We start from the raw sequence: 52,493 nt of genomic DNA, 5'->3' as shown, positions 1-52,493 counted from the left end.
TCGTCGGCAACCGCGGCAAAACTGAGATAGCCGCTGTTGCTGCCGTCCATCTCGGTTTCCCAGGTGTAAACGTCGGTGCGGAACTTTTGGTGGCCGCGCCGGCGCATGCCGATACGCCAGGCTCTGGTCCTGTCGCTTATGCCGGGCATCCTGATCTTCTCGACCTTGTTGCCCAAGTCTCCAGGCCAGCGGCACTCGACCGTTTCCCACGCCCAGGTGGTACGCGAGAAGAACTCCACATCCACGCCGTCGAAGTCGTTGATCGACGGCATGGCGCCGCTGATCTTGAGCATCTTGGTCATGTTCTGCGGTGAGTAGGTCTGCGTCTTCGGGCCGTAGGCGACATCGAATGCTGCCCGGACACTGTCACGAACTGGTCGCAGAAGACCGCGGAACGTCACCAGTTCGCCAAACCCGCACGCCAGGGCGTTGTTCACCATGTCCTTCACGGTGATCGTCGCGTCCAGCGTTTCGTCGTAGGTGTCGCCGCGGGCTACGCAGATTTCGTGGAAGGCCTGCCACTCGGGCAGGTCCAGGTCGTCATCCGTGTATCCGCGCTGCTTCAGCTGGTGGATGCAGTACGGCACGATGTCGCGGCTTGGGCCGGTACCGCCCTCCATCAGCTGAAGAATGCGGGTTGCCTCGACGCTGACCTGGCTTTCCGACTGAGCCGAGAGCCGATCGCCGCCACGAATGTTGCAGGTCATCACCGTCAGGCCTGGGTAGCTCGTTGGCGAGTTCTGCATCCGCCCGCGTAGGTCCGTCCAGGTTGCGTCGTCGCGGGCCTCGTCGTTGATCCGCCCCGGGCGGTCCTTGTACAGCTTGCGAACCCGGGCCTCGGCGCGCATTGGATACGGCAGGGTTACCCGGTCGGTGAAGCCTTGGGCATCCAAGGAGCCGCCAGTCTTCATCAGTTCAATGACGGTCCAGGCGCCGGCAACATCCATGTCCCGGTACTCGAAGGCATAGTAGGTAGGAACTTCGTAGATCTGCCCTTCCCGGCCAATGCCGCACAGGCCATTGGCATAGGTGACCGACCACTCGATCATGGTGACTTTCTCGTTCTCCGGACAGCAGGCGAACGGGCCGCGGTAACCACCCTGCAGGTTCGATGCGTCCAGGGTGATCAGTCCGTTGACCGTCTGCATCGAATTGAACCCAGGCCAGCCGGCGTCGGTGGAGCCAGATGCGGTCAGGCGCTCCACCTCGAGCAGGCTCGTGCTGAAGGCCGTGATTCGGTACCGAAGCCCGCGCGGGCCGATAGTTGCCTGGCCCTGACCCAGTGCAAGGCCGACCACCGGCGAACCGCCGTCATAGTTCAGGGTCATCTCGGCTGGCTGCTCGGGGATCGCGCTGGTGGTGGCCGTGCCGGTGACCCCGACTGGTGAGGCACCCAGGATAGTGGTCGCGCCCGTTGCAGTGATGGCCTGGCCGGCGAACGGCGTCAGTTCGACAATGCGAAGCACGCTGCCGCTCACCTGCGCCTGGAACGGCTTGCCGCTGAACTGCGTATTGAGCGCCGATACCAGACCGGATAGGTTGGTGGTCGCAGTGTTCAGCGTGATCGGATAGCTGGTCCCGCCACGCACCAGAGTGAAGCTGAGCGGGGTGACGTTGAAGTCGTATCGAGTGGGCGCCGCCGAGCCGGTGAGCGTCGAGGCAGTACCTGGGTTCGCCGGCACAGCTGGGCTGTATGGCGTGTAGCTGTTCACCACGTACATGCCGGCGTTCGCCCCGGCAACCTCAATCAGCATCCCCACCGTGGGTTTCAGCATTTCCAGCGGGCCACGGATGATATCGCGCCCAGCGCCGCCATCGATCACCGTATAGGTGTACGGCGCAATCACGCGGACAATGATGCCATTCGACCAGTCAGCCGGAAATTGTCCGGAACCCGCCGGAACGCTGATCGTTTTGCCGACGAATTGGTACGCCGATGCCGTCGACGACCGGGTCAGCTCAGTAGCCATGGTCAATTCCAGGCCGGCCGATCCGCTGGAGCTAGCCCCAACCTCTGGTGCGTTGAACCAGTTGATGTGTGCCGGATCACCAGAAAGGTCAGCGCCCGGCGGGTAGATGGTGAACGTGGCGTCAGCACCGAGGGAAATCAACGGGGTTTCGCCCACCTTGATCTTCGCCAGCGGCACGTCGTATGCGCCTTCGCCGATGTAAAGCAGCATTTCCACGCGCTGGTCACGCGGCGCTAGGAAAGCCCGGCGCGGCTGGGCCAGGTACGACGGATAGACGCGCTGATGGCCTGCGATCTGACGCACCGGGTCGCCCAGTTTGACCTTGTTGCCCTTGGCGCTGGCATCCATCAATGGATCGCCCTGCTGGGTTCCTGCGCTGGATGGCATGCCCGGCATCTTGGGCATGAGCATTTTCGTGACAGCCTGGACGCCCTTGAACAGCGCGAAGGTGATGGAGAACGGGTCGGTGCCCTTGGGCTCCCGGTAGATCTGCAGAAGGTCGGCAGGCTTGAACTTCACCTTGTGCCACAGGCGCTGATCGATCACCTCGTCATTCAGCACAGCGCTGATTGGCGGGCTTTCCCGGCGCTCGTACGACGGGGCCATGGATTTCAGCCACGCCTCGATGGACATGCGTCGGTCGGTCTTCCAGGTGCCGAGCGGCGCCGTATCACTCAGCTTGTTCGGGTAAAACTCGATCACGGTAATAGACCACCTTGGGGTGAGCGGCTTCGAACTCGCCGGTTGTCCGGAGGCAGGCGCCACCGGGGTTTATGTCCAGCACCTTCAGCCGACCTTCGCTTTCCACCACCACGCCAACATGCAGGCACAGCGCGCCGCGGAACACAGCGGCGATGGCTCCTGGCTCCGGAGCGCACTCCTCCATGCCCTGGCGTAGGTCGTGATAGGCGGCGGTGTTGGCCTTGAGCTTGTCCTTGCCCACGGCGCCCAGGCTGGGCAGCAACGGAAGGCCAAACACTTCGTGGCGCACGGCGATACACAGCCCCCAGCAATCGAAGGCAAAAGGCCCCCGCGCACCCTCGCGATACGGGGCGCGTTTGAATTTTTCGATCATGGTCAGATGTACGCCAGGCCGGGTGCTATGGAAGTGGTCAGGATCGTGCGAAGGCCGTTGGTGTTGAGCAGGTCGTAGAAGCCGGCGGTTAGCTTCGCCACGTTGCCTTCATACTCCCGGCTGAGCAGCGTCATGCGGTACCGCTCTTGCGGGAACGACAGGTCTTCGGCCAGGTAGCGGCGGAATATGATGATGAAACGGTCGTCCGCCGCCTTGGCCTCCTCAACGACCTCCTGCACCTCGCCGGCCACGTTGTCCAGGCCCAGCACCAAGTTCTGGAAGGCGCTGTTGTCGTTCTTGGGCAGTGCAAGGTCCATGGCCATCGCGATGAACGTCAGCGTGCGGCCGTCCTCGGTGGTGCACACCCGATCTTCCCATCCCGAACAGTACAGGTGGGAGACGGTGCCGCCCTCCTTCCTGGCTTCGATCGTGTCGACCAGTTCGCCCCTGCCCGAGGCATAGCACTCCTCGATCAGGCTCATCCGAAGTACCTCGTGTACCACTTGTCCAGGCTGCCCGAAAGTTGGCTATTGAACTGATCGAGCGGCATGCCGGTCGCTACGCCGAGGTACTTCTCCTCGGTGAGTACTGGCCTATCCTTCAGCTGCAACACTGCCGAAAAGCGGAGCATGTTTCCCTGTACCAGTTCTGGACCCTGGTAGATTCCCTTAAAGTGCGCCAGGTGGGCCTTCAACCCTAGGGATGTTTGAAGGGTAACCTCGAACCATTCGAACCCGTTTTTGATGGCCCACACGTACCAGCCCTCGAACAAGGCGGCCTGGGCCTCTCGGAAGATGAAGTTCACCTTCACCTCGGTCGGGACATAACTATGTGCTATCCGGTAGCGAGTGCGCCCTGTAACCAGCGGCGTGGCTCGCATTGGATCAACCGTGGTCAGCCCATAACCATCCTGCAGAGGAAGCGGCAGTTCTGCCGGGTATTGAATCATTGCCAATCCTCAGCTGAGGTTATGTAAGAGGGCTGAGGCCCAGCGCCTCTTCTATTCGGGCGAGCCTCCTTTGCAGGAGCTGTTCCTTCTCATCGATTGGCTCCGTGGCTTCTGGATCCGTGCTGAATTCCTGCCCCGGACTCGCCGGGGCTTCTTCCGTGCTCATGGTTCACTCCGTTTAGGTCGCGTTTCGCCTGAGCCCATACGCTGCCTCAAGGGCTTGCGCGCGCTCGCCTCCACCCCAAATGTCAGCAACAAACACATCAGTTTCCTCCTGCCCGCCAGGATTGGTTCGCCGCTCAACCGTGCCGGCTTTACTTCGATCACCAATGATGTTGACGACTGTCCCGCCACCGTTCTGCTTGGAGCGAACGTCTTCCAGGGTCCGATCGAGCTTTGCGCTGGTCTCAGCAGTGGTCACCCGCTCGCCCTTCTGGAGGAACCAGGTGCCATCCTCTGGAATAGAATCGATACCGTCGTGCGCCATACCTGCAAGCGCTGCGCTGGCCACGCCCGCGACCATCGGCGCTGTGGCCGCAGCGGCTGCGAATGCCGCGCCAGGCGCTAGCGCCGGGCCGACAATTGGGATGGCCGCAGTGCTCGCGAACGCAGCCAGCTGAGCCTGGAAAGAGGTGGCCTGAGCGTTCGCGATCAAGGCGGGCACGGCGCTGGCCTGCGTTGCCTTGCCTACCACCAGCTGAACCGCTTGGTAAACCAGCCACTCTGCAGCCATTTGGGCCAAGGCGTTGATGATGCTTTTGGCCATGCTAGCGGCCACGTTGCCGAAGGCATCACCAAGGCTCTCGGACTCCAGAATCATCGAAGCGATGCCGTCTCCAACCGCACTGGTCATGCTGTCCAGGGTGCTCGCAGTGAAGTCAGCGGCCTGCTGCTGATAATCCACCGCGGCATCGCGGTAGTTCTCCCAGGCAGATGAGACCCCGTCCAGCCAGTTGTTCTGCGCCTCGTCCTGGCGGGCGTAGTAGTCCTGCTGGATCTCCATGCGCTCTTCAAGCGCCTGGCGTAGCAGTTCGGTTTCCTGCTTGTACAGCTCCTCGCTGATATCGCCGCCGTTGTACTGCTTCTGCAGGTCCGCCAGCTGGCTCTGGTAATCCTGCTGGATGGCCAGGTCAGCCTTTAGCCGCTCTTTCAGCTTGTCCCCGTTCCCCGCGCCGGCGAACTCCAGGTCGAACCCTTCACGGACGGTACTGTTCGCCTGAGACAGCGTGTCGCCGAAGGCCTGGGCCTTCGCGGCGTCCTCGTTCGCCTTCTTCAACTGCTGCAACCGGTCAAGCTCAGCCGCTAAACCGTTCAGGCGCTCTTGCTGCTTGGCATTGATCCCGACCAGCTTCCCGGATTCGATTTCGAACTGCAGCTTTGCCACCTCGGTGGCGTTTTTTCGGGCGTCAGTGCTGGTATTGATCAGCGTGATCTGCCGCTTCAGGTTCTCCTCAGCGGTCTCGAAGGACTGATTCAGCTTCTTGGCTGCGGCTTCAGCCGCCTTCTGAGCTGCCTTCTGCTCGTCCGTTTGACCGACGAAGCCGGCGCCTTGCCCACCAGGCGGAACGATTTTGGGGAGCTCGGAGGCAGCCTTGCGGGCCTCCTTCACATAGGCGCGGATCGTGTCGCCAGACCAAGGCTTGTTAAACGCCTCAGCAACCTCCTCCATGACGGTGCTGGCTGTTCGAGCATGGTCAATGGCATCCGCTGTCAGTTTGTCAGCGTTCGCCTTGAAATCCTTCGACATGTCGCCGAAGGTCACGGCGCCGAGCAAAGTATTTGCCGTTGCGCCGATGCTCTGCAGGTAGGCCATGGTTGTGGAGAATCCACTCACAATACCGGCGGCCACCACCTTGAAGGTCCGCCCGATGCCGTCAGCCAAGCTGGCGGTAACGGCAGTGACCTCGATGAAATCAGTGGCGAACTCGCCAACAACATTCCGAAGACCTCCGGCCTCCTTCGTTGTCCCGGCCAGGTCTTTTGCGAGCTGGGCCAGTACCGGCATGAACTCGGCCGCCAGGGCTGTCTTCGCAGAATTGGCGTACTGGCCGATCACCGTCAGCTCTGTACTGAATTGCTGAGCAGCGCCGATGGTCTGCTCGTCCATGATCATGCCGGCCTGCTGCGCGGCATCCCCGTACTCCTTGAACTTCTTGCCCCCATCAGCCAGCAGCGGCACCAGGGCCGTGGCTTCGTCGGCTATCGCCTCCATGAAGAAGGTCATTTGAGCCTGGCTCACGTTCGCCTTCTGCAGACTGGTCACGTACAGCTGCAGCGCATCGGCGCTGTTCAGGTTGCGGAACTGTTCAGCGGTCACGCCGACCTTTGGCGCCACGGTCTCGAAGAAGTTCTTGAGCTCGCCGCCACCAGTGGCTAGAAAGTCGCCGATCTTGTCGTTGGTATCCTTGAAGATGTCAGACAGCTTGTCCTGCTCTACTCCGACTGAAGCAGCGCCGGCAGCGTAGCGCTGGAACTCGGTGGTGGTGAGGCCTGCCAGGTTCGAAAGATTCGTGATTTCCTTCGCCGCCATGGCCGAGCTGGTGACCAGACCAGCGACGATGGCCGGCACTGCGGCAAAGGCGGCACCGATGCCTTTGCCGAGGTTTTCAGCTGACTTCTTGATCTCAGCCATGCGCTTTTGCGATTCACGGCTGGCCTGGTCAAGCGGGCCTGTGAAACCGCCAATCTTGGCGATCAAGTCCAGGGTCAGCGTACCCAGCGATTTACTTGCCATGCCTTTCTCCTGCAGATCGCTGGCTCAGAGCTCGGCTACGCCCAGGTCTTCATGGCCTCCTCAAGCGTCAGCGCAGGCGCGGACTCGTGAGGCATAAAGTCGTAAACGGTGTAGCCGCCGTCCTTTGTGTGGGTGTTCGCATAAAGCGTGGCCAGCAGAGCCGTACCACGCTCGAAGCGCATCCCAAGGTGCAGGGAGCCGCGGCGGCTGCGGTACTTCATCCAAGAGCGAAACTCCTGGATGCTGATCCGCTCTTTCGCCTCGGCAATGGTCCTGCCCCCAACGCCGCATAGGACTAGCTCGTGCCAGAACTCGTCGAGGTCGCTGAGTTCGGTGTCTTTCCCATGTTGGTCACCTCATTGATAGCCACCATCAGGGCGACGGTGAGGTTGCCGTCCAAGGCCCCCAGACGCTTGGTGCTTTCTGGGTCTTTGGCCAACTCCACCGGGTCCAGCGGGCCATGGGTGATGTCGAGCGCGGTGAAGACAGTGTTGCCATCCTCGTCGCAGATGGCCGCGGCGATACGGCCAGCAATGTTGTCTTGCTTGCCGCCAGCCGCCAGAACATCACTCACCGCCGCCTGGTAGCCCAACGGGCGCACATACACCGTGGCGGTAAAGGTCTCGTCGCCTTGACGCCAAGTGATTTCCTTTGCCACGGGCCGGCCAGTGAACGAGCCGGTTTTCTTCAACGATTCGAGCGTCAGCTTCATCACTTGCCTCACGAGTTGGTGGTTTTACGGATCCAGGCAGAACCGCCCGAACGCTGGATGGTGGCCGCTGTAGTAACCGCCGCGTTGGCCGCGAAGTCGAACGGGAAGTCGGAGACGTAGCCGTCGAACAGGAACCAAGTGCGGGTCGGGGGCAAGACGAAATCATCCGCATCGCCTAGGACTGCGGAGGCCGCCGCACCGGAACCCGCGCCACCGGTCAGGGTGATGCTCGGCGCGCTGGTGTAGCCGGAGCCGGCATTGGTGATGTTGAAGCCGACCACCTTGCCATCCACGATGATCGCGGTTGCTGCGGCGCCAGTGCCTCCCCCACCCGAAAACGCGACGGTCGGGGCCGAGGTGTAGCCAGTACCACCATTGATCAACTCGATCGCAGCCAGTGCGCCGGCAACGCCTACGGTCGGAGCAATGTCGGTACCATCCGACCAACCCACAACCCAGCGGATGCTCTCGATCGAGTCATCTTCCGAGATTTGGTGGAGGCGCACGTGAGAGGCGTTACGCGGGTCGACGTTCAGGGTCAACGAAGCCTGGCCAGGGGTGCGCAGGCCGCGCAGGTACTTGCGAACGCGGTCGCTGAGGCAGGTAACCTCGACTTGGTCAGCAGGGTTACCGCCCGGGTTGAAGGCGGTCGCGCACTCCACTTCCATGACTTCAAACTGGGATGGGGTGCCAACCTTGGGCACCAGGGCATAGATCTGGGTGCCTTGAGCGAGAATCGCCATGGGTTTCTCCAATTGCGGGCAAAAGAAAACCCGCACTGGGCGGGCTATTGGGGGATTGATCAGCTACCGGAGGACAATCCAGTCCACGTCGAAGCTGGCTCGATAATTCTTTGTGGCAGGGTCGCGGCCCTCGCCGCCCCAGCGGGTGACGTAGGCACTCCGCTCAATGGCGTCTCGTATCGCATCGCGCACCTGGCGCACTGAGGTTCCGGTGACACCGTATACGTCGATCTGCAGGGTGACGCTGTCGGCATCGGGCCGGCCAGCCAGGTAGTTCTCTGGCTCGCCATTGACCAGCTGCCACACCGCGTACGGCTTGGCCACATCCTGCGGAGCCTCGCCGAACGAGTAGAGCCGAAGATTAGCACCGGTGCCGAGCAGCGCCGTGACGGCGGCAGCCTGGGAGCACAGTTGAAAAATAGGTGGTGTCATGAGGACGCAGCCTTCTTCGCAGCGCGCCGGATCGCGCGATCAATCGCTTTTTCGTACTCGGTGACGAATGTGTTGGTGACCTCGCTGATGCTGTTGGCCAGGGCCGGACGCATGAACGGAGCGGCAGCCATCTTCTCGGTACCGAACTCGATCAAGCGCCAGTGCGGCGTTGGCGAGTTCGGGCTTAGGTCGCCGCCATCCTTGAGCACGGCGCCGTGCAGTACGCCGACACGAAAACCGAGGTCGCCGGTCTGCTTGAACAGCTTGCCGTTCCAGCGGAGGGCAATGTTGTCAGCGATCGAGCGGCCGGTTTCCTTGTCGTCGATGCGCTCAGCGCCTTCCTTGGCTTTCTGCATCACCACCTGAGCGGCCTTCCGAAGTCCGGCCCGGCCACCCTTGCGGCGAACGTCGTAGCTCAGCGAGTCCAGCTTTCCCAGCAAGCCATCCAAACCGGTTATGTTGAACTCAACATCAGCCATCTTTCACCCCTTTCGAAACTAGGATGGTCAGGTACTCAAGGCCAGACTTGTCGTCCTCCATGGGTGGGCCTTCGATGCTGTATACCTCGCCGCGGTAGACGATCCGCATGGTGGGCAGCACGCCCTGGCGATACCGGATCACCATGCGCGCTGTGGCCTCGGATTGGGCCGCCTTCGCGGCAACCAGGTCTCGGGCTGACAAAGGTTCAACCCGAGCCGGGCATTTCGCCCAGCGCAGCACCCAGTCAGGCTCGCCAAACTCGCCAGTCGCTTCATCTCGAACGGGGGTGAACTCCTCGATGTCGATGCGGTGCCGGAGCTTGCCGGCCTGCATCACACACCCATCCGGATGCGATAGGGCATCAGCAGGTGCTGGGACGCCAGCGGTAACTCGGTGGCAATGGTGCCGGTGATGACATCCTCGCGGTTGGCGAACAGGTGGCCAAGCTTGAGCAGGCAAGCCGCCTGGATGGCGGGGTTAAGCACCATCCCGTAGGCGATGGAATCCGCCAGGTCGTAGGCATCCGCCAGGGCCTTGCGTGCGTGCTCAAGCAAACGGCAGCGCATGGCGTGGTCCTGCTCCGCCTTAGCTGCAGCAACCGCGTCTGCGTTCGCCTCCTTGGCTTGCTGCATGGCCGCTGGTACGCCGGCGCGGGCTGCGTCGAGAGCCACCTGGTCCAGATAGAAGCGCCGATTGAGAAACTGCATCGCCGACTCCTCCGCCGCATCGAGCTGAGCCTGGACCAGCACCTGGTCGTCAGGCTCGGCCAGCAGGTGGTGCATGGCGATATCGATGGCGATCACGGACATGGATTACTCCTTGGGCTTGGTGGCCGCTCCCTTGCCGCTTTTGTTGGCTGGCTCCGGCGCCTTCTTGTTATCGGGTTCCTGGGCTTTCTTCACGTCGTAATCCTCGATCAGGCCATTACGCAGCAAATCGCGAGCACGCAGCTCGTCGACGGTGATTTCTTGGTTGCGCTTGACGTACGCGCCGCCGTTGTTGAAGCCCTTGATGGTTTTCACTTTAACGTCTGGCATGTGCAGTCACGCCCGGTTTCCCGGGCGTGCTCCTGGGCTGATTACGGGGTGGCTTCGAACTCGCCGTGGACGAACGACTCGGGGCGGTACACCGCCAACGCAAGGCGTTCTTCGGCGCGGATGGTGACCATGTTGGTGCGGAAGTTGTCGCCGTCCTCGGTGGAAACCTCGACGGCCGCTTCCTCGCGGTCGAACACCTGGGCCGCGATGTTCATCGCACCGACCAGGAATTCGCCTTCTGGCACTGCGTTGCTGTCCACCACCGGCAGCTTCCACAGGCGCTGCACGCCGCCTTCTTGAACGTTCACCCAGATGTAGGAGCCGTTTGCATCCTTCGTCAGCTCGATGTCCGCCCAGTCGACCGGGTTCAGGGCAATGGCCGAGGCGCGGTACTCGGCGATGCGGACCTGCAGAATCGCGCGGCGCAGAGTATCGATCTTGGTGTCGCCGGCTTTGCGCAGGGCGTTGTTGAAAGCGGTGGCCTGGGGAATCAGGCCCAGCAGGTTCTGGCCGGTGCCGTCGCCAGCGAGCAGCTGCTCTTCTTCCTTGTACTTCAGGCCGTAGATGGCGCGACCGTTGATGTAGCTCTGCAGCAGCGGGATGTCAGACAGGACCTGTTTGGAAGCACGGAACCAGTGAGCAATAGTGATGACATTGGTGGTCTTCAGGCCGAAGGACAGGTCGGACTGGGCTTTCGCGGCCCCCTCACCTGCCTGGGGCGCGGCCATGTTCTGGAAGCCGGTTTCCTGCACGAACTCGACCGCGTTCGAGCCGGTACGGCCGGGCATGATCAGGTCGCGAATGGTGAACTCGCGCTCCGGCCCAACCACGATGCCTGGAACGCGAGTCGGCTGGATCGCTACGCCGACGCCACCGGTGCCAGTGGTAGCGCTGGTGATGTTGGTGACGGCCTTCCTGCCAACTCGAACGATGCCACGACCGCGAGTTTGCAGCGCCTTGAAATCGTCGCATTCGGTCAGCTCTTCGCCTGCAGACTTGAAGTCGACAGGGTCATTGGCGGAGAAACGGCGAGCCATCTTCTGCTCGATCTCCTGCAGACGGTCCTGCAGGCCCAAGCCGTCCTTCACCAGACCATCGAGGATGGTCTTGGTTTCGGCCAGGATGGTTCCGTGCGACTTGATCTCTTCAGCGGCCTTGGCGGCGAACGCCTTGATCTCTTTGTCGCGCTCATCGAGCAGGTCGTTGACCGCTTTCAGCTGCAGCTTGTCTTCGGCGTGCTCCTTGCGCTGGAACTGGCGGTGTTCGGAGCGAGCCTGGTTGCTCATGGCGTTATGCATGATGAATCCTCAAAACGATGGGAGAGAAAGTGTCGGGCGCGACTTCAACGCCTCGACGATTTCGATTGCTGCCAGGTCGCCCTCGGACTCGCTCCGGAGCAGGTGCTGCAGCCCACGATTGGCAATCACCGTGGACTGAGATTTCGAGAAGCCTGCCTCGCGCAGGAGCAACTCAAATTCGGGCATCGAAGGCAGGCCGCCGTGGGCCAACTTCGACTTGATGGTGTCGGTGCGCGCCTCGTCGTTGGCGGGCACGGTGACGATGGATATCTCGATCAGGTCCAGCTTGGTGAGCGTCCGGATCCGAGTCTTCTCGTCAAAGCTCGATTCGCGGACGTAGTAGCCAATCGACAGGCCGGTGATCGAGCGGGTCTGCATGCCGCGGTAGGCGATGCGCGCATAGGGGGCGTCCTGCAGCCAGAGCTCGCCGGACCCGAACAGACCCCGGTCGTCTTCCTTCATGCTGCTGATGTCCCAGCTGCCGATTGGCTCACCAGTGCGGTGCTGCCAGAGCACTGGGAAGGTTCTCGACTTGGCCTTGGCGTCCTCGATCGACTCCAAGAAGGCGCCAGGCGCGACCACTTCGTTGTAGCTGTCGACCACGCCAAACACTGAGCCGTAGCCAGAAAAAAGGCCGTCGTCTCCGACAGCCTTCACGTCATAGTCGAAAGAGCGGTATTTGACTGCCGCTGCTCGATCTTTGTGGCCCGCCTTGACGCCGGGCCCAGACCACCAGCTGGTGGGTGCGGTTTTCATTCAGATTTACCTCTTGGCTGGTCATTGAGCCAGTCGAGCAACGCTGCCTTGGCCTGGTTGGCGCCGCCGGGGTCTTCGCCCAGCTTGTCGATGGGCAGCATGTTGGATTGCACGGTGAGCTTCGCGGCGTTGCCACCCTGCGGGGGCAGGTTCTCTTTGCGCCGGCAGTCGTCCCGTGTATAGATCCCGTTCTGCGTCATCGAGCTGTAGAAAGCCGCCCGCGCCGCGCTGTCCATGCGCAGCAGGCCTTCAGGGTTGAACTTCACGTAGAAGCGACGGCGCTCATCAGGGCGCAGCAGGCGCCGGTTGGCGCACATCTCGATGCGCTTGATCCAGGGAAGCAGGGTGAATGACAGGAAGCCGATCATCTGCTGCTCCATGCCTGTGCCCCAGCTGGTGGAGTTCTGCGTGTGTCCAACCATCCACGGCGGCACCCGGAACCAGCGGCAAATCTCCTCGACGTTGAACGCCCTGGTTTGGAGCATCTGGGCGTCTTCAGGCGTCATCGACACCTGCTGATACTTCATGCCAGCCTCGAGCAGCATGGTCTTGCCCGCGTTGGTCACACCCTCGTACTGCTTGACCATGTCGTCGCGCAGCTCGCCGCGCTGCTTCGGATTAAGGATCTGGTCGGTGGAAAGCACACCGCCGAGCTTCATCCCGTTGGCGAACATCTTGGCTGCCGACTCATCGGCGGCCATGGCCGAGCCCAATACCTGACGCCCATAGGACAGAGGTGAAAGCCCGCACAGCGGGTCGGTACCGAACGCCCTGATGTGCACCATCTGCTCATCGGTGAGCGTCTGCGGCTTGCCAAAGCTGTCGGTGTATCGGTACTCGATACGGCCATCTGCAAGGCGACGCGGCGGCGACATGTTCTGCGGGAGGAGAAATTCCAGGCTGGTCAGCGACCTGCCGCTCATGTGCGGCTCGCAGAATGAATTCCCCTGCAGCAGCAGACTGGCCATGACGTTCTCCCAGAATTCCACCGGGGTCTGGTCGGCGTTGGGCTGCTGGCTGATCACGAAATTGACCGGGTGGGAGCTTGCCACCACCGGCGCGCCGTTCTTGTCCTCATAGAGCGCGATTGGCAGCGTGGCGATCGTCTCGGCGATGAGCCTCACACATGCCCATACGGTCGACAGCTGGAGAGCCGTCTGCTGGCTGACCACTTTCCCAGACGCCGAGTCGGTGCCGTAGAACTTGCTCCAGAATGTCGAATCGGTAAGGCCGATGCGCCTGCCGGCCCAGCCTGCCACGCTGGAAGCCATGCCAGGCTCGGCGGACTTGACCAGCGCCTGGCCCAGCACCTGAGTGAGAGATTTAGCCACTGGTCAGCCCCTTGCGGATGAATCCAGCGGCAGCGAGGCAGGAGAAGGCTGCGGCCAAGAGGCTGTAGCCCAGGCCCGCCAGCACGTATACGCCCGCTACGCCCAACAGCAGGCCGCCGGCAGCGAGCGCCAGAAAGATGATGAGACCAGTTTTCATAGGGTTCCTGTCAGCCAAGCACGATGGGATTGGCGAAGAAGTTGTCGAAGCCGCCGTTTCCTTCAGCTGCCAGCCGCAGCACGGACCCGATAGCCATGATCAGCGCGACCGCGCCGTCGATCTTGTTGTCGTCGCCCTGCTTGATCGGGCGGACCACGTCGTCATTGCCTGGCAGGTGCTTGCCGATCACGTTGGCGATACACCAGGTCATGATCGGGTTTCCGTCGTGATGGAACCGGCCCGCCTCGATGGCTGCTTCCAGCTCCTTCATGGGGTCGGACATGTTGGTGTAGTTCTGGGTGACGGTGATGGGATTGAATCCTTCGTCGTCCAGATCGTGGCTTAGGCCAGTCGCACCGTGTGGGTCGATGGGGCTCTCGGTGATGGGCGCCAGTAGGTTGGCCTCCTTGGTGTCCTCAAGGATTTCCCGATAGTCCACCTCGGCACCAGGCGTGGTGACCAGGTACCCAGTGTTCACCCAAGCCTGGAATCGCTCGGTCATGCGCTTGTTGTCGACGTCGTTGGCGGTATCCTCGGGAACCCAGAAAGCCGGCGCCACGCTGTAATAGTGGATCTTCCCGTCGATTTCTCGCCAAAAAAGCCTGGCCCTGGAGTTCATGTCCAGCTTGCGCGCCAAGTCGAATCCGGCAATCCACTCCTGGCCTTCGAACTGCTCGAGGGTGAGGGTCTTGTCCTCGCACGCCTTCCAGCTCTCCATGTTGAAGAAGCCAGATTTGGCGGTCACCCAAAGGTTCAGGTGCTTGGTCTTGAACGTGTTGGTGAAGCGCGCCGAGCGTATTGCCCGGGCCAGCTGGCTCTCCAGGTACTCCTGAAACACCGACACACCCATGCAGGGGTTGGCCTTGGCCAGGTTCTTCGGGTCGGTCCAGTCGTCGCCCTCGTCGAGGGTCCAGATATAACCGAACAGCTCGTCGTCAGGAACGGTGCCGTTCAGCATTTCGATGACCTGGCGGCGCTTGTCGTAGCACGGGCCCTCAATATCCGCACCGGCGGTCGTGATGATGAACATCAGCGGCTGCCTGCGAGCCCCCATGCCAGTGAGCATTGTGTCGTACTGGGCCGCAGTGGCGTGCTCGTGGTACTCGTCGACGATCGCGCACGAAGGCGAAGCACCATCGCCAGGGTTGCCAATCAACGGCTCGAAGCGGCTGCCGTTGGACGGGATGTTCATGTTCGAGGCGTTGACCTCGATACCTGCAGCCTCCATCAACATTGGCGAGCGGCTAACCATCAGCCGCGCCGGCCGGAACACCTCCCAAGCCTGCGCTTCCGTCGTCGCGCCGGAGTAGACCTCGGCACCAAACTCATTGTCGGCAACGAACATGCTGATGCCGACGCCGGCGGCGATCACCGACTTGCCGTTCTTACGCGGTACTTCCCAGTAGCTCTCGCGGAAGCGCCGGTACCCGCCCTTCTTCCGGATCCAGCCGAAGGTGCAGGCAATGCCGAACAGCTGCCACGGTTCCAGGGTGATCAGCTGACGCTTGAACGCCCATTCGCCCTTGGTGTGCGGCAGCAGCTGCATAAGGCGCAGCTTCTTCTCGGCTTTCGCCGGATCGAATTTGTACGGGTAGTCCTTCGATCGACTGGCCGCCACATCATCGAAGTGCCGCTCTATCGCCTGGTGGATGAAGAGGCAGGCGGGAAACTTTCCTTTGAGGACGGACCTTGCCCACGCCATCGCCTTGTCGACGTTGGTGTACTTGGCTCTGGCCATCAGGAACTCAGTAGGGCTGCGAACTCGTTGGTGGATTTCTGCTTGTTGCCGCCGATGATCCTCGTGCGGCTGGCCGGGTCCAGACCCAGCATCGAGCCGAAGGTGACCATCTGGCGCATCGCTTCGTTAGCGGCAGTGAGCGCCGGGTTTTTCACGGGCCCGCCAGTGGCTCCAGCCACCACGATGCCGTGAGCGATAACCGATTCCTGGGCCCTTCGCCAGTTGCCGTAGGCAGAGCAAAACGCCTCGACGTTGTGCATGTCGGTCAGGGCAAGAACCTTGGCCCGGAGCAATTCCGGAACCAGCATTTCCCAAACCCTGGTGGCGTGTTCGCACAGCCATTCTGGCGCGTCGACGTTCGTCACTAGGGCGAAATCTGGCTCGTCCTTGTTCAGCTTGCGCTTGCCGGGATTGCCGGCCAACGCCTTCTGGGCCGTGGGTTTTGGGCGACGGCCGGAGCGCCCGGCAACCCCTGGCATCGGCGCCTCCATTAAACTTTATATTTCGCGGGTGTAAAAAAACGACTGAGGGCGCGGTGTCCGAGCGGAAAGGCCTGAACTTTTGACCCTCCCCCTCCCGCCCAATGAGATCTTGTCTCATTTACGCCATTTTCGATCATTTTTTGACCGTTTTCGACTCCCGCTGCGTCTTGACCTTGTGGCAGTCGCGGTTGATCGCCCGAAGGTTGCTGTCATCGTCGGTGCCGCCGTGGGCCAAGGCCACGATGTGGTCAACCTCATGCGCTTCGCGGATGCGGCCGAGCCGGGTGCAGTCATCGCACCGACAGAGGTACTGATCTCGCTTCAGGATTCGCTCACGCTTGCGCCGCCACGGGCGACCGCCACGGCCTGACCCCTTACGTGTCGCCCAAGCCTTGGCCTGCTCGGCAGCCAGGTCGGCATGACCATCGCAGTATCCATTGCCGTTGCGGTGCAGTGCTCTGCACCCTGACGCCCGGCACGGGCGCTGAGGTCTCATCGGCATGGCGCACCACTCAGGTAAGTCTGAGGCGGGGCGTCAGGATCGACGCCGCCTTCATCCGCCAGCGCTTCGATCAGTGCCAGGTTCTGGGTCGCGATCTGTTCGAGCAGGCTTGTCTGCTTCTTCTGCTGGTCCAGGATCTGCTGGAGCAAAGAGATTGCTTGCTCGTTCACGGGCCACCTTCATCCATTTGTTGATCCACTCGCGCCGAGCGGCGCACCCACTGCAGGCCATCACTCAGTCCTGCGCATGCTGAGCTGCTGCGCGATATCGGCAGCACGCTCACGCACTTCCAGCACCTGGCCGTCGAACGTGTGGACGATGGCGCAGATGCCGTGCCACTGCGAGCTAGTGCCGGCCTCCTGCACGCGTGCAACAGCCGCCGGGGCCAGATAGTGCTGGCGGCGGTTGACGTCAGTCAGCGTGATCATCGGGTCACCCTTGTGCTTTGCGAGACAGGAACAGGTCCGAATAGCCGCGAAGCTTCTCAACGCCCATGAAGCCGACCATTCCGCCTGCGAAGGTGGCCATGCCCTGTGGCAGGCCCATCCATTCGAGCAACGGCACCAGGGCCAGGGTGATGAGGCCGCACAACGCGCCCTCCAAGAACATCTGCCGCCGGGTGCCGCCGCCATACACCACCCGGAGGACGGCGATCGCGACTGACAAGCCAGCGGCATACAGCTGAGGCTGATGGGCCAGCACCCAGGTGAGCACAGCGGCCCACAGGCCAGGATCCTTCTCGGGCATGTTTGGCATCTCGATTCCTCCCTTTTGGGGAGCGGAGTAGGTTCAGCCCCAACAGCACTCCCAGCTCGGGGCGATGGGTGTGGTGGAGCCGAAAACGAAAAAGCCCCAGCGGGTGCTGAGGCTTGGTATTGGTGCGGAGGGCCGGAGCTTCCCGGCTTGTTGGTCTGGCTCGCTGGGTCACGTACCCCAGACTCTCATCGCGTAGCCGATCAGGGAGCGCACGGCTTTGATCGACGCCACTACCGACTTAGCCCAGCTGCCTGGGCGGGTCATCCGCAAAAGCGAAAAACCCCGACACAATGGCCGGGGTTCGTCTGTGTCGCGTTGCTTGCAAGCTGGACACGCTGCTATGAAAACAGGTGTTTATCCGCGCGGAAAGCTTTTTTATGCAGCTTCGCGTAATCGCTCCAGGGCGCAATCGATCCAGGCCACTCCAGTGTTGATCAGCTCGCGCGCCTTGGCTTCACCCATCTTGTGCTCACGGGCGATCCGCAGCGCCGGCCATTTAGCGCCGAAGTACAGCCAGACGAAACCGCCCAACTGCGGGTTGCGCTTGTTCAGCCTGGCTACGGCGCCGTCCACCGCAAGTGCTAGGTCGTCCGTGATCACGTATTGCTTGAGCCCTCCTTCCGCTGGAGCGTGCTCCTTCATAAGCGCATACAGCGGACATACATAGTAAGGCACGCCCATGGCATCCATGCGCCACCAGCCCCATTGCTCAAGCATGTAAGCGGTGTCACCAAGGGCCTTATCTACGTAGGTTCGTTTTTTCATGTCTTTCCCCCTCAATCCCCGGTGTAATTGGTGCCGCCGGCGCCGCGCCGGTTGCTTCCCTGATATGTAGCCTCAGGCCCGGATGCCTGAGGGTTCTTCAACTGCTCGATCTGCCTGAGCGCTGCCCGAAGCCGAATGCTGAGCTGGGTCACCAGTTCATCCAGGGCCAGGGCCTCGCCGGTTGCAGCCGCCACAAAGCCCGAGGTGTTGCAGTGGTCGCATGGCAGTTCGTGAAACACACCCTGAGTGACCGCTCTCCCACGGCACAAAGGGCACTTGTCCAGCTCGATCACGACCTTCTTGAAGGCTGGGCCGTGCTTCTTCATCAGCCGACCACCTTGAAGCCTTGGGCACGCAACGACTTTTCGGCCACCTGGCGCGCCCACGCTGCGTCCGGGTCACCCATCTGGACGGGGAACGGATTGGTCACGCGCATCGCTTCACGGCATGCCAACCAGCCTTCCCGGCGGGCCTGGAAGACAACTTCTTCGGCAGCCATCCAACAGCCCTCGCAAGTGACGACGTAATCGCCAACAGAAGGATCCCACTTGATGCCAACCGGGACCGGGAAGCGGCGCTCGAACTCGGCGCGGTTCTTGTCGTCGTTCTTCATTTCGAATCCTCGCTAATTACAAATTCGGCAAGGTCGCTGGACGCCCTGTGTTCCGCTGGCTGGGCCGAATTCTGTGAAATTCCCGATAAGGCCTTGGTAAGGCCGTGAATGGCACCAAAGCCGATGCCGTCTAACCAGGCGTGCCACTTCTCCAGGGCCGCCCGGCGTTGCTGCATGGCCTGGGTGTGGATGTAGGTGCTGGCGATCTTCCCCAGCGTGTGGTTCAGCAGCATCTCGCCGATGTGGCCGTCGATGCCGAGGTCGGTCCAGGTGGTACGGGACACCTTGCGCAGGTCGTGGCTGGTCCACTGGCCCTGCCCCAGTCGGGTGAACACCATGCTTGCCTGGGTTTCGCTCAGCGGCAGGCCACGGCGGTTCGGGAACAGGTACACGCCCTCGTAGCCACGGGCCTGCTGGATCGTCCGGTACCGGGTCAGCAGCGCCGCCACCTGGGTGGTCAGCGGCAGGCGATGCTCGGTGCGGGTCTTGGTGTTCGCCGCCGGAATGAACCACTCGGCGGCGGCCAGGGAAATCTCGCTCCAGCGCGCCATGCGGGTCTCACCGATCCGGGTGCCGTGGGCCAGCATCATCAGGGCCAGCATGGCGTCCCCAGGATCCCGCTCGAAGGCCTGGGCAAGTTGCTGCATCAGCTCGGGCAGCTGCACGCCGCGCAGCCGGGCCGCCTTAGGCAGGATGCGGGCCTTGGTGAAATCGTTGAAGCGCATCCCGGCCATCGGGTTCCGGTCGATCAGCCCCAGCTGCAGGGCCTGGCGGAACGCGGTCAGCAGCAGCGCGAACATCTGCCGCAAGTAGGACAACGACACTTCGGCCTGGCACGGCCACATCAGGTGCTTGTCCAGCGCCTCGGCACTCACACTGGCCACGGCTAGGTCATCCAGGCGCGGCTTCAGGTGCTGGGCAATGGCGGATCGGGCGCCGGCCTTGCGCTTCGCCGACAGCGAACGATCACGGGCCATGCGGTCGCCGTACCAGTCGAGCAGCTGGCCCACGGTGGCCATGCCTGACACCACGTTCGCGGTGGCCGGGTCGCGCAGCAGGCGCTGACGCAGCGCGGGCAGTTCGGCAATCACCGCCGCCACGCTCAGCTCGGGCCACCGGGCGACCGGAACCCATTTCTTGCCGCGCACCAGGTGCCAGGTACCGCGTTCGCGGTTACTCCAGAAGCGTAGGTACAGCCCGGGGTGACGCGGGTCGCGCAAGTCACGCACCGACTTGTCGGCGGCCTGCCGGCGCACCTCGGCTTCGCTCAGTTTCACTTCCCGGGTAGCACTCATGCGGCCACCGTCGCAGGCAGCAGCAGGTAGGCCCGGATGGCTTCAACCGCGTCGATGTTGCCCCGGCACACGATGGCCAGATAGCCCTGGGCGGCGAGCGCCTGCAGGTAAGCATCCTGGCTCGGCGACACAGGAGCATCGAACGGCGGCTTGGCCTTGAACTCGATGTACAGGCCGAAATACCCACCCCGCGCCATCGGCAGCACCAGGTCGGGTACGCCCGCCTTCACCCCCTGCCCCTTCAGCTTGGCGGCCACGGCCTTGACCCGGTGCCCGCCGTTCGGCACGTGGTAGATCAACTTGTAGGCCTGCGGGTAGCGCAACTGCAGCTCCTGCATCAGCGCGGCCTGCTCCTGCCCTTCCCGGTCGACGGGCTTGGCGCGGGCCGGCTTGGCCTTGAACGGGCGAAGGGCGGGTGCTGTCATGCGACTTCCTTGCGTGCGTAGCGGGCCGACAACGGCCGCTCGGATTGGCTTGGGGCCTTGGCCGGCGGCTGCCAACTGGCCGAGAGGGTTTCGAAGCGGTTGTATTGGCCTAGGAAGGCAGCCCGGACGGTGCCGGTCTCGATGTCGCGGCCCTTGCCGACAATGATCTCGGCAACGCCCTTGAACTCGCTGTTTTCGTGGTAGACCTCGTCGCGGTACACGAACAGGATCACATCGGCGTCCTGCTCGATGGCGCCCGACTCGCGAAGGTCGGAGTTCACCGGGCGCTTGTTGGGGCGCTCCTCGCACTTGCGGGAGAGCTGGCTCAGCAGCACGACAGGGATACCCAGCTCGCGGGCCAGCAGCTTGCAGCCGCGGCTGATGCTGCTGACCGCTTCGGTACGATTGCCACCCTCGCCGTCCATCAGCTGCAGGTAGTCAATCATCAGGATGTCCAGGCCGTACCGCATCTTGTGCCGGCGTGCCAGCGAGCGGATGCGGCCCACCGTGGCGGCGGCGCGGTCGGCGATGAACAGGTTGGCGTGCTTCAGCTTGGCCGCGGCAGCACAAAGCTCGGCGCCATGCGACTCACAGGCTGAGCCGTTTTTGATCAGGTTGAGCGGAATCCGGCCTTCAGCGGCGACGGCGCGGTCAATGAGCTGGCCATTGCTCATCTCTAGACTGATGACCAGGCCGGACTTCTTCTGGCGCACCACAGCGTCCAGTACGAAGCCCATGGCCAAGGTGGTTTTTCCCATGGCTGGACGGCCCGCCACGATGATCAACTGCTCTGGCTGCAGGCCACCCAGTTTCTCGTCCAGGTCAGTCAAGCCGGTCGACAGGCCGATCAGCGTCTCGCCGCGTGACAGCCGGTCGTGACGCTCCTGCCACACCTCCAGCTGGTCGGCCATCAGGTCGGCTGCCTTCACGACCTCATCACCATCACCGCCAGCGTCAATGCCCATGGCCGCCGCCTGCACGGCCGCGATCTTGTCTTGGATGTCGCCGCTGCCTTGCACGATCTCCAGGGTGCGGTCGCTCAGCTCGTACAAGGCGCGCTCAATGGCCCGCTCGCGAACGATACCGGCATAGGTGCCCGCGCTGGCCACGCTCGGGGTGTTGGCCACCAGGGATGCACAATGGCCGAGAGCACGGTCGCCGTTGTGTAGCACGCCGATCTGATCGGCCACGGTCAGCAGGTCGACAGACTTGCCGGCAGCGCGCAGCGCCAGGATGCCACGGAATACCTCAGCGTTCTCCGCAAAGTAGAACGACTCAGGCGACAGGTCGTCGGACAGGGTGTCGATCAGTTCCGGGCGCTGCAGCATCGCGCCCAACAGGCCATGTTCGGCCTCAGCGTTGTAGGGCTCACGCATGGTAATTGCCCTCCACCACCTTCACGAAGTTGGACGGAGCAATCAGCCAGTCGAAGGTGGCGCGGAACGGCGCAGCGCCGAACTTACCCGCAGCACGCCCCATCAGGAAGTCGGACCTGGCTACGTCGGCGAAGTACTCGGCCCAGAATTCGAGGCTCTGGTGAACAGCGCTTTGATTCCAACGAGCACGGAGTTGCTTCTTGCGCGCCTCGGACACAAGCACCACTGCAGGCAGGGCCGGCGAAAGAACTCGGTTGAACAGATCAACGATGTCCTGAACCGGGCAAGACGGGGAGCGCGGAACGCGTTCGCCATCAGGTGACGGTTCAATTGACGGTTCCTTTACGGTTCTGGGGGCATCTGGTGCCGGGGTGGGGGGCATCTCCTGCCGGGGTGATGGGGCATCTGGTGCCGGGGGGCATATCGTGCCGGGGGCATATGCTGCCGGGGTGATCGTGTACCAGGTGGATCGACCGAAACGCTGATGACTTTGCAGCAGGCTGGACTCCTCAAGCCAGCGCAGCGCATTGCGGACAGCGCGCTCCGACAGACATGTGCGGGCACCAATCGTGGCTACGGAGGGCCAGCAAACGCCGTCGTCGTTGGCATTGTCGGCCAGGGAAATCAGCACAGCCTTCTGCGCTGGGCTCATGCCTTGCAGCGGCCAGCAGGCCGTCATGACTACGGTGCTCACGCCTCACCCCCGTACAGCGATGCCCGCAAGTGCTCGACACACTCCCGGCGGAGCGCGGCTTTCGAGGCATCTGCGTACTGGAGGCGAATCATTCGCGCGGCATAAAGTGCGGCGGATTTGTGGTAGGACTTCTGGTGCGAAACGGCCAAGGGTGCGGTGTTGCTTGCATCCATTGCAGAGTGCATAATCGACCTCGATGTTTGTTGTAGAGAAGCCGCCCTGCCAGGCGGTTTTTTTTCGCCTGCCTTTCCAGTACTGGATGGATTCGCAGGTGTTTCAGTCATCTACTGGCGCAATGCCAGGTTTTGCATAATTCCTACCGTCAAACGGCGCTTTTCAGAGAATCGACGCGTGGAACGTCTTGTCGTCTAGCGACCAGCTTCCCGCCTGACTCCTTCTCCAAAACGCATTGCATTGGGTAGGAGAAACCACCAGCCGCCCGGCACTGGGACACACGGCTACTGGAAACGCCGAGAGCTTCACCAATGGCGCGGCCGGTTCGGAAATGGTTCAGGGCTTCGTCAAAGGTCATTGATGTCTCTCCGATGTCTTCGGCGAGTTTAGAGTTCTTAACACAACAAGGCAAGTTATCTAAACTTCTAAAGGTTTAGAATCCTAAATATGGAATTCAAAGACCGCGTTATCGCGCGCATGAAGGAGCTGAACCTCAGTTCCACCGACCTCAGCAAACTGTCTGGCGTGTCCAAGGCAACCGTGAGTTTCTGGATCAACGGAACGAACGGCGCCAAGGGCAAAAACCTGCTCGCCTTGGCAAAAGCGCTAGAGTGCTCAGCACAATGGCTGTCGGACGGTACTGGCCAGGCTACTGACCAGCCATCATCTGCCAGCTCTTCATTGACTACTGCAGAACTGGTTGCGCAGATGCTGGCCTCCAAGGCCGGGAAGAACCTTTCCGAAAAGGCACGCGAGGTGATGATGGCAGCCGCGGCTGAGGCTGATAGCCCGGATCAGGGCCAAGAGTACCTGCCTGCTGCCTACTCGAGCCTCAAACCCACCCAGGAAGAGATCCTCATCCCTCAGTACGACGTTCGGGCAGCCATGGGCCACGGCCAGGTTCCGGCCGACTACAACGAGGCCGTTCGTAACCTGGTGGTGCGCGAGGAGGTACTGCGCGAGAAAGGCGTCACCTACACCGCTCCCTCGGCACTGGCGATGATTACCGGCTGGGGCCAGAGCATGGAAGGCACGATCAACGACAAGGACCTCGTCATTGTCGATCGCGGGATCAACGAGTTCATCGGTGAAGGTATCTACGTGATCACCTGGCACCAAGAGCTGTATATCAAGCGCCTGATGCGCCTCGATGAGGACCACTTCCGCCTGATATCGGACAACAAGCACTACGAGAACCAGACCGCGCGGATCGATGACGTTACGGTGCACGCGAAGGTTTTGCTGATATGGAACGCCAAGAAGGCGTGACCTATCCCAGGAAGCCCGCATAGCGCGGGCTTTTTCTTGCGCGCTTAGAACGGCGCCAGCTCCTCGATCGCGACGAACTCCTCCTGGTTCTGCGCTCGAGGGTCATCATCCGAGAATGCCTCCCAACGCAGCGTAACCGAGGCATCCTCCTCGTTGAATTCCATTTCTATCCCGTCAGTTTCCTTGAGAATCCCCATCACCTCTTCCCACTCCCGGTCACCGTCGGTGTCCAGGCGGTGAATCACGACCCATCGCTGCTGCTGCGCAATCGGGTGATTGATCATCGATGACACCCGAAGACCCAGGCGCTCCACATCCGACATAACCGCTCTTTCCTGCTGCTTCTGGGGCCTTGCCATCTGACACTCCACTAACTGTATATCCATACAGGGATCACGCAAGATTAGCCGATCTCCTACGGAGCCGGAAGTCTTGACATTGCACGGTCTGCAGGGGCGTCCACTCGCCTCGCCTGTTTAGATTTCTAAAATAAATCTTGACGCTATCCGTTTAGTTTTCTAAATTCACATCAGGCAGTCACTCACGAGGGACTGCAGAGGCCCGCACCGGCCGCCGCTCTTTACACAACTCGACACCCGTCACCCTCAGCGGCAAATGAGGGCAGCAGCTGCCTCATGCAGTGAGCTGGGTTCAGGTAACCAAGTGGCGCGCATGCCAATGCGGGGAAGCGCGTAGCCCAGAGAGCGATGGGCGCCTGGATCACTTCGATTTCACTGGCTGGCCTTGGCGACAGGGCCAGACGGGAAATCAACCCGAGGGCATCACCGTGAACAAAGAAGAAATTTACGACGAGCAAATCAGCCCGCTGATGCAGAACATCATCGCCGTTTGTCGTGACCACGGCATTGCAATGATCGCCAGCTTCAACATCGCCCACGATGGTGAGGGCCCGAACGGCGAAGACTGCTCCCGCCTGACCTGCACCTCCCATCTGCCTGATGGTGAAGGCGCTTTCGACGAGCGCTTCAGCAAGGCCGCCGTAGCGATCCAGCGAAGCGCGCCGCATCACATCAGCATGCACATCGCAACACAGCACGCCGATGGCACCCGCACTCTGGCGGCTGTCATTTGATTCCCTGATAGCCGGAAAGACGGCCCGATCACCTGGTTCCCCATCACCAGGCTGCATCGGTCGTGGCGTTCGCCCTCCCCTGGTCCGGGAGGCCCACGGCAGCGAGCGTCACGACCAATGCAGCCCAACGGAAGTGAACTCAAATGGCGAAGTCGTTCAAGCAAATGATCAAGGATGGCGAGGTGCGGCGCGCCGATGCCATGAAGGTTCAACTCGAGGACCTGCACGAAGAGCCTGGTTTCAACCTCCGCACCGAAGGCGACGCGCTCGAGGCGAGCATCAGCTCTCTCGCAGAATTCGTCGCGGCGGGCGGCCAGATTCCTCCGCTGGAAGTTCGCCCGAGGGCGGAAGGCGGTGTTTGGCTTGTCGATGGCCACCGCCGGCGCCGTGCGCTGCTGAAGCTCGATGCGGAAGGCCGGCTTCCTCGGACGCCCAACAAAGACAGGCCCGAAGTGCTGGAAGCCTGGGTGCCCGTGATCGCGTTCGAAGGCAGTGATGCCGATCGGGTAGCACGCATCATCACCAGCCAGGAAAACGAAAAGCTTTCCCCTCTTGAGCTGGCTGAAGGCTACAAGCGGCTCCGCGCTTTCGGCTGGTCGGTGGAGCAGATCGCCACGAAGGTTGGAAAGACCCGGCAGCATGTCGAACAGGTTCTCACCGTGGGCAATGCAAACACGGATGTGCAGAACCTGGTAGCCGCCGGCCACGTTTCGGCGACTACAGCTGCTCAGGTTGTTCGAGAACACGGCGACGGCGCCGGAAAGGTTTTGGGCGCCGAGCTGAAAAAAGCCCAGGCAAGCGGCAAGAAGCGAGTAACAGCCGGCTCTATGAAGGGCCCTTCGATCCCGAAGCCTCGGCTAGACGCCGTGCATGTTGCATCACGCAATCTAATTGCATCGCTGGACTCGATCGACGAGGACAGCCGATCACTCACCATCCCCACCGCGCTCGTCCTGCAGCTGCGCGAAGCCTTGGACGGCGCTAAACCGAGGTAGCACCTCATGGACACGATTACTTGCGGCTCATGGATTGGCCAGCTCGGTAAGGCGCTGGCACCCCGCGAGCTCGAAGCACTTTTGTGGGTGGCCCAAGGCCTCACCACCAAGGAAATCGCCCGCCAGATGGCGGTCAGCCCGGGCACCGTGGCCAACCGCATCGAAGCCGCGCTGTTCAAGCTGGAAGCCGGGCGCCGCATCGAGGCGGTCACGAAGGCCATGCGGCAGCAGATCATTAGCCCGCTGTGCATCGCCCTCGCCGGCCTCATCGCCATGCACTCGGTCATCAACGACAGCGACCCGATGCGCCGCGACCGCCGCGCGCCGGAGCGCCGCACCGCCCAAGTTCGAATCGTTCGCAAGGCCGAGGCCTTCGAACACCAAGCCTGACCCCACCGAGGATCATCCCATGCAGACAGCAATGCACCCTGCTTTCGAGCAGAAGATTGCCGTGCTCGCGGCCCTGCTCGAGCGCAGCAAGTCAGCCAGGACTGAGGCGCACGCCAAGGTCGGCCAGCCGGCCCCGCGCTACCAGGCTTCGGGCAAGGGCGGCATGTGGGATGTGGTGGAGATCGCCACCGGCGCCGTGCAAGGGTTCGCCTACAGCTACAAGGCGGCGATGCGCTTTGTCGATGCCTGCGAGGCCGGGGCGGCGACAGGCGCGCGGCAATGAGCAAGCGCAAGCCACACAACATGCGGGCACGCCTGGAGCGGACGTACCGGGCCCTGGTCTCGGCCAACCACGCCGCCGTGGTGAACATCGATCCCAGCGGCCAGCAGGTGCTGATCAACTGGAAGAATCTCAAGCAGATCTGCGTACGCCAGGTGGTTGATGCCGTGTGCGACATCCCGCACCGATGGACCATCTACTTGAGCGTGCTTTGCCGGACAGAACTCGGCGAGCGGTACCACAAGTCGATCGAGGTCGCGCCGCAGGGTAACTACCGGGCCGACCACCTGACCAACGTAATCGAGATTACCTACGCCGACCTGCGGGCCACGGCCAACCCTAACCACTTGGTCGCGGCCGGCTGGATCGCCATACCCACCGACACAACGCTCGACGAAGCAGAGGCCGCAAAGATCTTTGCCGCTGTCGGGGCCTGGAATCAGCAGAAAGCAGCATAAACCGCATCACCGCACGCGTCCGGCACGGCCGGCGCCAGCAGCACATCAAAATGCCACCGAGCGGCCTGGTAAAAACTGCCAGCTGCTATTGAATACCTACATCGACCGACCACACAGGCTCGCCATCTTCAGGGCCGCTGTCGGAAACGAAAGCAACCTGCACATGCGGGTTGCGCTTGCGGAAGTCTTCATCGAGATAGGCCTGTGGCTCTGCAAACTCAAGTACCACCAGGTCATCACCGCGACGCTTGATTCGATTGAATGTAAGGCCTCCGTCGAACTCCAGAATATCGTCGTCAGGAATCCCTTGAAGTCGACGTTTCAACTCGCCAACCGTAAATGTCTGATCGCTCATCAACCGCTCCTTGTCGCCCGGCCTCATGCCGGTCACCCGTAATACCCCATCCCAAACCAAATTGCCACCATGCCGCATCCGGCCACGGAGGGCGGCGCATGCATGGAGAAAGCCATGAGCGATACCAACGCCAGCCCGAGTCTGGCAACCGGCCACCCGATGGGCGCAGACACCTGGCAGGACTTCGTCGCCCGCCTTCGCCACCACTGTAATGGCCAGGGCGTGAAGTGGCACCACACGGCATGCGCGCTGTTCACCGTGCAGCAGAAGCGAATCGACTACGGCTATGAGGCTGACTACGCCGAGGGCCTGGCGGTCTGCCTGGAAGACAACAGATGGTTCAGCCCTGAGGAATACTGGGCAGATCTCGACGAGGACGAGCAAGTAGAACTCAATCAGGCGGTCCAGGCCAGAAACGAGTGCGATTTTCTGGAGCTTGATACCGATGATCAGTGGGAAATCTTGGGCGAACTTGACGACCACACGGTCACCGGCTGGAACAAGCGTTGGGAAATCGTGAACAGCCACTTTACCAAGGAAGCGGCCGAGGCCTTCATTCGCCGGAAGCAGCACGACTATCCCGAGCTACGGGTTTACGTCGAGTCGCAGTACTACGCCTGGGAGTTCGAAGCGATCAAGGCCGCCATCCTCGACGGCACGCTGGTCTACCAGCCAAAGCCTGCGGCTGAAGACGCCGCCGCCTGACCCTCCGGCGCTGCCCGCCAGCGGCAACTAGATAGAGCCCCGCTACAGCACCACGCGGTGACCATCAAAAGGGCAGAACCTAGGAGACGTTGCGACATTGCTTTGGAAGATGACAAGCGCCTCGGCTGCTATACCGGGAAGTCCGCGAAAAGCTTCCATTTTGCGTTTTCCTGCAATTCGGTGTTCTGGACCGAAACTCGCGATATCCGCCGTCAAAAGAGCATTTGCCAGGTAGACCACTAGGTCGCAGATATGAATGTCCTCGCCACGCTCAGCAGGATTGTCCAAAAGCAACTCAATTATGCGGGCACGGTAAGTCCACCAGCGCACATCATCCTCCAGATCAACCAGCCGCTCATACGCTTCCGCCAGCAGCAGCTGGAGCTGTAGTCGCTCGGTCTCGCTCAGGGGCCGCCATTCCAGCTCATTGATAAACACCCATCCTCCCAATGCCGAAGCCGTCCGTTTCGCTTCAGTTTGGCACATCAATTCAATAAGCGGCGCTGCCCGCCAGCGCCTTCCCCTCTCAAACGATGAACGCCTCCCCGGCGAGGATCACCAATGCCCATTACCTACGGAAGCGTCTGCAGCGGCATTGAAGCTGCGACCGAGGCCTGGCACCCGCTGGGCTGGCGTGCCGACTGGTACGCCGAGATCGAGCCGTTCCCATGCGCTTTGCTGGCCTACCACTACCCTGAGACGCCGAACCATGGCGACATGACCTGTCTGGCTGCCATGGTGCTGTCCGGAAAGATCCCGGCGCCCGATGTCCTGGTCGGCGGAACACCCTGCCAGGCCTTCAGCGTGGCCGGCATGCGGGAAGGCCTAGCCGACCCCCGCGGCGCCCTTACCATCAAATACGTGGAGCTGTTCGATGCAATTGACCATGTTCGATCCATGCGAGGAGAGCCCGAGGCCGTCTGCCTCTGGGAAAACGTCCCCGGCGTCCTCTCCGACAAAGGCAACGCGTTTGGCTGCTTCCTCGGCGCCCTGGTGGGCGAATCCGAAGAACTCCAACCGCCAGGGGGCAAATGGAAGGACGCTGGTTGTGTGTATGGACCCACGCGAACAGTCGCATGGCGGGTTCTGGATGCCCAATATTTCGGCCTGGCCCAACGACGCCGTCGTGTGTTCGTTGTCGCAAGTGCTCGAGCAGGGTTCGATCCCCTCGAAGTACTTTTTGAGCGCGAAGGCGTGCGTCGGGATACTGCGCCGCGCCGAGGCGAGGGGCAAGACGTTGCCGGCCGAGCTCCATTCGGCCCTGCACTCCAGTGCGGCTGCGGATGGATCTTCGATCTAGGCCTGGGCCAGTACGGATGCCCAAATTGCGAGGGCGAAGACGGGCCGGCAGTCGAGGTCTTGGCTGGCGTGCCGGCATATGGCGGCCACGGCCTCCAGGGAAATGTCAGCCAGGCCGCCACACTGACGGCCAACGACACTCGCTTGGACATAGAGAGCGAGACCTTCTGTATTGCCCCATCGCTCCGGGCGCAGCCAAACGCAAGCCACCGGCTCGACTCCGACGCTTACGTGACCGGAACCTTGAGCTCCAGAGCCAGCGCGGGCGGCGGCCTCGGTATTGATTTTGACCTGGCTGGCGGCCTACAGGTAACCGGAACCCTCCAGGCAAACGGCAAGGCGGCCGGCAGTGCCACCCAACAGGACGCTGAGAACGGCATGCTGGTAGTGCACGGGACGCAGGATCCATGTGTCCTGCAAGGCATGGCTCATACGCTGGGCAGGAATAGCGGACAAGAGAATGTGGTTCTGGCATTTGCCGAGAACAGCAGAGCGGAAGTGAGGCTTGAAGGCGGGGATGGCCAGGTAGTTGGAACTCTGTCTGCCGGCGGCGGCAAGGCTGGCCAAGGTCAGCCCTGCATCGCCTTCAGTTGCAAGGATCACGGCGCCGACGCCGGGCACCTCGCCCCAACACTTCGAGCCATGGGTCACGGCGCCAGCCACCCCAACGCCGGCGGCCAGGTCGCGGTGTGCGTCACTGGCGAGGTAACTCATACGCTGAAGGCCGAAGGCTTCGACGCCAGTGAAGATGGTACTGGGCGCGGTCAGCCGATCATCGCCCACGCAATTCAAGCCGGAGCACTCCGTGAGAATCCCTCCAGCGGGCCAGATGGAGTAGGAGTTCAGGCCGACCACGCCTACACCCTCGAAGCTCGGGCGGAAGTGCAAGCGGTCCAGGCAAACGCCCACGTGCGTCGGCTCACCCCGCGCGAGTGCGAATGGCTCCAGGGCTTCCCTGGCGACCACACCCGAATCCCCTATCGCGGCAAGCCCGCCAATGAATGCCCGGATGGCCCGCGCTACAAGGCGATCGGCAACAGTAAGGCCGTGTTCGTCGTCCGCTGGATCGGCCGGCGCATCCAACAACAACTTGAACGTCTCGCTTGAGGTATCCCCATGCCCACAGAAAACCGATCCAGCAACACAGAGTTGGTCAGCGATAGCGAAATGACCGAGTGCCAGTTCCACAACAACTGCGGCGGCTGGTGCGAGACGCGCCGCGAACTGGAACACAACCTGTGCGAGCACTGCCTTGAATCGCATGACGAGGAAATGGCCGAGCCAGCGCCAGCCCCGCAGCCCCACGCCGATCCCGAAAGCTACCCACCATGTGACTACTGCGGCACATCGCCCGGCTACCACCCATGGCACGGCAGCGGAATGCTGAATGGCGTCGAGAATCGGCACATCCATGCATGCAACGATTGCCGCCGGCAGCTGCCATCGCACCCAGGACAGCCCCACCCCGACCCAATAGCCTGGATGGTTGGTACTGCCTTCTGGTGGACCAAAGAAGAGGCTGAGCGGGATGCGGCCGAGGTTGGCCAGACTGTGGTCGGCCTGGGACCTATGACCGAGTGCAGCTGCGCCAGGCGACAGTACTGAGGCTGCTCACCTCGACACGACCTTGCGGGACGGCGTTTGGGCTTCGCTTGCTATTTGGCGAGCACGCCCGACACCCCAAGCCATCGCCCGCGTCATGGTTTCGCCTGGGCGGGAGTCGAAGCTCTCTTCGTGGGTCAGCGCTCCGCTGGGGCCGTAAATACCGATGAACATTTGGGTCGCGCCGATTCTCGAAAGGCGGACCTGGACATCGATTTGCGAACCGTCACTCAACGTTTCGGTGTGGGTCCTAGTGTGTAATTTGGGATCGCCCCACTTCCAGAAGCACTCACCACGTTCCCTTACCATCGTCCGAAGTCCCTAGCTGTTATGAGCTTATTTCTTACCGCAACAACTAAATTGATTCAACTTATTTGACGCCAAATATATGGCTAGCGGACAACCGGAAAAACTTATACAAAGCACGACTCTATGTATAAGCATCAAGCGGGGCGGACTTCATCTGAATCCGTATCACGGCTCGCTTCGATCCCTAGGTTATGCAAATCAGGCGAATCAAGCGTAGCGGCAAAGCTCATCCACTTTTCGAAGATTTCCCTATGTAGCGCCTGAGTTTCCTTCCACGACAGGCTCCCAATGCGTCCATAGGCTATTTGATTCATGATCGAAGACGTCACGGCATCCAACTCTCTGAGGAGCTGGTAAGCAGTAAACTTTTTTTCCAATGGCATTTGTCATCTCGCAAGGCAGCAGAAGTCAAACCTGCATGGGTGCTGGGACAGCACTCTAGTAGTTTTTACTCCCTGTCACCGTCGATTGGCGCCTGCTGGGCGTCTAACATCGGTGAGCATCCCTGCCCAACTGTCATGCTACCTCATTCAGCTTAATAACTTGCCAAGTAATGGTGGCCAAGGCGACGACATGCCGATAAACCGTTACATCATAGGCGACCTCCAGACGGACCATGATTATGTTCAAGGTCCGCCAGGCGAAGCAGGTCAATTAGTAGAACATTTGTACTCTACCCGCTGCTCATTTAGCGCAGGCGACCTTATCGAATTCCGGCTGGGTATCAGTGGCGATCCGACGCGCCCGGCCCACGCCCCAGGCCAGAGCCCTGGTCATGGATTCACCTGGACGCGAATCGAATGCCTCCTCATGAAGGGCCATGCCACTCGCGGCATACACCCCAATGAACATCTGCGTGTTACCTGCCCGCGACAGTCGCACCTGGACATCTATGTGCGTTCCATCGCTAAGGGTCTCGTCATGAGTACGGTGGTGAAGCGAAGGATCAGCCCATTTCCAAAAAACTTCACCGCGAATCCTCATGTCGACCTCCTACGACTTTAGTTGTATGCCAGGGGTGAACTCTCACCATAGCCAAAGCGAGGCGAGACGCAATCTCGGTATTGCAGCTTGAGAACTGAATCGGACCACTGGCCGATTTTCTTGTACCGAACCAAACCCCTTGTACAACTCACTGCCGCGATATGGCGGCCAAGGACGAAGTCATGCCTGAAGAAAAGCAACTGATCCGGCCGCTGACGGTCGAGCGCGACGAATACGGCTTCTGGACCCACCCGGCCTGGCCGGACGACGGCGACGAATGCGTACTTCCACTCAGCTGGTTCGGCGACCACGGCCTGGAGTACTGCGTGGTCGAGATGGAAAACGACGGCCCGGAAGAACTGAATGCGGAATGGCTCGACGCTGGCGGCGACTATGACTGCACGCCATGGCAGCCAAGCAAGCCGGCCGGTGATGGCTGGTTCACCCTCTCGATCCATGACACCGAAGACGGCCCTGTTTGCGTGTGGGTCCGCCACAAGGTGGCGGCATGACCCGCCTCGCCCTCTGCCTCCTGCTGCTGGCCACCGGCGCCAGCGCAGCCGAACTTCCGTCAGGCGTCTGGTCCTTCGAGGACAAGCCCCGCGGCGTCGTCTGCTACGTCATGAACTCGCTGAGGAACAACGCCATCAGCTGCGTGAAGGTCTGGCTGCCGCAAGTGGCCGGCAACGAGCGCCAGCTCTCCCCGCACGAAGCCCAACCCGAACCTACACCCGCTATGGCGCCTGGGCGCTGGATTGATGAGAGGTATCAGATGTGAGTCGACCAGTCACAGAGCAAGATTTCCGCCGGCCCGAGTTCCGCGACGCCAAAGTCGAGGACTACGAGTTCCGCAGGGACGGCTCCCTTGTCCGCAAGGATCGCTGGGAGCAAGGCATTCACCGGATCCACAGCATCGTCGGCCGGCGCGGCCGAGATTTCGAGATATCCGAAGTGGTGGAGGCAGTGGAGCAGCTGAAGGGCCAATGGCTCAGCGCCAGCCACGACAACGACCCCAAATCCGAATGGATTGATGTGCGCCTGCGCTGCGGCAGTGTGCTGGCCGGATGCGTCCGAACTGGAGCCTTCGCCTACCGCTGGCCGTTCGGCCAGTTCAACTTCACTAGCAAGGACTTCGGCAGCGACATCGTCGCATTTCAGCCGATACCCAATCCAAAGCCCAGCCCGGAGGCCCAGCCATGATCGCCCTCGCCTACATGGCCTACCTGATCTGGAAGGCGCCGCGATGAACGCAAGGATCGTCTGCCAGTTCAGTTGCGGCGCCGCTTCGGCGGTGGCCACCAAGCTGGCCTTGGCAGAGTACGGCAGCACGCACGACGTGCAGATCATCAACGCCTTCCTCGCCAACGAGCATGAGGACAACCGCCGGTTCGCCCAGGACTGCGAAGTCTGGTTCGGCCAGCCGATCACCGTCCTGCGTGACGAGAAGTACGGCGCCGACGCCCACGAGGTGTTTCGCCGCGAGCGCTACATGAAGGGACGCACTGGCGCCCCCTGCACCAAGATCCTTAAGCGGCGGTTGCTCGACTCATGGAAGCAGCCTGGCGATGTGATGGTGTTCGGCTACACCGCCGAGGAGGCTGATCGGCTGGAGGATTTCAGAGAACGCAATCCAGACCGCCCGGTGATCGCCCCGCTGATCGACCGAGGCCTGGGCAAGGACGACTGCAAGGCCATCCTGCTGCGCGCCGGCATCGAACTACCCCTGATGTACCGGATGGGCTACGAGAACGCCAACTGCATCGGCTGTGTGAAGGGCGGCGAAGGCTACTTTCGGGCCATCCGCCAGGACTTCCCGCAGCAGTTCGAGGCGCTGTGCACCATCCAGGACGACCTGGGCGAAGGCTCGTACCTGTTCCGCAACCGAACCACAAACGTGCGGTTCTCCCTGCGCGAGCTCGGCGACGGTCCGGTTCGCCGAAACGAAAAGCTGCCGGCCTGTTCGTTCTTCTGCGAGCTAGCCGAAGCCGACATCATCGCCAAAGCCTAACCCATCCCCCTACAACTCAAGCCCGCCGACATGCACGGGCGAGGATTTCCTATGTCCGCAACTCAGCAATTTCATCAAACTGCCAATGACTGCCTGGAGCGCATCGCGGCCGACCTGTGGCCAGGCGCAAAGCTGGCCCTGGTCATCTACACCCCGGATAAGCCCGAGCTCGACATCGTGCTCAAGGATAGCGGCCTGAACGTCGACGAGGTCGTCAGCACTCTGCGTCGGCGCGGTGGCCTGGGTCTGGATGGCGCGAACATCTACAAGCGGCTGCTCTGTGACGCCATCCTTGGCGCCATGGCCTTCGGCAAGCAAAACAGCAACCCGCCTCCTGAAGGCCATTGGGGCAAAGAGTTTTGGAATATCGGCCGCGCCGAGGGTGCGCTGCAGGAAGAACTGACCCAGGCGCTGCGCCTGGCGCGCAAAGAACTGGACGCCTGCCAGCGCGTTATCCACTACGCCGGGGGCTTCGACCCGGCCTATGTCAACGACGCCCAGGCCGCACTCAAATTCGCCGACACGGTGCTCGAAAAGACTCCCACCTGACCACCAACCTGCCGCCACCGGCGGCGTGGAGACCATCCCATGGAAACCGAGATCCTTTCGGACGAAGAGCTGGCCGACCTAACCGGCTACAAGGCCAGGGGCTGGCAGCGCCGCTGGCTCAATGAGCGCGGCTGGCACTTCGTCGAGAGTCGCGGCGGCCGGCCCTTGGTGGGTCGCCAGTATGCCCGCATGAAGCTGGGCGTAACCCTTGAGGTGGTGCCGCTGGCACCGCCCCCCCCGCCATCCGCACCAGTGTGGACGCCTGATTTTTCAAAGGTGAGGTGATATGCGCCCCCGTAGCACAGAGAACAGGGATTTGCCGCCGGGCGTGTACCGGCGTAAGCGCACCAGCAAGAGCAAGAAGAACCCGAACAAGGCATGGATCAGTTACTACTACCGCGACAAGGACGGCCAGGAAATCGCCTTGGGCACGGACCTAAGCCTGGCCCGGATGAAATGGGCAGAGCTGGAGGCCCGGGAAAAACCGCGTGACTTGCTGATGATGGGGGCAATCTTTGATCGCTATGAGCGAGACATTATCCCCAAAAAGGGCGAGCGTACGCAGAAGGATAACCTGGCAGAGCTCCGGCAGTTGCGGCCATTTTTCGACAAGGCCCCCATCGAGGCCATTACGCCAGCGCTTGTCGCCCAGTACCGCGATGCACGATCGGCGCCGGTGCGCGCGAATAGGGAAATCGCCCTCCTATCGCACGTCTACAACATGGCACGGGAATGGGGTCTTACCACCAAAGAGAACCCATGCCAGGGCGTTCGCAAAAACAAGGAAGTGCCCAGGGACTTCTATGCGAACGATGCGATTTGGAGCGCGGTTTACGCGAAGGCGGTGGGTGAATTGAAGGACGCCATGGACCTGGCGTATTTGACGGGCCAGCGTCCGGCGGACGTGCTGGTGATGAGAAGGGATGACATCGAGGATAAGGCCCTCGGTGTAAAGCAGAAAAAGACCCACAAGAAGCTGAGGATCATGCTTGAGGTGGATGGAGTCGAAAGCGGCCTGGGCGCATTGATCCGGAAGATACTGGAGCGGAACGCGCCGCACGGTTCGCCGTATCTCTTGCTGACCGAGTCAGGAAAACGCGTCACGGCCGCCATGCTTCGCCACCGCTGGGACGATGCCCGGGAGGAAGCAGTGAAAGCAGCGGTAGCCGCCGGCGACCAAGTGCTGGCTGGCCGTATTAGCCAATTCCAGTTCCGTGACATCCGCCCGAAAGCAGCATCCGAGATCGTCGATGTCGAGCACGCCAGCCTGCTGCTGGGCCACACCAAGGGCGACATTACCGAGCGGGTATATCGCCGAGTTGGGGCCCTGGCGAAACCGACCAAGTAAGAAAGTATCGGAAGCGCTTCCGAAATAAACCATTCCCAAGGGTTTTCCCACGGGTCGTTTTTCTATGCCCCAAAAACGCAAAAAGCCCTGAATAATCAGGGCTTTGAATATGGCGGAAGCGTAGAGATTCGAACTCTAGGATAGTTGCCCATCGACGGTTTTCAAGACCGTTGCCTTAAACCACTCGGCCACGCTTCCAGCTCGTTTTGCGGCCGCCATCATACCGTAATGAAACACGCTGTCAAACTCTCTGTGTCGCGGGTTGCGGGACCTCTGATAGACTCACGGCATCTGAACGTTTGACAACCACAGGTTTACCAAGGAGTGTCGCCATGCGCGAACAGGATTACGCCGTACATCACGGCCAGCAGGTCGAGCAGCAGGAGATCAGCAAGGTCCTGCGCAACACGTACAGCCTGCTGGCACTTACCCTCGCCTTCAGCGGTGTCATGGCCTTCGTGGCCCAGCAGATGCGCGTCGGCTACCCGAACGTGTTCGTGGTACTGATCGGCTTCTACGGGCTGTTCTTCCTTACCAACAAACTGCGTGACTCGGCCTGGGGCCTGGTGTCCACCTTCGCGCTCACCGGCTTCATGGGCTTCATTCTCGGCCCTATCCTCAACCGTTACCTGGGCATGGCCGGTGGCGCCGAGGTAGTCAGCTCGGCGTTCGCCATGACTGCGCTGGTGTTCGGTGGCCTGTCGGCCTATGTACTGATCACCCGCAAGGACATGAGCTTCCTCAGCGGCTTCATCACTGCAGGCTTCTTCGTGCTGCTGGGCGCCGTCGTGGCCAGCTTCTTCTTCCAGATCAGCGGCCTGCAACTGGCGATCAGCGCTGGCTTCGTGCTGTTCTCGTCGGTGTGCATCCTGTTCCAGACCAGCGCGATCATCCATGGTGGTGAGCGCAACTACATCATGGCGACCATCAGCCTGTATGTATCGATCTACAACCTGTTCGTCAGCCTGCTGCAACTGTTCGGCATCATGGGCCGTGATGACTGATTGATTGCTGCGTGAGAAAGCCCGCTTCGGCGGGCTTTTTTCATGCTCAAGTTCCAAGGCTGTCATAGATCTTTGTGGGAGCGGGCATGCCCGCGAACACCGGCAAAGCCGGTGCCAACCACCGCGTCGCCTGCTTAGCGGGCACGCCCGCTCCCACAGGTGACCGAGGCGGGCCTGGAGAAACCTCGTCAATTGACCTTAAAGTCAGATAATCGCGCGAATGCTCGGCGATCATGCTGCCATCGTGCATTGCTCTACCCCAAACCGCCATCACCCCGTAGAATGCGTTCCTTTTTCTTCCGGGGCGGCTTTCTTAATGAGCTCACACGAACACAGCCCAGGCGCGGCGGCGCCTGCCAATGAACTGGTGCTTGGTCTGGAGGACAAGCCACGGCTGCTTATCGGCCTGCTGGCAGCCCTGCAGCACCTGCTGGCGATCATCGTGCCGATCGTCACCCCTGGCCTGCTGATCTGCCAGGCGTTGGGCGTTTCGGCGCGTGATACCAACCTCATCGTTTCCATGTCGCTGGTGATCTCGGGTATCGCCACCTTCGTCCAGTGCAAACGCTTCGGGCCGTTCGGCGCCGGGCTGTTGATCGTTCAGGGCACCAGCTTCAACTTCGTCGGCCCGCTGATTGCCGGCGGTGCGCTGATGGTCAAGCAAGGCACTCCGGTAGAAGGCGTGATGGCGGCGATCTTTGGTGTGGTGATCGCCGGCTCGTTCGTCGAGATGGGCGTGTCGCGCATCCTGCCCTTCGTCAAACGCCTGATCACCCCGCTGGTGACCGGCATCGTGGTGCTGATGATCGGCCTGACCCTGATCAAGGTCGGCCTGATCAGCATGGGCGGCGGCTTCGGCGCCATGGGCAACGGCACCTTCGCCAACGGCGAGAACCTGCTGCTGTCGGGCGTGGTACTGGCGATCATCGTCGCCCTCAATCGCATCCCGGTGGTGTGGATGCGCAGCTGCGCCATTGTCATCGCCCTGGCGGTCGGCTACGCCCTGGCCGGCTACCTGGGTCGCCTGGACTTCACCGGCATGCACGAGGCCGCGCTGTTCCAAGTGCCAATGCCGCTGCACTTCGGCCTGGGCTTCTCCTGGGCGCTGTTCATTCCAATGCTGGTGATCTACCTGGTGACCTCGCTGGAAGCCATCGGTGACGTTACCGCCACCAGCAAGGTGTCACGCCAGCCGGTCGAAGGCCCGGTGTGGATGCAGCGGATCAAGGGCGGTGTGCTGGTCAACGGGGCCAACTCGCTGCTGGCCGGCCTGTTCAACACCTTCCCGAGCTCGATCTTTGCGCAGAACAATGGCGTGATTCAGCTGACCGGTATTGCCAGCCGCCACATCGGCCTGTGGATCGCCGTGATGCTGGTGCTGCTGGGCCTGTTCCCGAGCGTTGCCGGGGTGATCCAGGCGGTACCGGAGCCGGTACTGGGCGGCGCGGCCATGGTCATGTTCGGTGCGGTTGCCGCTTCCGGCATCAATATTCTGGCCAGCACCCGCCTGGACCGTCGTGCCCTGCTGATCATCGCGGTGTCGCTGGCACTGGGCCTGGGTGTGGCGCAAGTGCCAGAGTTCCTCGCGCACATGCCGGCGGCGATTCGCAACGTGCTGGAGTCGGGTGTCGCTACCGGGGGTATTTGCGCGTTGCTGCTGAACTGGTTCTTGCCGGAGGGCAAGGAGCAGGCTTGAGGCCTGTTTTTTCCTGTAAAAAGCCCGCCCCGCCATGCACAAGCGGGCGCGGGCTTTTTTGCTTTATCATGGCACCATTCCTTTTGCATGAGTTGCCCATGAAATTCGCTATCGCGGTGTTCTCCCCGGCGCATGCGCCCTCCTCGCGGCGCGCCTTGCGCTACGCCGAGGCGGTGCTCGCTGGCGGGCATGAAATTGCCCGGCTGTTCTTCTACCAGGACGGGGTGCACAGTGCCTCGGCCAACGTCGTCGCCCCCCAGGACGAACTGGATGTGGCCGGCCAATGGCGCGCCTTCATCGAGACCAACCAGCTGGACGCGGTGGTGTGCATCGCCGCCGCGCTGCGCCGTGGCGTGCTCGACGAAGCCGAAGCCAGCCGCTACCAGCGCCCGGCCGTGAACCTGCCCAAGCCTTGGGAATTGTCGGGGCTTGGCCAGCTGCATGAAGCGGCGCAGGTTGCTGACCGCCTTGTCTGCTTCGGAGGCGACTGAAATGGCCAAATCCTTGTTGATCATCAGCCGCCAGGCGCCCTGGAACGGCCCATCAGCCCGTGAGGCACTGGACATCGCCTTGGCGGGCGGTGCGTTCGATCTGCCTCTGGGCATGCTGTTCCTCGACGACGGCGTGTTCCAGCTTGCCGCGGACCAGCAACCCACAGCCCTCCAACAGAAGAACCTCGCTGCCAACCTGCAAGCACTGCCCATGTTCGGCGTCGAAGAGCTGTTCGCCTGCAGCCACAGCCTCGCCCGCCGTGGCCTGGCCGCCGACAGCCTGACATTGCCGGTGCACGTGCTGGATGACACCGCACTGGCCGCGCTGATCGCCCGTTTCGACCAGGTGGTAACGCTCTGATGACGACCCTGCATGTAATTGCCCACTCACCGTTTGGCGACGAACGCCTGGCCAGCTGCCTGCGCCTGCTCGGCACCGACGACGCTCTGCTGCTGTGCGGCGATGCGGTATACGCCCTGCGCAGCGGCAGCGAGCCACACCGCCAATTGCAAGCCGCCGGCCTGGCGCAACGCCTGTTCGCCCTGGACGAAGACCTGCAAGCCCGAGCGCTCGGCAACGACCTGGCCAAGGCCGTGGACTACGCCGGGTTCGTCGAACTGTCGCTGCATTACGACAAGGTCAACAGCTGGTTATGAATACCCTCAACGTTGGCGATCAGGCGATCGCCCTGGACAAGGACGGCTTTCTGCTCGACCTGCAAGACTGGTCCCCCGCCGCCGCCGAGGCGCTGGCTGCGCGTGAGGGTATCGCGCTGACGGCGGACCACTGGCAGATCATCGAACTGCTGCGCCAGTTCTATCAGGAATACCAGCTGTCCCCGGCAACCCGCCCACTGATCAAGTACACAGCGCTCAAGCTGGGCCCGGACAAGGGCAACAGCCCGCACCTGAACCGCCTGTTCAATGGCACTCCCGCCAAACTCGCCGCCAAGCTGGCGGGCCTGCCCAAGCCGACCAACTGCATATGACCCAGCCACGCCCGCTCACCCTGGAAACCCCCGCCGAACACCCGTTCGCCGAGTTCGTGCGCATTCTCGGCAAAGGCAAGCGCGGCGCACGCGGCCTGACCCGCGAGGAGGCCCGCGCCGCAATGACCCTGCTGCTGGAGGGCAAGGTCGAGGACGCCCAGCTTGGCGCCTTCCTGATGCTGTTGCGCCACAAGGAAGAAAGCGCCGAAGAACTGGCCGGCTTCACCGAAGCCCTGCGCGCGCACCTGCAGGCGCCGCGCATCGCCGTGGACCTCGACTGGCCGACCTACGCGGGCAAGAAGCGCCACCTGCCGTGGTACCTGCTGGCCGCCAAGTGCCTGGCCGACAATGGCGTGCGCATCCTGATGCATGGCGGTGGCGCGCATACCGCCGGGCGCCTGTACACCGAGCAGTTATTGTCGTTGCTGGAAATCCCGCTGTGCCGCGACTGGGCTTCGCTCAGCCAGGCCCTGGACCAGCACCGCCTGGCCTTCTTCCCGCTGCAGGACTGGGCGCCGCAATTGCAGCGCATGATCGACCTGCGCAACATCCTCGGCTTGCGTTCGCCGATCCATTCGCTGGCCCGGGTACTCAACCCGCTGGGCGCGCGCTGTGGCCTGCAGAGCATATTCCACCCCGGTTACCAGGCGGTGCACCGCGAGGCCAGCCGCCTGCTGGGCGACCATGCCGTGGTGATCAAGGGCGATGGTGGTGAAGTCGAGGTCAACCCCGACGTCATCAGCCACCTCTACGGCACCACCGCCGGCGCAGCCTGGGACGAGGAATGGCCGGCACTGAGCGAGCGTCGCCATGTGAAGCCGCCGAGCCTTCAGCCCGAGCAAATGCTGGCGGTGTGGCGCGGTGAGGCGCAGGACAGCTACGGTGAAATGGCCGTGGTCGCTACCATCGCCCTGGCCCTGCGTGGCTTGGGCCAAGACCGTGAACACGCTTTCGCCACGGCGCGTGGTTACTGGAACGCCCGCAACCAATCGAATAAGTAGATAGTAAGGGTGCAGCCTTTGCGCTAGTTGTTCGAACGATTTGCCCTAGACTGGGCTCCAACGACAAACCACTTTGTTTCGAGGAGCTCAGCATGGGCCTTTTGATCGACGGCCGCTGGCATGACCAGTGGTATGAAAACGGCAAGGACGGCACGTTCAAACGGGAGAACGCCCAGCGCCGCAATCAACTGCCAGCGCCTGAGGCCGGCCGTTACCACCTGTACGTCTCGCTGGCCTGCCCTTGGGCCCACCGCACACTGATCTTCCGCGCCCTCAAGGGCCTGGAGCCGTTGATCGACGTATCCGTGGTCAGTTGGCTGATGCAGGACCATGGCTGGACCTTCGACCAGCAGCAAGGCTCCAGCGGTGACCATCTCGACGCCCTGCAGTACCTGCACCAGCGCTACACCCAGGATGACCCGCACTACACTGGCCGCGTGACGGTACCGGTGCTGTGGGACAAGAAAGAAAAGCGCATCGTCAACAACGAATCAGCGGAGATCATCCGCATCTTCAACAGCGCGTTCAACGAGCTGACCGGCAATACGCTGGACCTGTACCCCGAGCCGCTGCGCCCGGCCATCGAGGCACTGAACGAACGCATCTACCCGGCGGTGAACAACGGCGTGTACCGCGCAGGCTTTGCCACCACGCAGGACGCCTACGAGGCGGCGTTCGACGATGTGTTCAACGAACTGGATTACCTGGAAGCGCTGCTCGGCCGCAACCGCTACCTGGCGGGCGAGTACCTGACCGAAGCCGATGTGCGCCTGTTCACCACCCTGGTGCGTTTCGATGCGGTGTACCACGGCCACTTCAAGTGCAACCTGCGGCGCCTGAGCGACTACCACAACCTGTCGAACTGGCTGCGCGAGCTGTACCAGTGGCCGGGGGTTGCGGGCACGGTGAACATGGAGCATATCCAGAAGCACTATTACCTGAGCCACAAGACCATCAACCCGAACGGGATCGTGCCTAAAGGGCCTTTGCAGGACTTTGGCCTGGCGCATGATCGGGAGCGGTTGGCGGGCAAGGGGATCTGGCAGGCTTGAAATCGTCAGGGGCCGCTTTGCGCCCCATCGCAGGCAAGCCAGCTCCCACAGGGCCTGCACAAGGCTTGAAGCTTGTGAGTACCTGTGGGAGCTGGCTTGCCTGCGATGGGCTGCGCAGCAGCCCCAACGATTTCAGGTGTTCTGCGAACCTTCGAACCAGGCCAGCTTGTCCCGCAACTGCACCACTTCCCCAACAATCACCAGGGTCGGCGCGTGCACTTCATGCTGGGCCACCAACTCCGGCAAGTCGGCCAAAGTGCCGGTGAACACACGCTGATTACGCGTCGTCCCCTGCTGCACCAACGCCGCCGGGGTGCTGGCCGCGCGACCATGGCGAATCAGCTCGGCACAGATGGTCGGCAAGCCCACCAAGCCCATGTAGAACACCAGCGTCTGCGCCGGCGCTACCAGGTCGTTCCACGGCAGGTTGCTGGTGCCGTCCTTCAGGTGCCCGGTGACGAAGCGCACCGACTGTGCATAGTCACGGTGCGTCAGCGGAATGCCACCATAGGCGGAACACCCACTGGCTGCGGTGATACCCGGCACCACCTGGAACGGGATGCCCTGCTCGGCCAGCTCTTCGATCTCTTCACCGCCACGCCCGAAGATGAACGGGTCGCCGCCCTTCAGGCGCAGCACGCGCTTGCCTTGCCGGGCCAGGTCGACCAGCAGGCGGTTGATCTGGTCCTGCGGCACGGCATGCTCGGCACGGCGCTTGCCGACGTAGATACGTTCGGCATCACGCCGGCACATCTCGATGATCGCCGGTGCTACCAGGCGGTCGTACAGCACCACATCGGCCTGCTGCATCAGCCGCAAGGCGCGGAAGGTGAGCAGGTCCGGATCGCCCGGGCCTGCACCTACCAGGTACACCTCACCGCCCTGCTGTACCGGGTTACCGTCGACCATGGCCTGCAACAGGCGCTCGGCCTCGGCACGCTGCCCGGCCAGCTGACGCTCGGCGATCGGCCCCTGGAACACGGTTTCCCAGAAGCCACGGCGTTGGTTGACGTCCGGGTACAAGGATTTGACCTTGTGCCGGAAACGCGCGGCCAGCCCGGCCAGTTCGCCATAGGCCGACGGGATCCATGCCTCCAGCTTGGCGCGAATCAACCGCGCCAGTACCGGCGCATCGCCACCACTGGAAACCGCGATCACCAGCGGTGAACGGTCGACGATCGCCGGGAAGATCACCGTGCACAGGGCCGGCGCATCCACCACGTTGACCGGCAGGCTGAGGGCCTGTGCATCCGCCGACACCTGGGCATTGAGCCCCGGGTCGTCGGTGGCCGCGATCACCAGCCGGCAACCGACCAGGTCGGCAGCCTGATAGCCACGCACCAGCACCTCGCCGCCACCTTCCCGGGCCAGCGCGGCCAACTGGCCGTCGACTTCCGGCGCCACCACGCGCAGCGCAGCGCCGGCATCAGCCAGCAGGCGCGCCTTGCGCAAGGCGATCTCACCACCGCCGACGACCAGCACGCGGGCGCCCTGCAGCTTGTGGAACAGCGGCAGGTAATCCATTTAGCGGATGACCTCGACGCCACCCATGTATGGCTTCAGCACGTCCGGCACACGGATCGAACCGTCGGCCTGCTGGTAGTTCTCCAGCACCGCGACCAAGGTGCGGCCGACCGCCAGGCCGGAGCCGTTGAGGGTGTGCACCAGCTCCGGCTTGCCGGTTTCCGGGTTGCGCCAGCGGGCCTGCATGCGGCGTGCCTGGAAGTCGCCGCAGTTGGAGCACGAGCTGATTTCGCGGTACTTGTCCTGGCTTGGTACCCACACTTCCAGGTCGTAGGTCTTCACCGCGCCAAAGCCCATGTCACCAGTGCACAGGGCCAGCACGCGGTATGGCAGTTCCAGCAACTGCAGCACGCGCTCGGCATTGGCGGTCAGTCCTTCCAGGGCTTCCATCGATTTGGACGGCTCGACCACCTGCACCATCTCGACCTTGTCGAACTGGTGCTGGCGAATCATGCCGCGGGTGTCGCGGCCGGAAGCACCGGCTTCACTGCGGAAGCACGGGGTGTGCGCGACCAGCTTCAGCGGCAGCTGCTTGGGGTCGAGGATTTCGCCGGCCACCAGGTTGGTCAGCGACACTTCGGCGGTCGGGATCAGGTAGAAGTCTGCCTCGCCTTCGCGGCTGATCTTGAACAGGTCTTCCTCGAACTTCGGCAGCTGGCCGGTACCCTGCAGGGCCGGGGCCTGCACCAGGTACGGGGTGTAGTGTTCCTCGTAGCCGTGCTCGCCGGTGTGCAGGTTGATCATGAACTGCGCCAGGGCGCGGTGCAGGCGGGCGATCGGCCCACGCAGCACGGCAAAGCGCGCGCCAGACAGCTTGGCGGCCGCCTCGAAGTCCAGACCACCGCTCACTTCGCCGAGGGCGACATGGTCCTTGATGTCGAAGTCGAAGGTTTTCGGCGTACCCCAACGGCGCACTTCGACGTTGTCGTCTTCGCTGGCACCGACCGGCACGCTGGCGTCCGGCAGGTTGGGGATGGTCAACAGGATGCCGTCCAGCTCGGCCTGGATCGCGTCCAGTTCGGCCTTGCCGGCAGCCAGTTCGTTGGCCATGCGCTCGACATCGGCCATCAGCGGCGCAATGTCTTCGCCCTTGGCCTTGGCCTGGCCGATGGACTTGGAACGGGCGTTACGCTCGGCCTGCAGCTGCTCGGTGCGGGTCTGCACCGCCTTGCGGCGCTCTTCCAGTGATTCGATGCGCGCGACATCCAGGCTGAAGCCACGGGAGGCCAGGCGTTGCGCCACTTCCTGAAGTTGGCCGCGTAACAGTTTGGAATCGAGCATATCGTTCTCTCGTTATGTGTAGGTGTTGGTTCAGAATCGGGTCAGGGACAGGCCGGCCCAGGTTGCAAGCAGCCCGCCCACCACGCTGATACCGCTATAGCCCAGCGCCAGCGGCACTTGCCCGCTTTCCAGCAGGCGTACGGTATCCAGCGAAAAAGAGGAAAAAGTCGTCAGGCCGCCAAGGAAGCCGACGATCAGCCCGGCGCGCAGCTCGACCGGCACCATCGGCTTGTGCAAAAACAGGCCATAGAGCAGGCCGATCAGCAGGCAGCCAATCAGGTTGACCGCCAGCGTACCGAGATAGAAGTGCCGTGGCCAGTGGGCAACCACCCAGTTGCTGGTAGCAAAGCGCAACAAGGTACCGGCAATACCGCCCGCGCTGACGGCGGCAATCAATGCAATCACGGTTTTCTCCGTTGGCGAGGGCTGTTGCGATCAAGGTCGGCCAGGTGGCGCAGCTTCTCGCCGATCTTCAGTTCCAGGCCGCGCGGCACCGGCTGATAGTACTGGCGCGGCTCGAGCGCCTCGGGGAAGTAGTCTTCGCCAGCGGCATACGCGTCGGGCTCGTCGTGGGCATAGCGATACTCGTCGCCATAGCCCAGTTGCTTCATCAGCTTGGTCGGGGCGTTGCGCAGGTGCAGCGGCACCTCCAGTGAGCCATGCTCGGCGGCCTCACGCAGGGCGGTCTTGAAGCCCATGTACACCGCGTTGCTTTTTGGTGCACAGGCGAGGTAGGTGATGGCCTGGGCCACCGCCAGTTCGCCCTCGGGGCTGCCCAGGCGCTCCTGCACATCCCAGGCTGCCAGGCACAGGCTGAGCGCACGCGGGTCGGCGTTGCCGATGTCTTCGCTGGCCATGCGCACCACGCGGCGGGCGATGTACAGCGGGTCGCAGCCGCCGTCGAGCATGCGTGCGAACCAGTACAGGGCGCCATCAGGGTTGGAGCCGCGCACCGACTTGTGCAGCGCGGAAATCTGGTCGTAGAACGCCTCGCCCCCCTTGTCGAAACGTCGGCGGCTGTCACCCAGCAGGCTCTGCAACATGCCGACGTCGATCTCGCTGCCGTCTTCCGCCAGGTCGGAGGCGTTCTCGAGGAAGTTGAGCATGCGCCGGCCATCGCCATCGGCGGCGGCCATCAACATCTTGAAGGCGTCGTCGCCCACCCGCAGGTTGCGCTTGCCCAGGCCACGTTCTTCGGTCAGCGCGCGGTTGACCAGCTTGCGCAGCGCCGCCTCGTCGAGGCTCTTGAGCACATACACCCGCGCCCGCGACAGCAGCGCGTTGTTCAGCTCGAACGACGGGTTTTCGGTGGTGGCACCAATGAACAGCAGGGTGCCGTCTTCCACATAAGGCAGGAAGGCATCCTGCTGCGACTTGTTGAAGCGATGCACTTCGTCGACGAACAGGATGGTACGGCGGCCATACTGGCCAGCCTGCTGCTTGGCCACCTCGACCGCCTGGCGGATTTCCTTCACCCCGGCCAGCACCGCCGAGACCGTTTCGAAGTGCGCATCGCAGAACTGCGCCAGCAGCCGCGCCAGGGTGGTCTTGCCCACCCCCGGCGGCCCCCAGAAGATCATCGAGTGCAGCGCACCCTGCTCCAGCGCCTCGCGCAGCGGTTTGCCGCGCGCCAGCAGGTGCTCCTGGCCGACGTACTCATCCAGGTTGGACGGGCGCAGACGGGCGGCCAGGGGCTGGGCGACAGGTTCGCTTCGAAACAGGTCCATGGCGGGCTCTGGTTACTCCTTGATGACGTCCGCGCCTTGCGGGATGTCGAACCTGAACTTGCTGTCCGCCACCGCCTGGTTGGCCTTGACGCCATTGAACAGGATGTTGGTGCGCTGGCCGACGCTGTCGATCAGCTGCATGTCATTGATCAGGCCTTTGCGGAACGACACGCGCAGCGAGTCGAACAGGGTGTCCTTGGTTTTCGGCTTGAGGGTGAAGTCCATCACTTCGCCCTGCTCCTTCGAGGTGATATCGAAGCTCTGGCTGATCTTCGACACGTCCCCGGACAGCAGCAGCGCCGGGGTCTGGTTCAGACGCTGGTCGAGCTTCTTGATGGTCGCCTGTTCCAGGTCCGGGTCCCACAGGGTGACATTCTTGCCGTCGGACACCACCACCTGCTCCTGCGGCGCATCGGTGTGCCAGTAGAACAGGCCCGGGCGCTTGACGGTCATCTTGCCGGAGGTTTCCTGCAGGCTGGTGCCGCCGGCGTCGAGGGTCAGCTGGGAGAAGTTGGCCTCGATGGTCTGCGACTTCTCCAGCAGCTGAGTCAGGCGTTGCACGTCCTGCTCAGCGGCGTAAGCCGAAACGGTGGCCGACACGCAAGCCCCGGCCAGGGCAGATACCAACAGCATGCGAATCGCGCGCATGGGATTCCTCATCGAGCATTGAAAAGGCCCGGCGCCACCGTTGGCGTCGGGCAAGGTGTCATCAGTCGCGCGGGCCGCCCGGGGCAATCACTTCCCGCGAGCCGTTGCTGTTCATGGGGGTGACCACGCCGGCCATTTCCATGGCTTCGATCATGCGGGCGGCGCGGTTGTAGCCGATCTTCAGTTTGCGCTGCACCGCCGAAATGGACGCGCGGCGGCTTTCCAGCACGAACTGCACGGCCTCATCATACAGCGCGTCGCTTTCCGAATCTTCGCCATCGCCGCCACCGCCGCCGCCTTCGAAGCCGCTGCCGGCCTCTTCGACGCCGTTGAGGATGTCGTCGTTGTAGTCCGGGGCGCCGCGCAGCTTCCACGCTTCCACCACGCGGTGCACCTCGTCGTCGGAGACGAACGCACCGTGCACGCGAATCGGCAGGCTGGTGCCCGGCGGCATGTACAGCATGTCACCGTGGCCCAGCAGCTGCTCGGCACCACCCTGGTCGATGATGGTCCGCGAGTCGATCTTGCTCGACACCTGGAACGCCATGCGGGTCGGGATGTTGGCCTTGATCAGGCCGGTGATCACATCCACCGACGGGCGCTGTGTGGCGAGAATCAGGTGGATACCGGCGGCACGCGCCTTTTGCGCGATACGCGCGATCAGCTCTTCGACCTTCTTGCCGACGATCATCATCATGTCGGCGAATTCGTCGACCACCACCACGATGGTCGGCAGGGTTTTCAGCGCCGGCGGCTCGTCGTCCATGCTCTCGCGACGGTACAGCGGGTCGTGGATGATCTCGCCGGCGTCCTGGGCGTCCTTGATCTTGCGGTTGAAGCCGGCCAGGTTACGCACGCCCATGGCCGCCATCAGCTTGTAGCGCCGCTCCATCTCGGCCACGCTCCAGCGCAGGGCGTTGGCGGCGTCCTTCATGTCGGTGACCACCGGGCAAAGCAGGTGCGGGATGCCTTCGTAGATCGACAGCTCGAGCATTTTCGGGTCGATCATGATCAGCCGCGCGTCTTCCGGGCTGGACTTGAACAGGATCGACAGGATCATCGCGTTCACACCCACCGACTTACCGGAACCGGTGGTACCGGCCACCAGCAGGTGCGGCATCTTGGCCAGGTCGGTGATCACCGGCTTGCCGCCGATGTCATGGCCCAGGGCCAGGGTGACAGGCGATTTCTGCTCGTCGTACTGCGGCGTGGCCAGCACTTCGGAGAAGCGCACCATCTGCCGGTTTTCGTTGGGGATCTCGATACCCACGGTGGTCTTGCCGGGGATGACCTCGACCACCCGCACGCTGGTCACCGCCAGCGAACGCGCCAGGTCCTTGGCCAGGTTGGCGATGCGGCTGACCTTCACACCGGCAGCCGGCTGAATTTCGTAACGGGTGATCACCGGGCCCGGGTGGATCGAGTCGACCGTCACTTCGACGCCGAACTCCTTGAGCTTGATTTCCAGCAGCTGGCCGACACCGGCCAGGGATTCTGGCGAGTACTCGATCTTCTTCTGTTCGGCCGGGTCGAGGATGGAGATCGACGGCAAGGTGCCTTCCACGGCGCTGTCGATGAACAGCGGCGCCTGCTTCTCCTTCATCACCCGCTTGCTGGGCTCCGGCGCCTTGGCTGCAGCTGTCGGCGGCACGATCATCGGCGCCGCAACCGGCTGCTCCCGGGGCACTACCGGCTCACGTGGCGCCGGTGTCTCACGCGGCAGCACCGGCTCGCGTGACAGGGTAGGCTCGCGGGGCTCGGCTGGCTGGGCAGGGGCTTCTTCACGCTTGAAGATGCGCTCGCGCAGCGCCGGCCTGGCCGGTTCGCGCGGCTCGGCAGCCATCGGCGCGGCCTTGATCACCGGTTCATCCTCGCGCAGCTGCGCCTCCAGGCGCTTGCGCTCGTTGCGTGCTTCCCACCAGCGGTTGGCCGCGCCCTGCAGCAGTTCGAACAGGTCGAGGGTGATCTTGCCGGTCAGGTCCATCACCTTGAACCACGACAGGTCGGTGAACACGGTCAGGCCGAACAGGAACAGCGCAATGAACATCAGCGTGCTGCCCTGCACGTTCAGCAGGTTGCGCGCCAGGTCGCCCAGGCTCTCGCCCAGCGCTCCACCGGCGGAGAACGGCAGGCTAGGCGACGGGTGGAAATGGATATGCGCCAGCGCCGCGCCGGACAGCACCAGGAACACCAGGCCGATCAGCCGCCAGGAAAACAGCCAGCCGCTCCAGTCCCAGGGCTGGTGGCGCTCGCGGAAGATCTGCCAGGTCTTGACTGCCAGCAGCAGCGGGAAGATGTAGGCGAAGTAACCCAGCACCATGAACAGGATGTCGGCGAAGTAGGCACCGGCACGCCCGGCGGCGTTCTGCACCTGGTCGACGTTGGCGGTGTGGCTGAAGCCCGGGTCCGACGTGTCGTAGGTCAGCAGCGCCATCCACAGGTACAGGCACAGGGCGCCGACAGCGATCAACGCACCTTCCTTGAGGCGATAATGCAGCTGCTGCCGCCACAGGGGCACGGGCAAGGGAGCTGGAGTTGCGGTGGATTTCTTCAAAACGCGTCTATTCCTGCGCGTGCTGCGCGTCCAAATAGTGATCGGCCGACGGTGCGGCCAATGAACCACTACTTTTAACATTACTGCCCGCCCACTGCCATGACGGCGCGCCATCAGGCGCTCGAGTGGGGGCGACTTTCGTATACCTGCAATTTGAGCACGCATTGCCTTCTGTGACAAAGGCTTATGCTGTGTTTTTGCACAGGTGTGACAGCAAATGTGGCAGATGGTGCCTACGGTTTCATCAATGTGTAGGAAATTGCCTATTTTGAACGGCTGTACCGGCCTCTTCGCGGGCCTGCCCGCTCCCATAGGGGCGCTACTGTGTTGAAGAAGGCAAAGAGATTGACCCTGCTTTTCACCCACGCCATGCTGACCGCTCCCCTCCCCCACCGCACGAGAGACCATGCTCACCTGGCTGACCCGCGATTCGCTGACCTTCCCACCCCTGGAAAAGGCCCTGCACGAACCCAACGGCCTGCTTGCCGCCGGCGGCGACCTCAGCCCCGAGCGCCTGGTGCAGGCTTATCGCCACGGCTGCTTCCCGTGGTACCAGGACGGCCAGCCGATTCTGTGGTGGTCGCCCGACCCGCGCACGGTGCTGTTCCCGGACCAGCTGCACGTGTCGCGTTCGCTGGCCAAGCTGTTGCGCCAAGGCCGCTACCAGGTCAGCTTCGACAGCGATTTCGCCGCCGTGATAACCGCCTGCGCCGCGCCACGCGACTACGCCGACGGCACCTGGATCACCGACAGCATGCGCGCCGCCTACTGCGAGCTGCACCGGCGCGGCGTCGCCCATTCGGTGGAGGTGCGCCAGGACGGCGAGCTGGTGGGCGGCCTGTACGGCCTGGCGATGGGCCAGCTGTTTTTCGGCGAATCGATGTTCAGCCGCGCCGACAACGCCTCCAAGGTCGGCTTCGTGACTTTGGTCAACCACTTGCGCCAGGCCGGTTTCGCCCTCATCGATTGCCAGATGCCGACCAACCACCTGCACAGCCTGGGTGCACAGGCCATCAGCCGCGCCCAGTTCGCCAGCTGCCTGGCACGCCACCTCGACCAGCCCAACAGCGCCACGTGGGTTGCCTAGGCGAGTTCCCATAGCTGGCTTACACTTAAAACAAAGTCTCACCGAAGGGGTTGATCATGACAGAGTTGGCGCGGTTGAAGTTCTATGCCACTCAGCCCCACTCCTGCAGCTACCTGCCCGATGAACAGGCGACCACGCTGTTCCTCGACCCCAGCCAGCCGATGGATGTGCATGTGTACGCCGACCTGTCGGAAATGGGCTTTCGCCGCAGTGGCGACCACCTGTACCGCCCGCACTGCCAGAACTGCAATGCCTGCGTGCCGGCGCGCATCCCGGCGGCGCGCTTCATCCCCAACCGCCAGCAACGGCGTATTCTCAAGCGCAACGCCGACCTGACCGTGACCGCGGCACGCCCGGCATTCAAGGAAGAGTACTTCGAGCTGTACCGGCGCTATATCGAAACCCGCCACGCCGACGGCGACATGTACCCGCCCAGCCGCGACCAGTTTTCCACCTTTCTGGTGCGCGACCTGCCGTTCTGCTGGTTCTACGAGTTCCGCCTGGCAGGCCGTTTGCTGGCGGTCGCGGTATGCGACCTGCTGCCCAACGGCCTGTCGGCGGTGTACACCTTCTACGAGCCGGACGAAGAGCGCCGCAGCCTGGGCCGCTTTGCCATCCTCTGGCAGATCACCGAAGCCCTGCGCCAGGACCTGGAAGCGGTCTATCTGGGTTACTGGATCAAGAACTGCAAGAAAATGAACTACAAGACGCAGTATCGGCCTATCGAGTTGTTGATAAATCAGCGCTGGGTCACCCTCAACTGAAAGGCATTGGCTTGACACACAGTTTTCGGGCATAATCCACGCCACTTTTTTGCCCGGTGCGGTTATGCGTCGGGCCAACACTGGATCCGAGGGCTCTACTGCATGTCGAAAGAAGACAGCTTCGAAATGGAAGGTACTGTCGTCGACACCCTGCCCAACACCATGTTCCGCGTGGAGTTGGAAAACGGGCACGTCGTAACCGCGCACATCTCCGGAAAGATGCGCAAGAACTACATCCGTATTCTCACTGGCGACAAGGTCCGCGTCGAACTGACGCCCTACGACCTGAGCAAGGGCCGCATCACTTACCGTGCGCGCTAAGCTCTAGCCATGAAAAAGCCCGGCATGTGCCGGGCTTTTTTGTGCCTGTCAGATTACAGGGGGCTGCTTTGCAGCCCATTCGCGGGCCCCCCCCCGCCCCCCCGGGGGGGGGGGGCCCCCGGGGGGGGGGGGGGGGGGGGGGGGGCCCGCCGGGCCCCCCGAGGCGGGGGGCCGCCCCCACAAAACGGCGGCAAACACCGGGTTTTTGTTTAAGGG

General features: G+C 62.4%; 70 protein-coding genes, 1 tRNA gene and 1 pseudogene (1 of these 72 running past the window's edge). 27 read left to right on the top strand and 45 right to left on the bottom strand.

Features of this window, described 5'->3' with window-relative positions:
* The 32 genes and pseudogenes from C6A77_RS05860 to C6A77_RS05720 all read right to left on the bottom strand — a co-directional run.
* On the bottom strand, positions 1 to 2,672 hold the 5' portion of the coding sequence (locus C6A77_RS05860) for a host specificity factor TipJ family phage tail protein (RefSeq protein ID WP_114168449.1). Its footprint begins 382 nt before the window's first position; only the first 2,672 of its 3,054 coding nucleotides appear in the window; it begins with the start codon at positions 2,670 to 2,672; its stop codon lies beyond the left edge, outside the window.
* A complete protein-coding gene (locus tag C6A77_RS05855) occupies positions 2,641 to 3,045 on the bottom strand; it encodes a hypothetical protein (RefSeq protein WP_114168447.1) in 405 nt (134 codons plus the stop codon). The genes C6A77_RS05860 and C6A77_RS05855 overlap by 32 nt, the downstream gene beginning before the upstream one ends.
* A gap of 2 nt (positions 3,046 to 3,047) precedes the next feature.
* A complete protein-coding gene (locus C6A77_RS05850; RefSeq protein WP_114168445.1) occupies positions 3,048 to 3,527 on the bottom strand; it encodes a DUF1833 family protein in 480 nt (159 codons plus the stop codon).
* Complete coding sequence (locus tag C6A77_RS05845; RefSeq protein ID WP_114168443.1) at positions 3,524 to 3,994, bottom strand: transposase; 471 nt, start codon at positions 3,992 to 3,994, stop codon at positions 3,524 to 3,526. The genes C6A77_RS05850 and C6A77_RS05845 overlap by 4 nt, the downstream gene beginning before the upstream one ends.
* Before the next feature lie 19 nt (positions 3,995 to 4,013).
* Positions 4,014 to 4,160, bottom strand: a complete 147-nt coding sequence (locus C6A77_RS25670; protein WP_164497652.1) for a hypothetical protein — start codon at positions 4,158 to 4,160, stop codon at positions 4,014 to 4,016.
* Positions 4,161 to 4,172: 12 nt separating this feature from the next.
* A complete protein-coding gene (locus tag C6A77_RS05840) occupies positions 4,173 to 6,728 on the bottom strand; it encodes a phage tail tape measure protein (RefSeq protein ID WP_114168441.1) in 2,556 nt (851 codons plus the stop codon).
* 35 nt (positions 6,729 to 6,763) lie between these two features.
* A complete protein-coding gene (locus tag C6A77_RS05835) occupies positions 6,764 to 6,997 on the bottom strand; it encodes a hypothetical protein (RefSeq protein WP_346330244.1) in 234 nt (77 codons plus the stop codon).
* Between the two features lie 26 nt (positions 6,998 to 7,023).
* On the bottom strand, positions 7,024 to 7,440 hold the full coding sequence (locus tag C6A77_RS05830) for a phage tail assembly chaperone family protein, TAC (RefSeq protein WP_084296934.1): 417 nt from the start codon (positions 7,438 to 7,440) through the stop codon (positions 7,024 to 7,026).
* 8 nt (positions 7,441 to 7,448) lie between these two features.
* Positions 7,449 to 7,721: a phage tail tube protein gene (locus C6A77_RS26095; RefSeq protein ID WP_275937122.1), complete on the bottom strand. Its 273-nt coding sequence runs from the start codon at positions 7,719 to 7,721 to the stop codon at positions 7,449 to 7,451.
* Between the two features lie 120 nt (positions 7,722 to 7,841).
* Positions 7,842 to 8,183 (bottom strand): annotated as a pseudogene (locus C6A77_RS26090) (phage tail tube protein); the annotation flags it as partial.
* A 63-nt stretch (positions 8,184 to 8,246) separates the two neighbouring features.
* Positions 8,247 to 8,615 (bottom strand): DUF3168 domain-containing protein, encoded by a 369-nt coding sequence (locus C6A77_RS05820; protein ID WP_114168435.1) that lies wholly within the window; start codon positions 8,613 to 8,615, stop codon positions 8,247 to 8,249.
* Positions 8,612 to 9,094, bottom strand: coding sequence for an HK97-gp10 family putative phage morphogenesis protein (locus C6A77_RS05815; RefSeq protein ID WP_114168433.1), 483 nt, complete (start codon positions 9,092 to 9,094; stop codon positions 8,612 to 8,614). The genes C6A77_RS05820 and C6A77_RS05815 overlap by 4 nt, the downstream gene beginning before the upstream one ends.
* On the bottom strand, positions 9,087 to 9,428 hold the full coding sequence (locus C6A77_RS05810) for a phage head closure protein (protein WP_114168432.1): 342 nt from the start codon (positions 9,426 to 9,428) through the stop codon (positions 9,087 to 9,089). Before C6A77_RS05810 ends, C6A77_RS05815 begins: the two co-directional genes overlap by 8 nt.
* Positions 9,428 to 9,904, bottom strand: a complete 477-nt coding sequence (locus C6A77_RS05805; protein ID WP_114168431.1) for a head-tail connector protein — start codon at positions 9,902 to 9,904, stop codon at positions 9,428 to 9,430. The genes C6A77_RS05810 and C6A77_RS05805 overlap by 1 nt, the downstream gene beginning before the upstream one ends.
* A gap of 3 nt (positions 9,905 to 9,907) precedes the next feature.
* A complete protein-coding gene (locus C6A77_RS05800) occupies positions 9,908 to 10,117 on the bottom strand; it encodes a hypothetical protein (RefSeq protein ID WP_241507392.1) in 210 nt (69 codons plus the stop codon).
* A gap of 56 nt (positions 10,118 to 10,173) precedes the next feature.
* Complete coding sequence (locus tag C6A77_RS05795; protein WP_114168429.1) at positions 10,174 to 11,430, bottom strand: phage major capsid protein; 1,257 nt, start codon at positions 11,428 to 11,430, stop codon at positions 10,174 to 10,176.
* 9 nt (positions 11,431 to 11,439) lie between these two features.
* A complete protein-coding gene (locus C6A77_RS05790) occupies positions 11,440 to 12,186 on the bottom strand; it encodes an HK97 family phage prohead protease (RefSeq protein ID WP_178082375.1) in 747 nt (248 codons plus the stop codon).
* Complete coding sequence (locus C6A77_RS05785; RefSeq protein ID WP_114168427.1) at positions 12,183 to 13,517, bottom strand: phage portal protein; 1,335 nt, start codon at positions 13,515 to 13,517, stop codon at positions 12,183 to 12,185. The genes C6A77_RS05790 and C6A77_RS05785 overlap by 4 nt, the downstream gene beginning before the upstream one ends.
* Positions 13,510 to 13,674 carry a hypothetical protein gene (locus C6A77_RS25665; protein ID WP_016489213.1) on the bottom strand — a complete coding sequence of 55 codons (165 nt, stop codon included), beginning with the start codon at positions 13,672 to 13,674 and terminating at the stop codon, positions 13,510 to 13,512. The genes C6A77_RS05785 and C6A77_RS25665 overlap by 8 nt, the downstream gene beginning before the upstream one ends.
* Positions 13,675 to 13,684: 10 nt before the next feature.
* Entirely contained in the window at positions 13,685 to 15,412 is a 1,728-nt protein-coding gene (locus C6A77_RS05780) for a terminase large subunit (RefSeq protein WP_114168425.1), read from the bottom strand.
* The gene (locus C6A77_RS05775; protein ID WP_108078152.1) at positions 15,412 to 15,891 is read right to left on the bottom strand and encodes a phage terminase small subunit P27 family; all 480 of its coding nucleotides are present in this window, start codon (positions 15,889 to 15,891) and stop codon (positions 15,412 to 15,414) included. Before C6A77_RS05775 ends, C6A77_RS05780 begins: the two co-directional genes overlap by 1 nt.
* 136 nt (positions 15,892 to 16,027) lie before the next feature.
* Positions 16,028 to 16,396, bottom strand: coding sequence for an HNH endonuclease (locus tag C6A77_RS05770; RefSeq protein ID WP_114168423.1), 369 nt, complete (start codon positions 16,394 to 16,396; stop codon positions 16,028 to 16,030).
* Complete coding sequence (locus C6A77_RS05765) at positions 16,387 to 16,566, bottom strand: YebO family protein (RefSeq protein ID WP_114168422.1); 180 nt, start codon at positions 16,564 to 16,566, stop codon at positions 16,387 to 16,389. Before C6A77_RS05765 ends, C6A77_RS05770 begins: the two co-directional genes overlap by 10 nt.
* Before the next feature lie 60 nt (positions 16,567 to 16,626).
* Positions 16,627 to 16,824 carry a hypothetical protein gene (locus C6A77_RS05760; RefSeq protein ID WP_114168421.1) on the bottom strand — a complete coding sequence of 66 codons (198 nt, stop codon included), beginning with the start codon at positions 16,822 to 16,824 and terminating at the stop codon, positions 16,627 to 16,629.
* Between the two features lie 4 nt (positions 16,825 to 16,828).
* Positions 16,829 to 17,152 carry a phage holin, lambda family gene (locus tag C6A77_RS05755; protein WP_010952643.1) on the bottom strand — a complete coding sequence of 108 codons (324 nt, stop codon included), beginning with the start codon at positions 17,150 to 17,152 and terminating at the stop codon, positions 16,829 to 16,831.
* 375 nt (positions 17,153 to 17,527) lie between these two features.
* Entirely contained in the window at positions 17,528 to 17,917 is a 390-nt protein-coding gene (locus C6A77_RS05750) for an antiterminator Q family protein (protein ID WP_114168420.1), read from the bottom strand.
* Between the two features lie 11 nt (positions 17,918 to 17,928).
* Complete coding sequence (locus tag C6A77_RS05745; RefSeq protein WP_114168595.1) at positions 17,929 to 18,246, bottom strand: hypothetical protein; 318 nt, start codon at positions 18,244 to 18,246, stop codon at positions 17,929 to 17,931.
* On the bottom strand, positions 18,243 to 18,530 hold the full coding sequence (locus tag C6A77_RS05740) for a hypothetical protein (protein ID WP_114168419.1): 288 nt from the start codon (positions 18,528 to 18,530) through the stop codon (positions 18,243 to 18,245). The genes C6A77_RS05745 and C6A77_RS05740 overlap by 4 nt, the downstream gene beginning before the upstream one ends.
* Positions 18,527 to 19,825 carry a site-specific integrase gene (locus C6A77_RS05735; RefSeq protein WP_114168418.1) on the bottom strand — a complete coding sequence of 433 codons (1,299 nt, stop codon included), beginning with the start codon at positions 19,823 to 19,825 and terminating at the stop codon, positions 18,527 to 18,529. Before C6A77_RS05735 ends, C6A77_RS05740 begins: the two co-directional genes overlap by 4 nt.
* A complete protein-coding gene (locus tag C6A77_RS05730; protein ID WP_114168417.1) occupies positions 19,822 to 20,250 on the bottom strand; it encodes a VRR-NUC domain-containing protein in 429 nt (142 codons plus the stop codon). Before C6A77_RS05730 ends, C6A77_RS05735 begins: the two co-directional genes overlap by 4 nt.
* The gene (gene dnaB, locus C6A77_RS05725; protein WP_114168416.1) at positions 20,247 to 21,626 is read right to left on the bottom strand and encodes a replicative DNA helicase; all 1,380 of its coding nucleotides are present in this window, start codon (positions 21,624 to 21,626) and stop codon (positions 20,247 to 20,249) included. Before dnaB ends, C6A77_RS05730 begins: the two co-directional genes overlap by 4 nt.
* Positions 21,619 to 22,305, bottom strand: coding sequence for a helix-turn-helix domain-containing protein (locus tag C6A77_RS05720; RefSeq protein ID WP_114168415.1), 687 nt, complete (start codon positions 22,303 to 22,305; stop codon positions 21,619 to 21,621). Before C6A77_RS05720 ends, dnaB begins: the two co-directional genes overlap by 8 nt.
* A 636-nt stretch (positions 22,306 to 22,941) precedes the next feature.
* Between C6A77_RS05720 and C6A77_RS05705 the strand changes: the two genes are divergently transcribed.
* The gene (locus C6A77_RS05705; protein ID WP_114168412.1) at positions 22,942 to 23,763 is read left to right on the top strand and encodes a S24 family peptidase; all 822 of its coding nucleotides are present in this window, start codon (positions 22,942 to 22,944) and stop codon (positions 23,761 to 23,763) included.
* A gap of 44 nt (positions 23,764 to 23,807) precedes the next feature.
* Here C6A77_RS05705 and C6A77_RS05700 read toward each other — a convergent pair whose 3' ends face one another.
* Positions 23,808 to 24,122, bottom strand: coding sequence for a DUF1654 domain-containing protein (locus tag C6A77_RS05700; protein ID WP_114168593.1), 315 nt, complete (start codon positions 24,120 to 24,122; stop codon positions 23,808 to 23,810).
* A gap of 428 nt (positions 24,123 to 24,550) precedes the next feature.
* Here C6A77_RS05700 and C6A77_RS05695 point away from each other — a divergent pair, with 428 nt between their 5' ends.
* The 5 genes from C6A77_RS05695 to C6A77_RS05675 all read left to right on the top strand — a co-directional run bounded on the left by C6A77_RS05695 (position 24,551) and on the right by C6A77_RS05675 (position 26,979).
* Positions 24,551 to 24,856 carry a hypothetical protein gene (locus C6A77_RS05695; RefSeq protein ID WP_114168411.1) on the top strand — a complete coding sequence of 102 codons (306 nt, stop codon included), beginning with the start codon at positions 24,551 to 24,553 and terminating at the stop codon, positions 24,854 to 24,856.
* Between the two features lie 143 nt (positions 24,857 to 24,999).
* Entirely contained in the window at positions 25,000 to 25,851 is an 852-nt protein-coding gene (locus C6A77_RS05690) for a ParB N-terminal domain-containing protein (protein ID WP_114168410.1), read from the top strand.
* Between the two features lie 6 nt (positions 25,852 to 25,857).
* The gene (locus C6A77_RS05685) at positions 25,858 to 26,241 is read left to right on the top strand and encodes a helix-turn-helix transcriptional regulator (RefSeq protein ID WP_114168409.1); all 384 of its coding nucleotides are present in this window, start codon (positions 25,858 to 25,860) and stop codon (positions 26,239 to 26,241) included.
* Between the two features lie 19 nt (positions 26,242 to 26,260).
* A complete protein-coding gene (locus C6A77_RS05680; protein ID WP_114168408.1) occupies positions 26,261 to 26,524 on the top strand; it encodes a hypothetical protein in 264 nt (87 codons plus the stop codon).
* Positions 26,521 to 26,979: a hypothetical protein gene (locus C6A77_RS05675; protein WP_114168407.1), complete on the top strand. Its 459-nt coding sequence runs from the start codon at positions 26,521 to 26,523 to the stop codon at positions 26,977 to 26,979. Before C6A77_RS05680 ends, C6A77_RS05675 begins: the two co-directional genes overlap by 4 nt.
* A gap of 85 nt (positions 26,980 to 27,064) precedes the next feature.
* Here C6A77_RS05675 and C6A77_RS25620 read toward each other — a convergent pair whose 3' ends face one another.
* The gene (locus C6A77_RS25620) at positions 27,065 to 27,334 is read right to left on the bottom strand and encodes a hypothetical protein (protein WP_114168406.1); all 270 of its coding nucleotides are present in this window, start codon (positions 27,332 to 27,334) and stop codon (positions 27,065 to 27,067) included.
* Positions 27,335 to 27,448: 114 nt separating this feature from the next.
* Here C6A77_RS25620 and C6A77_RS05665 point away from each other — a divergent pair, with 114 nt between their 5' ends.
* Entirely contained in the window at positions 27,449 to 28,039 is a 591-nt protein-coding gene (locus C6A77_RS05665; protein ID WP_241507391.1) for a hypothetical protein, read from the top strand.
* Positions 28,040 to 28,081: 42 nt separating this feature from the next.
* Here C6A77_RS05665 and C6A77_RS25265 read toward each other — a convergent pair whose 3' ends face one another.
* Positions 28,082 to 28,477: a hypothetical protein gene (locus C6A77_RS25265; protein WP_133295865.1), complete on the bottom strand. Its 396-nt coding sequence runs from the start codon at positions 28,475 to 28,477 to the stop codon at positions 28,082 to 28,084.
* 123 nt (positions 28,478 to 28,600) lie between these two features.
* Here C6A77_RS25265 and C6A77_RS05660 point away from each other — a divergent pair, with 123 nt between their 5' ends.
* Positions 28,601 to 30,445, top strand: coding sequence for a DNA cytosine methyltransferase (locus C6A77_RS05660; RefSeq protein WP_114168404.1), 1,845 nt, complete (start codon positions 28,601 to 28,603; stop codon positions 30,443 to 30,445).
* A 9-nt stretch (positions 30,446 to 30,454) separates the two neighbouring features.
* Positions 30,455 to 30,943, top strand: a complete 489-nt coding sequence (locus tag C6A77_RS25615; RefSeq protein WP_114168403.1) for a hypothetical protein — start codon at positions 30,455 to 30,457, stop codon at positions 30,941 to 30,943.
* Positions 30,944 to 30,949: 6 nt separating this feature from the next.
* On the opposite strand, the gene C6A77_RS25905 is transcribed toward C6A77_RS25615, so the two are convergent.
* From C6A77_RS25905 to C6A77_RS25900, 3 genes are all read right to left on the bottom strand, one after another.
* A complete protein-coding gene (locus C6A77_RS25905; RefSeq protein WP_114168402.1) occupies positions 30,950 to 31,249 on the bottom strand; it encodes a hypothetical protein in 300 nt (99 codons plus the stop codon).
* Positions 31,250 to 31,383: 134 nt separating this feature from the next.
* A complete protein-coding gene (locus C6A77_RS05645; protein ID WP_114168401.1) occupies positions 31,384 to 31,632 on the bottom strand; it encodes a hypothetical protein in 249 nt (82 codons plus the stop codon).
* 301 nt (positions 31,633 to 31,933) lie between these two features.
* Positions 31,934 to 32,233: a hypothetical protein gene (locus tag C6A77_RS25900; RefSeq protein ID WP_114168400.1), complete on the bottom strand. Its 300-nt coding sequence runs from the start codon at positions 32,231 to 32,233 to the stop codon at positions 31,934 to 31,936.
* Positions 32,234 to 32,415: 182 nt separating this feature from the next.
* Here C6A77_RS25900 and C6A77_RS05635 point away from each other — a divergent pair, with 182 nt between their 5' ends.
* The 7 genes from C6A77_RS05635 to C6A77_RS05605 are packed head-to-tail and all read left to right on the top strand — an operon-like array spanning position 32,416 to position 36,138.
* The gene (locus C6A77_RS05635) at positions 32,416 to 32,745 is read left to right on the top strand and encodes a hypothetical protein (RefSeq protein WP_114168591.1); all 330 of its coding nucleotides are present in this window, start codon (positions 32,416 to 32,418) and stop codon (positions 32,743 to 32,745) included.
* On the top strand, positions 32,742 to 33,011 hold the full coding sequence (locus C6A77_RS05630) for a hypothetical protein (protein ID WP_114168399.1): 270 nt from the start codon (positions 32,742 to 32,744) through the stop codon (positions 33,009 to 33,011). Before C6A77_RS05635 ends, C6A77_RS05630 begins: the two co-directional genes overlap by 4 nt.
* Positions 33,008 to 33,433, top strand: a complete 426-nt coding sequence (locus C6A77_RS05625; protein ID WP_114168398.1) for a hypothetical protein — start codon at positions 33,008 to 33,010, stop codon at positions 33,431 to 33,433. Before C6A77_RS05630 ends, C6A77_RS05625 begins: the two co-directional genes overlap by 4 nt.
* 43 nt (positions 33,434 to 33,476) lie before the next feature.
* Positions 33,477 to 34,241: a hypothetical protein gene (locus C6A77_RS05620; RefSeq protein WP_114168397.1), complete on the top strand. Its 765-nt coding sequence runs from the start codon at positions 33,477 to 33,479 to the stop codon at positions 34,239 to 34,241.
* 51 nt (positions 34,242 to 34,292) lie between these two features.
* On the top strand, positions 34,293 to 34,790 hold the full coding sequence (locus C6A77_RS05615; RefSeq protein ID WP_114168396.1) for a hypothetical protein: 498 nt from the start codon (positions 34,293 to 34,295) through the stop codon (positions 34,788 to 34,790).
* A 39-nt stretch (positions 34,791 to 34,829) separates the two neighbouring features.
* Positions 34,830 to 35,075, top strand: coding sequence for a DUF4224 domain-containing protein (locus C6A77_RS05610; protein ID WP_114168395.1), 246 nt, complete (start codon positions 34,830 to 34,832; stop codon positions 35,073 to 35,075).
* Between the two features lies 1 nt (position 35,076).
* Entirely contained in the window at positions 35,077 to 36,138 is a 1,062-nt protein-coding gene (locus C6A77_RS05605; protein WP_114168394.1) for a tyrosine-type recombinase/integrase, read from the top strand.
* 110 nt (positions 36,139 to 36,248) lie between these two features.
* Here C6A77_RS05605 and C6A77_RS05600 read toward each other — a convergent pair.
* Positions 36,249 to 36,336: transfer RNA gene (locus C6A77_RS05600), tRNA-Ser, on the bottom strand.
* Positions 36,337 to 36,470: 134 nt separating this feature from the next.
* On the opposite strand from C6A77_RS05600, the gene C6A77_RS05595 reads away from it, so the two are divergent.
* From C6A77_RS05595 to C6A77_RS05555, 8 genes are all read left to right on the top strand, one after another.
* On the top strand, positions 36,471 to 37,142 hold the full coding sequence (locus C6A77_RS05595) for a Bax inhibitor-1/YccA family protein (RefSeq protein ID WP_003251184.1): 672 nt from the start codon (positions 36,471 to 36,473) through the stop codon (positions 37,140 to 37,142).
* 316 nt (positions 37,143 to 37,458) lie between these two features.
* Positions 37,459 to 38,838, top strand: coding sequence for a uracil-xanthine permease family protein (locus C6A77_RS05585; RefSeq protein ID WP_114168392.1), 1,380 nt, complete (start codon positions 37,459 to 37,461; stop codon positions 38,836 to 38,838).
* A 98-nt stretch (positions 38,839 to 38,936) separates the two neighbouring features.
* Entirely contained in the window at positions 38,937 to 39,329 is a 393-nt protein-coding gene (tusD, locus tag C6A77_RS05580) for a sulfurtransferase complex subunit TusD (protein WP_060497741.1), read from the top strand.
* Position 39,330: 1 nt separating this feature from the next.
* The gene (tusC, locus tag C6A77_RS05575; RefSeq protein WP_114168391.1) at positions 39,331 to 39,690 is read left to right on the top strand and encodes a sulfurtransferase complex subunit TusC; all 360 of its coding nucleotides are present in this window, start codon (positions 39,331 to 39,333) and stop codon (positions 39,688 to 39,690) included.
* Positions 39,690 to 39,986 carry a sulfurtransferase complex subunit TusB gene (gene tusB / locus C6A77_RS05570; protein ID WP_114168390.1) on the top strand — a complete coding sequence of 99 codons (297 nt, stop codon included), beginning with the start codon at positions 39,690 to 39,692 and terminating at the stop codon, positions 39,984 to 39,986. The genes tusC and tusB overlap by 1 nt, the downstream gene beginning before the upstream one ends.
* On the top strand, positions 39,983 to 40,318 hold the full coding sequence (locus C6A77_RS05565) for a TusE/DsrC/DsvC family sulfur relay protein (RefSeq protein ID WP_114168389.1): 336 nt from the start codon (positions 39,983 to 39,985) through the stop codon (positions 40,316 to 40,318). Before tusB ends, C6A77_RS05565 begins: the two co-directional genes overlap by 4 nt.
* Entirely contained in the window at positions 40,315 to 41,319 is a 1,005-nt protein-coding gene (locus tag C6A77_RS05560) for a glycosyl transferase family protein (RefSeq protein ID WP_114168388.1), read from the top strand. Before C6A77_RS05565 ends, C6A77_RS05560 begins: the two co-directional genes overlap by 4 nt.
* Before the next feature lie 92 nt (positions 41,320 to 41,411).
* On the top strand, positions 41,412 to 42,371 hold the full coding sequence (locus tag C6A77_RS05555) for a glutathione S-transferase family protein (protein ID WP_114168387.1): 960 nt from the start codon (positions 41,412 to 41,414) through the stop codon (positions 42,369 to 42,371).
* 132 nt (positions 42,372 to 42,503) lie between these two features.
* Here the strand turns inward: C6A77_RS05555 and cysG are convergent, their stop codons facing one another.
* The 6 genes from cysG to C6A77_RS05525 all read right to left on the bottom strand — a co-directional run bounded on the left by cysG (position 42,504) and on the right by C6A77_RS05525 (position 50,105).
* On the bottom strand, positions 42,504 to 43,895 hold the full coding sequence (cysG, locus tag C6A77_RS05550) for a siroheme synthase CysG (protein WP_114168386.1): 1,392 nt from the start codon (positions 43,893 to 43,895) through the stop codon (positions 42,504 to 42,506).
* Positions 43,896 to 45,176 (bottom strand): serine--tRNA ligase, encoded by a 1,281-nt coding sequence (serS, locus tag C6A77_RS05545; protein ID WP_114168385.1) that lies wholly within the window; start codon positions 45,174 to 45,176, stop codon positions 43,896 to 43,898.
* Between the two features lie 30 nt (positions 45,177 to 45,206).
* Positions 45,207 to 45,581 (bottom strand): fluoride efflux transporter CrcB, encoded by a 375-nt coding sequence (gene crcB, locus C6A77_RS05540; RefSeq protein ID WP_114168384.1) that lies wholly within the window; start codon positions 45,579 to 45,581, stop codon positions 45,207 to 45,209.
* Complete coding sequence (locus C6A77_RS05535) at positions 45,578 to 46,903, bottom strand: replication-associated recombination protein A (RefSeq protein WP_114168383.1); 1,326 nt, start codon at positions 46,901 to 46,903, stop codon at positions 45,578 to 45,580. Before C6A77_RS05535 ends, crcB begins: the two co-directional genes overlap by 4 nt.
* Before the next feature lie 12 nt (positions 46,904 to 46,915).
* Positions 46,916 to 47,551, bottom strand: a complete 636-nt coding sequence (gene lolA, locus C6A77_RS05530) for an outer membrane lipoprotein chaperone LolA (RefSeq protein ID WP_114168382.1) — start codon at positions 47,549 to 47,551, stop codon at positions 46,916 to 46,918.
* Positions 47,552 to 47,612: 61 nt separating this feature from the next.
* Entirely contained in the window at positions 47,613 to 50,105 is a 2,493-nt protein-coding gene (locus C6A77_RS05525; protein WP_161959649.1) for a DNA translocase FtsK, read from the bottom strand.
* A 406-nt stretch (positions 50,106 to 50,511) separates the two neighbouring features.
* On the opposite strand from C6A77_RS05525, the gene aat reads away from it, so the two are divergent.
* From aat to infA, 3 genes are all read left to right on the top strand, one after another.
* Positions 50,512 to 51,192, top strand: a complete 681-nt coding sequence (gene aat, locus C6A77_RS05520) for a leucyl/phenylalanyl-tRNA--protein transferase (RefSeq protein ID WP_114168380.1) — start codon at positions 50,512 to 50,514, stop codon at positions 51,190 to 51,192.
* A 56-nt stretch (positions 51,193 to 51,248) separates the two neighbouring features.
* Positions 51,249 to 51,956 carry an arginyltransferase gene (locus tag C6A77_RS05515; RefSeq protein WP_114168379.1) on the top strand — a complete coding sequence of 236 codons (708 nt, stop codon included), beginning with the start codon at positions 51,249 to 51,251 and terminating at the stop codon, positions 51,954 to 51,956.
* Positions 51,957 to 52,058: 102 nt separating this feature from the next.
* The gene (gene infA, locus C6A77_RS05510) at positions 52,059 to 52,277 is read left to right on the top strand and encodes a translation initiation factor IF-1 (protein ID WP_002553999.1); all 219 of its coding nucleotides are present in this window, start codon (positions 52,059 to 52,061) and stop codon (positions 52,275 to 52,277) included.
* The last annotated feature ends 216 nt before the right edge of the window (positions 52,278 to 52,493 follow it).

The organism is Pseudomonas sp. AFG_SD02_1510_Pfu_092, from assembly GCF_003331055.1.
Lineage (GTDB): Bacteria > Pseudomonadota > Gammaproteobacteria > Pseudomonadales > Pseudomonadaceae > Aquipseudomonas.
This window is presented reverse-complemented; position numbering and strand designations above follow the sequence as displayed.

Bases quoted from the DNA above. Each gene is read 5' to 3' on its own strand.
- C6A77_RS05855 (WP_114168447.1), bottom strand. From the start codon at position 3,045: ATGATCGAAAAATTCAAACGCGCCCCGTATCGCGAGGGTGCGCGGGGG.
- C6A77_RS05850 (WP_114168445.1), bottom strand. From the start codon at position 3,527: ATGAGCCTGATCGAGGAGTGCTATGCCTCGGGCAGGGGCGAACTGGTC.
- C6A77_RS05845 (WP_114168443.1), bottom strand. From the start codon at position 3,994: ATGATTCAATACCCGGCAGAACTGCCGCTTCCTCTGCAGGATGGTTAT.
- C6A77_RS25670 (WP_164497652.1), bottom strand. From the start codon at position 4,160: ATGAGCACGGAAGAAGCCCCGGCGAGTCCGGGGCAGGAATTCAGCACG.
- C6A77_RS05840 (WP_114168441.1), bottom strand. From the start codon at position 6,728: ATGGCAAGTAAATCGCTGGGTACGCTGACCCTGGACTTGATCGCCAAG.
- C6A77_RS05830 (WP_084296934.1), bottom strand. From the start codon at position 7,440: ATGAAGCTGACGCTCGAATCGTTGAAGAAAACCGGCTCGTTCACTGGC.
- C6A77_RS05820 (WP_114168435.1), bottom strand. From the start codon at position 8,615: ATGACACCACCTATTTTTCAACTGTGCTCCCAGGCTGCCGCCGTCACG.
- C6A77_RS05815 (WP_114168433.1), bottom strand. From the start codon at position 9,094: ATGGCTGATGTTGAGTTCAACATAACCGGTTTGGATGGCTTGCTGGGA.
- C6A77_RS05810 (WP_114168432.1), bottom strand. From the start codon at position 9,428: ATGCAGGCCGGCAAGCTCCGGCACCGCATCGACATCGAGGAGTTCACC.
- C6A77_RS05805 (WP_114168431.1), bottom strand. From the start codon at position 9,904: ATGTCCGTGATCGCCATCGATATCGCCATGCACCACCTGCTGGCCGAG.
- C6A77_RS05795 (WP_114168429.1), bottom strand. From the start codon at position 11,430: ATGCATAACGCCATGAGCAACCAGGCTCGCTCCGAACACCGCCAGTTC.
- C6A77_RS05790 (WP_178082375.1), bottom strand. From the start codon at position 12,186: ATGAAAACCGCACCCACCAGCTGGTGGTCTGGGCCCGGCGTCAAGGCG.
- C6A77_RS25665 (WP_016489213.1), bottom strand. From the start codon at position 13,674: ATGAAAACTGGTCTCATCATCTTTCTGGCGCTCGCTGCCGGCGGCCTG.
- C6A77_RS05780 (WP_114168425.1), bottom strand. From the start codon at position 15,412: ATGGCCAGAGCCAAGTACACCAACGTCGACAAGGCGATGGCGTGGGCA.
- C6A77_RS05775 (WP_108078152.1), bottom strand. From the start codon at position 15,891: ATGCCAGGGGTTGCCGGGCGCTCCGGCCGTCGCCCAAAACCCACGGCC.
- C6A77_RS05770 (WP_114168423.1), bottom strand. From the start codon at position 16,396: ATGCCGATGAGACCTCAGCGCCCGTGCCGGGCGTCAGGGTGCAGAGCA.
- C6A77_RS05760 (WP_114168421.1), bottom strand. From the start codon at position 16,824: ATGATCACGCTGACTGACGTCAACCGCCGCCAGCACTATCTGGCCCCG.
- C6A77_RS05755 (WP_010952643.1), bottom strand. From the start codon at position 17,152: ATGCCAAACATGCCCGAGAAGGATCCTGGCCTGTGGGCCGCTGTGCTC.
- C6A77_RS05750 (WP_114168420.1), bottom strand. From the start codon at position 17,917: ATGAAAAAACGAACCTACGTAGATAAGGCCCTTGGTGACACCGCTTAC.
- C6A77_RS05740 (WP_114168419.1), bottom strand. From the start codon at position 18,530: ATGAAGAACGACGACAAGAACCGCGCCGAGTTCGAGCGCCGCTTCCCG.
- C6A77_RS05735 (WP_114168418.1), bottom strand. From the start codon at position 19,825: ATGAGTGCTACCCGGGAAGTGAAACTGAGCGAAGCCGAGGTGCGCCGG.
- C6A77_RS05730 (WP_114168417.1), bottom strand. From the start codon at position 20,250: ATGACAGCACCCGCCCTTCGCCCGTTCAAGGCCAAGCCGGCCCGCGCC.
- dnaB (WP_114168416.1), bottom strand. From the start codon at position 21,626: ATGCGTGAGCCCTACAACGCTGAGGCCGAACATGGCCTGTTGGGCGCG.
- C6A77_RS05720 (WP_114168415.1), bottom strand. From the start codon at position 22,305: ATGACGGCCTGCTGGCCGCTGCAAGGCATGAGCCCAGCGCAGAAGGCT.
- C6A77_RS05705 (WP_114168412.1), top strand. From the start codon at position 22,942: ATGGAATTCAAAGACCGCGTTATCGCGCGCATGAAGGAGCTGAACCTC.
- C6A77_RS05700 (WP_114168593.1), bottom strand. From the start codon at position 24,122: ATGGCAAGGCCCCAGAAGCAGCAGGAAAGAGCGGTTATGTCGGATGTG.
- C6A77_RS05690 (WP_114168410.1), top strand. From the start codon at position 25,000: ATGGCGAAGTCGTTCAAGCAAATGATCAAGGATGGCGAGGTGCGGCGC.
- C6A77_RS05685 (WP_114168409.1), top strand. From the start codon at position 25,858: ATGGACACGATTACTTGCGGCTCATGGATTGGCCAGCTCGGTAAGGCG.
- C6A77_RS05680 (WP_114168408.1), top strand. From the start codon at position 26,261: ATGCAGACAGCAATGCACCCTGCTTTCGAGCAGAAGATTGCCGTGCTC.
- C6A77_RS05675 (WP_114168407.1), top strand. From the start codon at position 26,521: ATGAGCAAGCGCAAGCCACACAACATGCGGGCACGCCTGGAGCGGACG.
- C6A77_RS25620 (WP_114168406.1), bottom strand. From the start codon at position 27,334: ATGAGCGATCAGACATTTACGGTTGGCGAGTTGAAACGTCGACTTCAA.
- C6A77_RS05665 (WP_241507391.1), top strand. From the start codon at position 27,449: ATGAGCGATACCAACGCCAGCCCGAGTCTGGCAACCGGCCACCCGATG.
- C6A77_RS05660 (WP_114168404.1), top strand. From the start codon at position 28,601: ATGCCCATTACCTACGGAAGCGTCTGCAGCGGCATTGAAGCTGCGACC.
- C6A77_RS25615 (WP_114168403.1), top strand. From the start codon at position 30,455: ATGCCCACAGAAAACCGATCCAGCAACACAGAGTTGGTCAGCGATAGC.
- C6A77_RS25905 (WP_114168402.1), bottom strand. From the start codon at position 31,249: ATGGTAAGGGAACGTGGTGAGTGCTTCTGGAAGTGGGGCGATCCCAAA.
- C6A77_RS05645 (WP_114168401.1), bottom strand. From the start codon at position 31,632: ATGCCATTGGAAAAAAAGTTTACTGCTTACCAGCTCCTCAGAGAGTTG.
- C6A77_RS25900 (WP_114168400.1), bottom strand. From the start codon at position 32,233: ATGAGGATTCGCGGTGAAGTTTTTTGGAAATGGGCTGATCCTTCGCTT.
- C6A77_RS05635 (WP_114168591.1), top strand. From the start codon at position 32,416: ATGCCTGAAGAAAAGCAACTGATCCGGCCGCTGACGGTCGAGCGCGAC.
- C6A77_RS05630 (WP_114168399.1), top strand. From the start codon at position 32,742: ATGACCCGCCTCGCCCTCTGCCTCCTGCTGCTGGCCACCGGCGCCAGC.
- C6A77_RS05620 (WP_114168397.1), top strand. From the start codon at position 33,477: ATGAACGCAAGGATCGTCTGCCAGTTCAGTTGCGGCGCCGCTTCGGCG.
- C6A77_RS05615 (WP_114168396.1), top strand. From the start codon at position 34,293: ATGTCCGCAACTCAGCAATTTCATCAAACTGCCAATGACTGCCTGGAG.
- C6A77_RS05610 (WP_114168395.1), top strand. From the start codon at position 34,830: ATGGAAACCGAGATCCTTTCGGACGAAGAGCTGGCCGACCTAACCGGC.
- C6A77_RS05605 (WP_114168394.1), top strand. From the start codon at position 35,077: ATGCGCCCCCGTAGCACAGAGAACAGGGATTTGCCGCCGGGCGTGTAC.
- C6A77_RS05595 (WP_003251184.1), top strand. From the start codon at position 36,471: ATGCGCGAACAGGATTACGCCGTACATCACGGCCAGCAGGTCGAGCAG.
- C6A77_RS05585 (WP_114168392.1), top strand. From the start codon at position 37,459: ATGAGCTCACACGAACACAGCCCAGGCGCGGCGGCGCCTGCCAATGAA.
- tusD (WP_060497741.1), top strand. From the start codon at position 38,937: ATGAAATTCGCTATCGCGGTGTTCTCCCCGGCGCATGCGCCCTCCTCG.
- tusC (WP_114168391.1), top strand. From the start codon at position 39,331: ATGGCCAAATCCTTGTTGATCATCAGCCGCCAGGCGCCCTGGAACGGC.
- tusB (WP_114168390.1), top strand. From the start codon at position 39,690: ATGACGACCCTGCATGTAATTGCCCACTCACCGTTTGGCGACGAACGC.
- C6A77_RS05565 (WP_114168389.1), top strand. From the start codon at position 39,983: ATGAATACCCTCAACGTTGGCGATCAGGCGATCGCCCTGGACAAGGAC.
- C6A77_RS05560 (WP_114168388.1), top strand. From the start codon at position 40,315: ATGACCCAGCCACGCCCGCTCACCCTGGAAACCCCCGCCGAACACCCG.
- C6A77_RS05555 (WP_114168387.1), top strand. From the start codon at position 41,412: ATGGGCCTTTTGATCGACGGCCGCTGGCATGACCAGTGGTATGAAAAC.
- cysG (WP_114168386.1), bottom strand. From the start codon at position 43,895: ATGGATTACCTGCCGCTGTTCCACAAGCTGCAGGGCGCCCGCGTGCTG.
- serS (WP_114168385.1), bottom strand. From the start codon at position 45,176: ATGCTCGATTCCAAACTGTTACGCGGCCAACTTCAGGAAGTGGCGCAA.
- C6A77_RS05535 (WP_114168383.1), bottom strand. From the start codon at position 46,903: ATGGACCTGTTTCGAAGCGAACCTGTCGCCCAGCCCCTGGCCGCCCGT.
- lolA (WP_114168382.1), bottom strand. From the start codon at position 47,551: ATGCGCGCGATTCGCATGCTGTTGGTATCTGCCCTGGCCGGGGCTTGC.
- aat (WP_114168380.1), top strand. From the start codon at position 50,512: ATGCTCACCTGGCTGACCCGCGATTCGCTGACCTTCCCACCCCTGGAA.
- C6A77_RS05515 (WP_114168379.1), top strand. From the start codon at position 51,249: ATGACAGAGTTGGCGCGGTTGAAGTTCTATGCCACTCAGCCCCACTCC.
- infA (WP_002553999.1), top strand. From the start codon at position 52,059: ATGTCGAAAGAAGACAGCTTCGAAATGGAAGGTACTGTCGTCGACACC.